Source organism: Nocardia africana NBRC 100379, assembly GCF_001612635.1.
Lineage (GTDB): Bacteria > Actinomycetota > Actinomycetes > Mycobacteriales > Mycobacteriaceae > Nocardia > Nocardia africana.
Genome location: NZ_BDAV01000017.1, coordinates 57106 through 113378 on the forward strand (window position 1 = coordinate 57106; position 56273 = coordinate 113378).

At 68.0% G+C, this 56273-nt stretch carries 59 protein-coding genes (2 of these 59 only partly in view); 36 read left to right on the forward strand and 23 right to left on the reverse strand.

The window, feature by feature from the left end; genetic code table 11:
- On the forward strand, window positions 1-433 hold the final stretch of the coding sequence (locus NA3_RS28670) for an AI-2E family transporter (protein ID WP_062966879.1). 755 nt of this gene lie to the left of the window's left edge; the window shows 433 of its 1188 coding nt (coding positions 756-1188); the start codon falls outside the window, past its left edge; its stop codon occupies window positions 431-433.
- 4 nt (window positions 434-437) lie between these two features.
- On the opposite strand, the gene NA3_RS28675 is transcribed toward NA3_RS28670, so the two are convergent.
- On the reverse strand, window positions 438-1691 hold the full coding sequence (locus NA3_RS28675) for a PucR family transcriptional regulator (RefSeq protein ID WP_062966881.1): 1254 nt from the start codon (window positions 1689-1691) through the stop codon (window positions 438-440).
- A 370-nt stretch (window positions 1692-2061) separates the two neighbouring features.
- Here NA3_RS28675 and NA3_RS28680 point away from each other — a divergent pair, with 370 nt between their 5' ends.
- Window positions 2062-2673, forward strand: coding sequence for a dihydrofolate reductase family protein (locus NA3_RS28680; RefSeq protein ID WP_062966883.1), 612 nt, complete (start codon window positions 2062-2064; stop codon window positions 2671-2673).
- A gap of 100 nt (window positions 2674-2773) precedes the next feature.
- On the opposite strand, the gene NA3_RS28685 is transcribed toward NA3_RS28680, so the two are convergent.
- Window positions 2774-4264, reverse strand: a complete 1491-nt coding sequence (locus tag NA3_RS28685; protein WP_062966885.1) for a flavin-containing monooxygenase — start codon at window positions 4262-4264, stop codon at window positions 2774-2776.
- A gap of 471 nt (window positions 4265-4735) precedes the next feature.
- Between NA3_RS28685 and NA3_RS28690 the strand changes: the two genes are divergently transcribed.
- Entirely contained in the window at window positions 4736-5533 is a 798-nt protein-coding gene (locus NA3_RS28690; RefSeq protein WP_062966887.1) for an SAM-dependent methyltransferase, read from the forward strand.
- Between the two features lie 9 nt (window positions 5534-5542).
- Here the strand turns inward: NA3_RS28690 and NA3_RS28695 are convergent, their stop codons facing one another.
- Both NA3_RS28695 and NA3_RS28700 read right to left on the reverse strand, forming a co-directional pair.
- On the reverse strand, window positions 5543-6577 hold the full coding sequence (locus tag NA3_RS28695) for a Gfo/Idh/MocA family protein (RefSeq protein WP_084491955.1): 1035 nt from the start codon (window positions 6575-6577) through the stop codon (window positions 5543-5545).
- Between the two features lie 130 nt (window positions 6578-6707).
- Window positions 6708-8234: an MFS transporter gene (locus tag NA3_RS28700; RefSeq protein WP_062966889.1), complete on the reverse strand. Its 1527-nt coding sequence runs from the start codon at window positions 8232-8234 to the stop codon at window positions 6708-6710.
- Between the two features lie 102 nt (window positions 8235-8336).
- Between NA3_RS28700 and NA3_RS28705 the strand changes: the two genes are divergently transcribed.
- Window positions 8337-8945, forward strand: coding sequence for a TetR/AcrR family transcriptional regulator (locus tag NA3_RS28705; RefSeq protein ID WP_062966891.1), 609 nt, complete (start codon window positions 8337-8339; stop codon window positions 8943-8945).
- A 28-nt stretch (window positions 8946-8973) separates the two neighbouring features.
- Here NA3_RS28705 and NA3_RS28710 read toward each other — a convergent pair whose 3' ends face one another.
- The 3 genes from NA3_RS28710 to NA3_RS28720 form a co-directional block, all read right to left on the reverse strand.
- Entirely contained in the window at window positions 8974-9771 is a 798-nt protein-coding gene (locus tag NA3_RS28710) for an SDR family NAD(P)-dependent oxidoreductase (protein ID WP_062966893.1), read from the reverse strand.
- Window positions 9772-9975: 204 nt separating this feature from the next.
- The gene (locus NA3_RS28715; RefSeq protein WP_062966895.1) at window positions 9976-10608 is read right to left on the reverse strand and encodes a hypothetical protein; all 633 of its coding nucleotides are present in this window, start codon (window positions 10606-10608) and stop codon (window positions 9976-9978) included.
- A 44-nt stretch (window positions 10609-10652) separates the two neighbouring features.
- On the reverse strand, window positions 10653-10997 hold the full coding sequence (locus NA3_RS28720) for a PEP-utilizing enzyme (protein ID WP_062966897.1): 345 nt from the start codon (window positions 10995-10997) through the stop codon (window positions 10653-10655).
- 134 nt (window positions 10998-11131) lie between these two features.
- Between NA3_RS28720 and NA3_RS28725 the strand changes: the two genes are divergently transcribed.
- Window positions 11132-12340 carry an FAD-dependent oxidoreductase gene (locus NA3_RS28725; protein ID WP_062966899.1) on the forward strand — a complete coding sequence of 403 codons (1209 nt, stop codon included), beginning with the start codon at window positions 11132-11134 and terminating at the stop codon, window positions 12338-12340.
- Window positions 12341-12578: 238 nt separating this feature from the next.
- Complete coding sequence (locus NA3_RS28730; protein ID WP_062966901.1) at window positions 12579-12977, forward strand: DUF4870 domain-containing protein; 399 nt, start codon at window positions 12579-12581, stop codon at window positions 12975-12977.
- 273 nt (window positions 12978-13250) lie between these two features.
- On the opposite strand, the gene NA3_RS28735 is transcribed toward NA3_RS28730, so the two are convergent.
- Together NA3_RS28735 and NA3_RS28740 are read right to left on the reverse strand one after the other, a co-directional pair.
- Entirely contained in the window at window positions 13251-14138 is an 888-nt protein-coding gene (locus NA3_RS28735; RefSeq protein ID WP_062966903.1) for an LLM class flavin-dependent oxidoreductase, read from the reverse strand.
- A 133-nt stretch (window positions 14139-14271) separates the two neighbouring features.
- Window positions 14272-15069 carry an SDR family NAD(P)-dependent oxidoreductase gene (locus NA3_RS28740; RefSeq protein ID WP_062966905.1) on the reverse strand — a complete coding sequence of 266 codons (798 nt, stop codon included), beginning with the start codon at window positions 15067-15069 and terminating at the stop codon, window positions 14272-14274.
- A gap of 211 nt (window positions 15070-15280) precedes the next feature.
- Between NA3_RS28740 and NA3_RS28745 the strand changes: the two genes are divergently transcribed.
- Window positions 15281-16399, forward strand: coding sequence for an alpha/beta hydrolase (locus NA3_RS28745; protein ID WP_062966906.1), 1119 nt, complete (start codon window positions 15281-15283; stop codon window positions 16397-16399).
- Window positions 16400-16435: 36 nt separating this feature from the next.
- Here the strand turns inward: NA3_RS28745 and NA3_RS28750 are convergent, their stop codons facing one another.
- Complete coding sequence (locus NA3_RS28750) at window positions 16436-16996, reverse strand: TetR/AcrR family transcriptional regulator (RefSeq protein WP_062966908.1); 561 nt, start codon at window positions 16994-16996, stop codon at window positions 16436-16438.
- A 195-nt stretch (window positions 16997-17191) separates the two neighbouring features.
- On the opposite strand from NA3_RS28750, the gene NA3_RS28755 reads away from it, so the two are divergent.
- The 4 genes from NA3_RS28755 (at window position 17192) to NA3_RS28770 (ending at window position 20726) form a co-directional block, all read left to right on the forward strand.
- Window positions 17192-17509: a DUF222 domain-containing protein gene (locus tag NA3_RS28755; protein ID WP_063002454.1), complete on the forward strand. Its 318-nt coding sequence runs from the start codon at window positions 17192-17194 to the stop codon at window positions 17507-17509.
- A 169-nt stretch (window positions 17510-17678) separates the two neighbouring features.
- Complete coding sequence (locus NA3_RS28760; protein ID WP_062966910.1) at window positions 17679-18890, forward strand: GNAT family N-acetyltransferase; 1212 nt, start codon at window positions 17679-17681, stop codon at window positions 18888-18890.
- A gap of 166 nt (window positions 18891-19056) precedes the next feature.
- Window positions 19057-19827 carry a trans-aconitate 2-methyltransferase gene (locus tag NA3_RS28765; protein ID WP_062966912.1) on the forward strand — a complete coding sequence of 257 codons (771 nt, stop codon included), beginning with the start codon at window positions 19057-19059 and terminating at the stop codon, window positions 19825-19827.
- A 203-nt stretch (window positions 19828-20030) separates the two neighbouring features.
- Window positions 20031-20726 (forward strand): class I SAM-dependent methyltransferase, encoded by a 696-nt coding sequence (locus tag NA3_RS28770; protein ID WP_062966914.1) that lies wholly within the window; start codon window positions 20031-20033, stop codon window positions 20724-20726.
- 63 nt (window positions 20727-20789) lie between these two features.
- Here the strand turns inward: NA3_RS28770 and NA3_RS28775 are convergent, their stop codons facing one another.
- Both NA3_RS28775 and NA3_RS37180 read right to left on the reverse strand, forming a co-directional pair.
- Complete coding sequence (locus NA3_RS28775) at window positions 20790-21599, reverse strand: DUF2382 domain-containing protein (protein ID WP_062966916.1); 810 nt, start codon at window positions 21597-21599, stop codon at window positions 20790-20792.
- Between the two features lie 274 nt (window positions 21600-21873).
- A complete protein-coding gene (locus NA3_RS37180) occupies window positions 21874-22068 on the reverse strand; it encodes a hypothetical protein (RefSeq protein WP_128145187.1) in 195 nt (64 codons plus the stop codon).
- A 181-nt stretch (window positions 22069-22249) separates the two neighbouring features.
- On the opposite strand from NA3_RS37180, the gene NA3_RS28780 reads away from it, so the two are divergent.
- Window positions 22250-23182 carry an alpha/beta fold hydrolase gene (locus NA3_RS28780; protein ID WP_062966918.1) on the forward strand — a complete coding sequence of 311 codons (933 nt, stop codon included), beginning with the start codon at window positions 22250-22252 and terminating at the stop codon, window positions 23180-23182.
- A 209-nt stretch (window positions 23183-23391) separates the two neighbouring features.
- Window positions 23392-24255 carry an AfsR/SARP family transcriptional regulator gene (locus tag NA3_RS28785; protein ID WP_084491956.1) on the forward strand — a complete coding sequence of 288 codons (864 nt, stop codon included), beginning with the start codon at window positions 23392-23394 and terminating at the stop codon, window positions 24253-24255.
- Between the two features lie 10 nt (window positions 24256-24265).
- Here NA3_RS28785 and NA3_RS28790 read toward each other — a convergent pair whose 3' ends face one another.
- Window positions 24266-25624: an acetyl-CoA carboxylase biotin carboxylase subunit gene (locus NA3_RS28790; protein ID WP_062967100.1), complete on the reverse strand. Its 1359-nt coding sequence runs from the start codon at window positions 25622-25624 to the stop codon at window positions 24266-24268.
- A 14-nt stretch (window positions 25625-25638) separates the two neighbouring features.
- Window positions 25639-27315, reverse strand: a complete 1677-nt coding sequence (gene accD, locus NA3_RS28795; RefSeq protein ID WP_128145186.1) for an acetyl-CoA carboxylase, carboxyltransferase subunit beta — start codon at window positions 27313-27315, stop codon at window positions 25639-25641.
- Between the two features lie 213 nt (window positions 27316-27528).
- Between accD and NA3_RS28800 the strand changes: the two genes are divergently transcribed.
- The 7 genes from NA3_RS28800 to NA3_RS28830 are packed head-to-tail and all read left to right on the forward strand — an operon-like array spanning window position 27529 to window position 34250.
- Window positions 27529-28797 (forward strand): beta-ketoacyl-[acyl-carrier-protein] synthase family protein, encoded by a 1269-nt coding sequence (locus NA3_RS28800; RefSeq protein WP_062966924.1) that lies wholly within the window; start codon window positions 27529-27531, stop codon window positions 28795-28797.
- The gene (locus tag NA3_RS28805) at window positions 28794-30008 is read left to right on the forward strand and encodes a ketosynthase chain-length factor (protein ID WP_062966926.1); all 1215 of its coding nucleotides are present in this window, start codon (window positions 28794-28796) and stop codon (window positions 30006-30008) included. The genes NA3_RS28800 and NA3_RS28805 overlap by 4 nt, the downstream gene beginning before the upstream one ends.
- A 53-nt stretch (window positions 30009-30061) precedes the next feature.
- Entirely contained in the window at window positions 30062-30319 is a 258-nt protein-coding gene (locus NA3_RS28810; RefSeq protein ID WP_062967102.1) for an acyl carrier protein, read from the forward strand.
- Entirely contained in the window at window positions 30316-31266 is a 951-nt protein-coding gene (locus NA3_RS28815; protein ID WP_062966929.1) for an aromatase/cyclase, read from the forward strand. Before NA3_RS28810 ends, NA3_RS28815 begins: the two co-directional genes overlap by 4 nt.
- Window positions 31263-32195 carry an MBL fold metallo-hydrolase gene (locus tag NA3_RS28820; protein WP_062966931.1) on the forward strand — a complete coding sequence of 311 codons (933 nt, stop codon included), beginning with the start codon at window positions 31263-31265 and terminating at the stop codon, window positions 32193-32195. The genes NA3_RS28815 and NA3_RS28820 overlap by 4 nt, the downstream gene beginning before the upstream one ends.
- Window positions 32192-33463: an FAD-dependent oxidoreductase gene (locus tag NA3_RS28825; protein WP_227995283.1), complete on the forward strand. Its 1272-nt coding sequence runs from the start codon at window positions 32192-32194 to the stop codon at window positions 33461-33463. The genes NA3_RS28820 and NA3_RS28825 overlap by 4 nt, the downstream gene beginning before the upstream one ends.
- Before the next feature lie 25 nt (window positions 33464-33488).
- Complete coding sequence (locus tag NA3_RS28830) at window positions 33489-34250, forward strand: alpha/beta fold hydrolase (RefSeq protein ID WP_062966935.1); 762 nt, start codon at window positions 33489-33491, stop codon at window positions 34248-34250.
- On the opposite strand, the gene NA3_RS28835 is transcribed toward NA3_RS28830, so the two are convergent.
- Window positions 34229-34600, reverse strand: a complete 372-nt coding sequence (locus NA3_RS28835) for a winged helix-turn-helix transcriptional regulator (RefSeq protein WP_062967103.1) — start codon at window positions 34598-34600, stop codon at window positions 34229-34231. The two genes, NA3_RS28830 and NA3_RS28835, sit on opposite strands and share 22 nt — an antisense overlap.
- A 93-nt stretch (window positions 34601-34693) precedes the next feature.
- Here NA3_RS28835 and NA3_RS28840 point away from each other — a divergent pair, with 93 nt between their 5' ends.
- Complete coding sequence (locus NA3_RS28840; protein ID WP_062966937.1) at window positions 34694-35188, forward strand: luciferase domain-containing protein; 495 nt, start codon at window positions 34694-34696, stop codon at window positions 35186-35188.
- 29 nt (window positions 35189-35217) lie between these two features.
- A complete protein-coding gene (locus tag NA3_RS28845) occupies window positions 35218-35604 on the forward strand; it encodes a lipocalin-like domain-containing protein (protein WP_084491957.1) in 387 nt (128 codons plus the stop codon).
- Here NA3_RS28845 and NA3_RS28850 read toward each other — a convergent pair whose 3' ends face one another.
- Window positions 35605-36111: an acetyl-CoA carboxylase biotin carboxyl carrier protein gene (locus NA3_RS28850; protein ID WP_084491958.1), complete on the reverse strand. Its 507-nt coding sequence runs from the start codon at window positions 36109-36111 to the stop codon at window positions 35605-35607.
- Window positions 36112-36126: 15 nt separating this feature from the next.
- Window positions 36127-36909 carry an SDR family NAD(P)-dependent oxidoreductase gene (locus NA3_RS28855; RefSeq protein ID WP_062966941.1) on the reverse strand — a complete coding sequence of 261 codons (783 nt, stop codon included), beginning with the start codon at window positions 36907-36909 and terminating at the stop codon, window positions 36127-36129.
- A 186-nt stretch (window positions 36910-37095) separates the two neighbouring features.
- Between NA3_RS28855 and NA3_RS28860 the strand changes: the two genes are divergently transcribed.
- The 4 genes from NA3_RS28860 to NA3_RS28875 all read left to right on the forward strand — a co-directional run bounded on the left by NA3_RS28860 (window position 37096) and on the right by NA3_RS28875 (window position 40038).
- Window positions 37096-37515: a nuclear transport factor 2 family protein gene (locus tag NA3_RS28860; RefSeq protein ID WP_062967107.1), complete on the forward strand. Its 420-nt coding sequence runs from the start codon at window positions 37096-37098 to the stop codon at window positions 37513-37515.
- A gap of 33 nt (window positions 37516-37548) precedes the next feature.
- Complete coding sequence (locus NA3_RS28865) at window positions 37549-38160, forward strand: malonic semialdehyde reductase (protein WP_062966944.1); 612 nt, start codon at window positions 37549-37551, stop codon at window positions 38158-38160.
- Window positions 38161-38307: 147 nt separating this feature from the next.
- On the forward strand, window positions 38308-39072 hold the full coding sequence (locus NA3_RS28870) for a sigma 54 modulation/S30EA ribosomal C-terminal domain-containing protein (RefSeq protein ID WP_062966946.1): 765 nt from the start codon (window positions 38308-38310) through the stop codon (window positions 39070-39072).
- 9 nt (window positions 39073-39081) lie between these two features.
- Window positions 39082-40038, forward strand: a complete 957-nt coding sequence (locus NA3_RS28875) for an acyl-ACP desaturase (protein WP_062966948.1) — start codon at window positions 39082-39084, stop codon at window positions 40036-40038.
- Between the two features lies 1 nt (window position 40039).
- On the opposite strand, the gene NA3_RS28880 is transcribed toward NA3_RS28875, so the two are convergent.
- Entirely contained in the window at window positions 40040-40717 is a 678-nt protein-coding gene (locus NA3_RS28880; RefSeq protein ID WP_062967109.1) for a PAS and ANTAR domain-containing protein, read from the reverse strand.
- A gap of 69 nt (window positions 40718-40786) precedes the next feature.
- Complete coding sequence (locus NA3_RS28885; protein ID WP_062966950.1) at window positions 40787-41221, reverse strand: hypothetical protein; 435 nt, start codon at window positions 41219-41221, stop codon at window positions 40787-40789.
- Between the two features lie 81 nt (window positions 41222-41302).
- Between NA3_RS28885 and NA3_RS28890 the strand changes: the two genes are divergently transcribed.
- Complete coding sequence (locus NA3_RS28890) at window positions 41303-41788, forward strand: hypothetical protein (protein WP_062966951.1); 486 nt, start codon at window positions 41303-41305, stop codon at window positions 41786-41788.
- Window positions 41789-41994: 206 nt separating this feature from the next.
- Here NA3_RS28890 and NA3_RS28895 read toward each other — a convergent pair whose 3' ends face one another.
- The gene (locus tag NA3_RS28895; protein ID WP_063917808.1) at window positions 41995-42360 is read right to left on the reverse strand and encodes an STAS domain-containing protein; all 366 of its coding nucleotides are present in this window, start codon (window positions 42358-42360) and stop codon (window positions 41995-41997) included.
- 245 nt (window positions 42361-42605) lie between these two features.
- Between NA3_RS28895 and NA3_RS28900 the strand changes: the two genes are divergently transcribed.
- Window positions 42606-43985, forward strand: coding sequence for an ABC1 kinase family protein (locus tag NA3_RS28900; RefSeq protein ID WP_062966955.1), 1380 nt, complete (start codon window positions 42606-42608; stop codon window positions 43983-43985).
- On the opposite strand, the gene NA3_RS28905 is transcribed toward NA3_RS28900, so the two are convergent.
- Together NA3_RS28905 and NA3_RS28910 are read right to left on the reverse strand one after the other, a co-directional pair.
- Window positions 43966-44295, reverse strand: a complete 330-nt coding sequence (locus tag NA3_RS28905; RefSeq protein ID WP_128145184.1) for a hypothetical protein — start codon at window positions 44293-44295, stop codon at window positions 43966-43968. The two genes, NA3_RS28900 and NA3_RS28905, sit on opposite strands and share 20 nt — an antisense overlap.
- A 135-nt stretch (window positions 44296-44430) precedes the next feature.
- Window positions 44431-45648 (reverse strand): esterase/lipase family protein, encoded by a 1218-nt coding sequence (locus NA3_RS28910; RefSeq protein ID WP_062967111.1) that lies wholly within the window; start codon window positions 45646-45648, stop codon window positions 44431-44433.
- 631 nt (window positions 45649-46279) lie between these two features.
- On the opposite strand from NA3_RS28910, the gene NA3_RS28915 reads away from it, so the two are divergent.
- On the forward strand, window positions 46280-47554 hold the full coding sequence (locus NA3_RS28915) for a PucR family transcriptional regulator (RefSeq protein WP_063917803.1): 1275 nt from the start codon (window positions 46280-46282) through the stop codon (window positions 47552-47554).
- A gap of 19 nt (window positions 47555-47573) precedes the next feature.
- On the opposite strand, the gene NA3_RS28920 is transcribed toward NA3_RS28915, so the two are convergent.
- On the reverse strand, window positions 47574-49121 hold the full coding sequence (locus tag NA3_RS28920; protein WP_062966959.1) for a glycosyltransferase family 39 protein: 1548 nt from the start codon (window positions 49119-49121) through the stop codon (window positions 47574-47576).
- Window positions 49122-49364: 243 nt separating this feature from the next.
- On the opposite strand from NA3_RS28920, the gene NA3_RS39350 reads away from it, so the two are divergent.
- The 7 genes from NA3_RS39350 to NA3_RS28960 all read left to right on the forward strand — a co-directional run.
- Window positions 49365-49625, forward strand: coding sequence for an isochorismatase family protein (locus NA3_RS39350; RefSeq protein WP_218021910.1), 261 nt, complete (start codon window positions 49365-49367; stop codon window positions 49623-49625).
- 324 nt (window positions 49626-49949) lie between these two features.
- Window positions 49950-50741: an SDR family NAD(P)-dependent oxidoreductase gene (locus NA3_RS28930; protein WP_062966961.1), complete on the forward strand. Its 792-nt coding sequence runs from the start codon at window positions 49950-49952 to the stop codon at window positions 50739-50741.
- Window positions 50742-50800: 59 nt separating this feature from the next.
- A complete protein-coding gene (locus tag NA3_RS28935) occupies window positions 50801-51532 on the forward strand; it encodes a hypothetical protein (RefSeq protein ID WP_062966963.1) in 732 nt (243 codons plus the stop codon).
- Entirely contained in the window at window positions 51529-52482 is a 954-nt protein-coding gene (locus tag NA3_RS28940) for a sigma-70 family RNA polymerase sigma factor (protein WP_062967112.1), read from the forward strand. Before NA3_RS28935 ends, NA3_RS28940 begins: the two co-directional genes overlap by 4 nt.
- Before the next feature lie 467 nt (window positions 52483-52949).
- Window positions 52950-54299 carry an FAD-dependent oxidoreductase gene (locus tag NA3_RS28950; RefSeq protein WP_062966967.1) on the forward strand — a complete coding sequence of 450 codons (1350 nt, stop codon included), beginning with the start codon at window positions 52950-52952 and terminating at the stop codon, window positions 54297-54299.
- Between the two features lie 5 nt (window positions 54300-54304).
- Window positions 54305-55066, forward strand: a complete 762-nt coding sequence (locus tag NA3_RS28955) for a class I SAM-dependent methyltransferase (protein ID WP_062966969.1) — start codon at window positions 54305-54307, stop codon at window positions 55064-55066.
- A 271-nt stretch (window positions 55067-55337) separates the two neighbouring features.
- Window positions 55338-56273 carry the 5' end (the start) of a non-ribosomal peptide synthetase gene (locus NA3_RS28960; RefSeq protein WP_167355059.1) on the forward strand. The gene runs 14958 nt beyond the window's last position, so only the first 936 of its 15894 coding nucleotides appear in the window; its start codon is at window positions 55338-55340; the stop codon falls past the right edge of the window.

Sequence of the window (56273 nt, forward strand, 5' to 3'; positions counted from 1 at the left end):
GATCTCGCTGATCACCGCGATCGCCACATTCGTCTGGCTGACGGTGTTCGCGGTGCCGTACCCGCTGATCCTGTCGGTGCTGGTGGCCCTGCTGGATCTGGTGCCGCTGGTCGGCTCGACCGTCGCCGGGCTGATCATCACCGCCGTGGCGCTGACCGTCTCACTGCCGGTCAGCATCGCCACGGCGGGATTCTTCCTCGCGATGCGGCTGCTCGAGGACTATCTGCTCGTTCCGCGCATCATGGACCGCACCGTCCGGGTGCCGGCGGTGGTCACGGTGGTGGCGATCATCCTGGGCGGCGCCCTGCTCGGCGTCCTCGGCGCACTGCTGGCGATCCCGTGCGCCGCCGCGGTCCTGCTCATCGTGCAGGAGGTGGTGTATCCGCACCTGGACGGCACCACCGATCGGCCACCGGCCGATTCCGGCGCGTAACGGATCAGGCGGGGCGGCGCACCGGCGTGGACGCGTCGCGGTCGGCGATGCTGAGCCGGGCGATCAATGCCGAACGCAGGTACCACAATCCGGTGGTGCGGGACGGATCGAAGCCGGTCAACTGGCCGATGCGACGCAGCCGGTAATCGATGGTGTTCGGGTGGATGCACAGCTGCCGTGCGGCGCGCTGCCGGTTGAGGTCGGTGTTGAAGAAGACGTGCAGCGTTTCCAGCAGCTCGGGGTGGTCGTCCAGCGGCGCCAGCCGGGCATCGAGGATGTCGCGGCCGATGCCGGGCCGGGTGAGCTGATACTGCAGCGCCAGTTCGGCGAAGCGATGCACGCCGGGGCCGCGTCCGAGCCGGCGCACCGTGTCGAGCAGATCGTGCGCCTGCTGCGCCGCGGCCGGGACGTCGTCCGCGGCGGCGCCCACCACCGCGGCGGTCAGCGGCACGCCGGCCAGCTCGGACAGCCGGGTGAGCAGGTCGTCCAATTCGGTATCGGCGCAGGCAGTTTCGGGGATGAGCAGGGTGCCACCGTCGACCGACAGCATCGCCAGCGGCTGATTGCGCAACACCTTCGCCAACGCGGCCTGCACCCGCCGCAGCTTGCGGCGCGCGACCACGTTCCGGTCCAGCCGCGGATGGGTCTCGTCGGGGTGCGGCGGAATCCACAGGGCGAGAACGTGATAGCGCTCGGCGATCCGGATCCCGCATTCGCGCGCCAGCTTCGTGGTGGCGTGCCCGCCGAGTAGCGCCGAGGTGAGGGTGTGCACGGCGGTGTGGTGTTCGACGGCGTCGGCGCGGCGCTCCTGGACGTAGGCCTTGCTGACGGTCGCGGTGATCAGATCCAGCAGTTCCAGCGCGGTGGCGGTGCCCTTGACGACGAGTTCGGCATCGCTGGCCTTGGCCCGGGCGAACAGCAGGTCCAGCCCGGCCTTGAAACCCTCGTGGACCGCGTGCACAACCACCTCGATCGGGATGCCGGCGCGGCACCAGCGCGCGGCCGCGGCCCGCAGCCGATCGGTGCGTTCGGGAAGGTCTCCGCCGTTCACCCGGCGGATCGACCATTCCACACAGATCCGCGCGACCGCCGCCACTTCGCCGGACATCACATCGGCGGGCAGGGTGGTGAACGGCGCCACGGATCCGCCGAGGTGTAGGACCAGTTCCCGGGACATGGCCTGCGCATCCCGCATGGACAGCGAGGTGGCGCGGCCGGATATCGCGCGCTCAGCACCGACTGTGCTTGCTGTAGTCACTCTGACCTCCTTGTACGGACCAGACCCGCAGCCTTCGCGAGATCTGCCGGATCGGTGATCGGGCGATATCGACACCGCCGGTCACCGGCCGTATGTGTTACCTGATGGAACGGTAATGCGAGCCTCCACTCACCTTCTACTCCGTTTTGGACATTTTCGACACCGCGCCGCATAGCCTCTGACCTGCGCAAAGAGGCGGTGACACGAGCGAATCGGCATATTTGCCGACAAAATATGGGGAACCGCTCACTTTTTGCTCCGTTCCCGCCGCCGCGCCTACGTCACCGGAGACCTTCGCCCGCACCGATGACTTCCGCGCGCTCGCGCCGTCGGATCGTGCAACAGGGACTTCTCGGATCCAGGAGAGATCATGCGCACGATCACGGCCGGCTTGTTCATCGCTCTCGACGGCGTCGTCGAAAACCCGCAGGACTGGCACTTCCCCTACTACAACGAGGAGATGGGCGCGGCGGTCGATGCCCAGCTCGGCACCGCCGACACCCTGCTGCTGGGGCGCAAGACCTACGACAGCTTCGCCGGAGCCTGGCCGGAACGCGAAGCCGCGGGTGGGCCCGACGCGGAGTTCGGCCGCAAACTGGGCGATGCCCGCAAGATCGTGGTGTCGCGCAGCGAGCACACCTTCACCTGGCGCAATTCCGAAGTGCTGCACGGAGATCTGATCGCCGGGGTCACAGCGTTGAAGCGGGAGCCCGGCGGTGATATCGCCATCTCCGGCTCGGTCTCGGTGGTGCGCGCACTGCTCGGCGCGGGACTGCTCGACGAACTGCATCTGCTGGTGCATCCGATCGCGGTGCGGTCCGGCATGCGCCTGTTCGACGAGGCCGACGCCACTCTCCCACTGACTCTGCTGCGCTCGACCGCCTTCCGCACCGGCGTCGTCCATCTCGTCTATGGACCCGGCCGCCACCTCGAGGGCGACTACGACCAGGCCAGACAACACCTCGCCCACGACGAGGGCTGAGCGCACGGCCGGGTGACGTCCGCCGATCGCGTCACCGTGACCGAAAGACCGCCCGGCGCACGCTGTTTCGCGCCGGGCGATCGGTGTGGTACGAGCCGGGTCAGGCCTTGACCGCTTCGGCGGTGCGGTGCACGGGCACGAAACTCGCCGCCGGTGGGCGACGCAGCATCCGGGCGTAGGTGCGCACGGAGGCGGGCCACGGGTTGGTGATCGCGCCGCTGTCGTGGGTGTACCAGCTCGGCACATCCGTCGACCACACCGTCGTCGCGAGCGCGTCGGCCAGCCATGCCTGATGGGCCGCCATCGCGTCGGCCCGCACCTCGATCGCCGCCGCACCGATCTCGTCGCGCCAGCGCAGGCAGCGCATGATGTAGTCGATCTGATGTTCCTTCATCATCGGATTGCTGCCCGCCGGAGTGAACGAGTTGGGTCCGGCGATGAGGAAGGCATTCGGAAATCCCGGCACCGCCAGGCCCATGAAAGCATCCGCGCCCGAACGCCATCGGTCGTGCAGATGCTGTCCACCACGGCCGCGCACGGTGATCGGGGCCAGGAATTCGGCGGCGCGGAAACCCGTCGCGTAGACGATGACGTCGGCGTCGTAATGCCCGCCGTCGGCGGTCACGACCCCGTCGCGGGTGATGCGGGCGATCGCGGCGGTGGTCAGTTCCACGTTGTCGCGGCCCAGCGTGCGGTAGAAGTGACTGTCGAAGACGATGCGTTTGGCGCCGATCGGATAGTCCGGGGTGAGCCGGTCGCGCAGCTCCGGATCGGCGACACTTCGGCGGAGATACTGGCGCGCAACCCATTCCGCGGGCCGGGCGGGCCAGCGGCGATGCATGATCGGCGCCAGCAGCGAGTCCGCGGCTTGGTGCAGACCCCAGCGGTAGGCGTGCTGCGCACCGGGCAGCCGCAGCGCCGCACGCGTCAGCGGGCCGAATTCGGTGGCCGGTTTGGGCAGGATCCATTGCGGCGTGCGCTGGAATATCCGCACGGATGCGGCCGCGTCGGCCAGCGTCGGCAGGCATTGCGCCGCACTGGATCCGGTGCCGATCAGGGCGATCCGCCGGCCGCGCAGCTGGGCCGCATGATCCCAGTCGGCGGTATGGAACGACGCACCGCCGAATTCGTCGCGGCCCGGGATCTCCGGAATGTTCGGCCGGTGCAATTGGCCGACGGCGAAGACCACGACATCGGCGGTGAGCCGAATCCCGTTCGCGGCCCGCAGTTCCCAGCGCGCCTCCGATTCCGAGTAGGTCGCCTCGGTGACCGCGGTGCCGGTCTGCAGATGGGCGGGTAGCCCTTCCGCGGCGGCGACGGTCCGCAGATATTCCAAGGTCCGGCGGCGGCCCGGGAATCTGATGCCGGTATTGCGGTACGGCGCGAACGAGAACGAATACAGGTGCGCCGGTATATCACAGCTGCATCCCGGATAGGTGTTGTCTCGCCACACGCCGCCCAATTCGGACGATTCCTCCAGGATGACGAAATCGTCCATCCCCGCGCGCCGTAGCGCCGTTCCCATGCCGATTCCCCCGAATCCGGACCCGACGACGACCACTGTGCTGTGCAAGCCCTCTACCACCTCCATGTGAGAAGAGACATCCAGTAACCGATCGGCAACCTTACGTCCTGCGGGGCCGAATTCCTAAATACCCGATCGCACAGGTGAAACGGCAGCCCCCGAACCCGGGTGCCGATATGGACAACGTTCCAGATTGGACGCTTGATTAGTGCCGAACTGCGCCAAACGTCCACCCGCCCAAAGGCAGGCGTGAATCGCGCACCCCCGACTGCCGCCGCGAACCGATGAAGCCAGTTAGCACATTTTCAGCTAACTACCTGTGACCGCCGAGATCTCCTCGAACGCCGTTGGCGCACACGAGCCGTCGGGCATGTCCGGCCGGGCCGCACCCGTACTGCCTCACCGCGGCACCGAATATCACGGCCCTGCAACATGTTCCGGCGCCCTCACCGCCCGTGGGTTTATACTCGCGTAGTTCGCACCGACGAAATGCCGCGCGGTTCGGCGGCGCCCCACACCTACGGGAGCTCAGCACATATGGCCATCGACGATCCGGCTCAGATCCGTACCGATATTCCCCACTCGGCGCGCATCTGGAATTTCTGGATGGGCGGCAAGGACAATTACGAGGTCGACCGCGCCGTCGGTGAGGCGAGCCTGCAGATCGATCCGGACATCGCGACCATGGCGGTGCAGTCGCGGCAATTCCTGATCCGGGCGGTGCGCCACCTGGCCGGCGAGGCCGGAATCCGGCAATTCCTCGATATCGGCACCGGCTTGCCGACGATGCAGAACACCCACGAGGTGGCGCAGAGTGTCGCACCCGACGCCAAGATCGTCTACGTCGACCACGACCCGCTGGTCCTCGCGCACGCCCGCGCGCTACTCACCAGCACCACTCCGGAGGGCGTGACCACCTACGTCAACGCCGATTTCCACGAGCCGGAGAAGATCATCGCCGAGGCGGAGGCCATCCTGGATCTGCAGGAGCCGGTGGCCGTCATGTTCATGGGCGTCCTCGGCCACGCCCGCAGCTACGACGACATGCTGCGCATCGTGCGCACAGTGCTGGCGGCGGTCCCCTCCGGCAGCTACCTCGTGCTCTGGGACGGTACCGACGACAGTCAACCGTACGTCGACCTGTGTGCGGAGTACGCGAAAACTGGTGGTACACCGTACTATCCGCGCACGCGTGCCGAGATCGCCGCGGCCTTCAACGGACTCGAATTCGTCGAGCCCGGCTTCACCTGCATCACGCAGTGGCAGGCCGACTCCAACGAGGTCGGCCGCACCGCCGAGATCGCGGCCTACGGCGGCGTCGCCCGCAAACCCTGACGGGCGCGTTCATCGAGCCGGCACCGCACGCGCCCGCTCGATGATGCGCAGGACCGCAACGGCGTCGGCGGGGTCCACCGGTGGTTCGGCGCCGTCCAGCAGGGCGGCGGCAACTCCGGCGTAGAAGTCCGGATAGGCGCCGGGTTCGCTGGGGGTCAGGCGTAGATCGCCTTCGGCGCCGAGCTGCCCCCAGTCGACGGGATCGACTCTCCCCCACGGCTGTCCGTCATCGGGACGACGACCTGCCCGCAGTGCCGCTTCCTGCGGGTCCAGGCCGTAACAGACGTATCCGGCCTCGGAGCCGAGCACCCGGAACCGTGGGCCCAGTTGGGGCGCCACGGCGCTCATCCAGAGATGCGACCGCACCCCCGAGGCATGAGTGAGCGCCACGAAGGCATCGTCGTCGGCGCGCACTCCGGGGCGCCGGGCGTCGAGTTCGCTGTAGACGTCGTCGACCGGGCCGAACAGGTCGAGCGCCTGGTCGATCAGGTGACTGCCGAGGTCGTAGAGGATGCCGGCGCCTTCGTCGGCGCCACCGACCTCTCGCCACCCGCCCTTGATCCGCGGCCGCCAGCGCTCGAACCGGGATTCGAACCGGCACACCTCGCCCAGCGCGCCGTCGGCCATCAGCTTTCGCACCGTACGAAAGTCGCTGTCCCAGCGTCGATTCTGGAACACGGTAAGCATGGTGCCGGCCTGCCGGGCCGCCTCGATCATCGCCTCGCCCTCCACGGCGGTCAGGGCGAAGGGTTTGTCGACCACCACCGGCAGCCCGGCCGCGACGGCCCGCAGCGTCAGTGGGCCGTGGGTGCGGTTCGGGCTCGCGATCACCACCAGATCGATATCCGTTGCCGCGCTGAACAATTCGTCCGCCGTGGTGAATACCCGCACGCCGGGATGTTCACCGCGCGCCTGGTCGGCCCGCTCCGGCGAGGAGGTCACCACAGCGGCCACCCGCAGCCGGGGGTCGGCGGCGATCAGTGGAGCGTGAAAGACCGCCCCGGACAACCCGTATCCGATCACCGCCACATTCACCTGCGCCATCGCCGCTCCTCGATTCGACCGTCGCTCGCGGGCCGGCATTCGCACCCGCGCGTGGCCGGCACCCCGGCCCGCCTCCATCACAACACGGCCGCGTACTCCGGCGCGGGGACGACTGCCCCGACACACCGGCTCAGCGTTGCGCGTCCCCGGCGGAACGCACCCGGGACGGCGCCCACAAACCGAGGACCACCGCGACGACCAACGTCACCACCCCGAGTACGAGGGTGGCCTGGTGCAGCCCGTGCGTGAACGCGAATTTCCCTTGTTCCGCAAGCGGTTTCGCCTGTGGGCCGATGCGTTCGGTCACGGCCAGCGCGCCCGCGAGCGAGCCGGTGACGGGCCCTCGAATCGGTTCGGGAATCCGGTCGGCGATCTCGGCCATGCGGTGGCTGTAGCCGGCCGCCAGCACACTGCCGGCCAGTGCGATCCCCAGCGCGGCGCCCATCTCGCGAGCGGCGTCGTTCACCGCGGCCGCCACCCCCTGTTTGTCCGCCGGCGCGCCGTCCACGATCGCCGCGGTGGCCGGCGCCGCGGCCAGGCCGAGGCCGGTACTCATGATCAGCAGCGGCCACAGCACATTCACGAAGGTGCTCGCGGCCGTCAACCGTGACAGGCACAGCAGGCCGATGCCGACGACGACCAGCCCGACCGTGGTCGGCAGCCGCAGCCCGAACCGCTGCGCCAGCCACGGCGCGATCACCGACAGCGCCACCACCGGCACGATCACCGGAGCCATCGCGACCGCCGACCGCAGCGGCGAGTAGCCCAGGATCAATTGGAAGAACTGCACGATCACCATGAACAACCCGAACGAGACCAGGAACTGCACCGCCACCGACAGGGTCCCGGCGCCGAAACCACGCCCGGCGAACAGCCGCACATCCAATAACGGGTGCTCGACACGCAGTTCGATCACCGCGAAGGCCGCACCGACCGCCAGCCCGGCGACCACCGCACCCAGCACCATCGGATCGGTCCAGCCGCGTTGCGGGGCCTCGAGGGCCGCGATCACGATCAGGCCCACCGCGACCGCCCCGCTCACCGCACCCCACGGATCGAAACGCGGGCGCTCGCCGTCCTGCGATTCGGGAACCGTGCACGCCGCGACCGCCAGAATCACACCCGCGACCGCCATCGCGAGCGTGATCGACAGCCACGACCAGCGCCACAGCAGCACACCGGAACCCAGGATGCCGATCACCGCGCCACCGCCGACCGTGCCCGCCCAGGTGCCGACCGCGACATTGCGGCGATCCGGTTCCACCCCGGCCGTGAGCAGCGACAGCGTCGACGGCATCACCAGCGCCGCGCCCACTCCGGCGATTGCTCGTGAGCCGATCAGCCATTCCGGGCCGTGGACCACCAGCGGTATCGCCGAGGCGATCGCGAACACCGCCAGTCCGATGATCATGACGATGCGGCGGCCGTAGCGGTCGCCCAGAGCGCCGGCCGGCAGAACCAGACATGCCAGCGCGAGCGTGTAACCGTCGATGATCCAGGTCAATTGGGACTGCGTGGCACCGGTGGCCGAGGCGATCTGCGGCAGCGCGGTGTAGAGCGCCGCCATCGACGCGACGACCAGCGCGACGGCCAGGCAGGACACCACGATCACCCATCGGGTGCGCACCGGAACGAGCTCGGTCATGGTTGCGTTCATCGCGCCTCCCGAGAAACGATACTTTCAGTTTCGCTATGCTACTCGCAGTATCGTTTCTATCCCGTGCGGCCGCCGATCGTGCCGAGGAGGAATCCTGAGACCATGACATCGACTGCCGCGATCGAATCCGAGGACGATCCGCGCAAGGCGCGCTCGCGTCGCCGCCTCCTGGCGGCCGCGGCCGAATTGTTGCGCGACGGCGGGCTGGACGCGGTCACCATCGATGCGGTCACGCGACGCTCGGGCGTCGCGCGCACCACGCTGTACCGGCATTTCGACACCGTGGCACAGCTGCGTGCCGCGACGCTGGAAGAGCTGATGCCGCCGGTGGTCGAGATCCCCGACGCGGGCCCGCTGCGGGAACGGCTGATCGAACTGCTCAGCCGGCAGGCCGCGGCGATCAACGACGTACCGCTGCATCTGACCACGCTGGCGTGGCTGGCAACCGGGGATGCGCAGGCGCAGGGTGAGGGTGCGCGGTCCGGTTCGCTGCGCGCCCATCTGATCGACACCTACCGCCGCCCGTTCGACGAATTGTTCGACGACCCGCAGGCGCGCGCACTGCTCGGCGACCGCGAACTCACGGCGGTGCTGGCGCAACTCGTCGGGCCGATCGTCTTCGTCCGGCTCACCGGCCTCGGCCGCGCCGGGCGCGACGACTGCGCCCGCATCGTCGACGATTTCCTCGCCGCATGCGAGCGCAGCCGCTGAAAGAGAGTGCGTGCCAGGAATTTTCGCTTCAGTAGTAGACGGGCCCCGGCACTCCGCCGCCCGCCGCGACGGCATCGCCGGTGATCGCGATGCTGCGCGGCGAGGCCAGGAAGGTGACGACGTCGGCGACCTCACGGGCATCGATCACCCGGCGGATCGAGTTGGCCACCAGACCGGCCTCCAATTCCTCGACGGTGGCGCCGGATTCGGCGGCTTGGGCGGCCAGCCGTCCGGTGAGCCGCTCGGTCCGGGTGAGTCCCGGATGCACGACCGTCACGTTGATCCCGTGCGGGCCGAGTTCGTCCGCGAGGTTCTTGGTCAAGGCCGAGACGCCGACGTTGCGCACCGTCTGGGCGATCGAATTCGCCTGTCGCGCACCGAGTCCGCTGATGTTGACGATCCGCCCCCAGCCCTGCGCGATCAGATGCGGCGCGACCGCGCGGGCGGTGCGCAGGTATCCGAGCACCTTGATCTCGACCTCGCGGCGCACGATGTCGTCGCTGGTGGCGTTCAGATCCGCGGGCGAGCCGGCACTCCACGGCGTGGCAGCGGCATTGACCAGGATGTCGACTCCGCCCAGCTCGGCCACGGTGCGCTCGACCAGCGCCCGGACCTGCTCGTCGTCGCCGGTATCGGTGGGCACCGCCACGATCCGCCGCCCGCTCTCCTGCGCGAGCGCTTGTGCGGCCGCCGCGAGCGGTTCGGCGGATCGAGCGGCGATCACCACATCGACCCCCTCGGCCGCGAGTCCACGCGCGACGGCCAGCCCGATTCCCTTACTGCCGCCAGTGACGATGGCCCGCTTACCGCTCAGCTGCAAATCCATGCCAGCGACGGTAACAACGCCCGCCGTGCGCGTCGCGTATCCGGATCGAGCTGAACAGAATCCGGCTCGGTGACGAGCCGAACGGCCGGACCGCGCCCGTGAGGCTGAACAATTCGATCAGCCGCTCACCGAGTACTACACAGGACCACCGGTCACTGCTCCTTGATCGCGTTCGACCATTGACGGAGGCTTCGGACGTCCTCGCTAGGAAGGGTGTGCCCTGTCGATACCGAGGGTGGCGATCAAATCTTCGTGCAGTTCGAACCACACGCGGTGGGCCGAGTCGTGTTCGGTGCCGGTGACCATTTCGGGTTCATCTGCGGCCAGGGAGAGGGCCGCGGCGAAGCGGGTGTCGTAACCGGCGAACCGGGCGAGTCGCTCGGTGAGCGTATTCGCCAGCGCTACCAGTTCCTTTGCGAGGCTTTCCAGTTCGTCCAGGATGTGCCGGTCCCGCTGGGCGTCCTGGTGGTCGTTGTCCTGCATGCTGCCGTCGGGAAGGACGGTCAGTTGCCAGGCGGTGCACGCCTGCACCAACCGGGCGTTGAGCGGGAGAAACATGCGATAGACGTCTTCCACCAACGCTTTCGCCCCACATTCGGAAAGCTCGTCGGCGAGTTCCCGCTCGTTCTGCGCACGCCCGCTCTCGGTCAGCGACCACCCCGCGTCCGTCCCGAAACGGAAGCGGTTGATCCACCCACGCTCTCGGAAGTCCCGCACGTGCGACTCGGCGAGGTCCACAGGCATTCGGTATCTGCCGGCGACCGCGTGCGTATCGACGAACCCGCCCAGGCGAATTGCGTGCAACGCGAGCAGCGAACTGCGTGAAACGTGCGTCATCGCGGACTTCCCTTTCGTGTCGAGCAGCCATGCCTGGTGAAGCGTCAATGATGGATCGAGCGAACGGCATGAACGTGTCCCTCGGTTCCGTCGACCGAGATGATCCGATGATTCGCCAGGGTTTCCATCGCTCCCTCGGCCGCCACCACGGCTGGAATCCCGAACTCGCGGGCGACGATTGCCGCATGGGACAGAATCCCCCCGGTTTCGGTCACCACAGCGGCGGCAACGCCGAAAAGCGCTGTCCACGACGGATCGGTCGTGCGACAGACGATGACATCACCCGGCCGAACGGCGTCGAAGTCGTCGACACTGTGCACCAGCCGAACCGGACCGGCGACAACACCGCGGCTGGCCGCAGCGCCGGTGATGATGGGCGCATCCGACATCTCGGTTCCTCCTGTCCGCCGCGATCCAGCACGTCAATCCTAGGTTGACGATCCTGTTGTCGTCAACTATTAGTTGACGGCACGGCGATCGCGGGTTATGCCTTTTCGCCGACAACGGATCCCAGGAGTCGCACATGACAGCTCGCGAGAACCCCGCACACCGGCGCGCCGAGACGTCGGGCAGGCGCGCGACAATCGTCGGCGCTGGTATCGCCGGTTTGGCCGCCGCGTTGCGGCTGCATCAGCACGGCTGGGACGTCGTCGTGATCGAACGCGCGCCGACGCGTCGCAGTGGGGGCTACCTGGTGAACCTGCACGGACCCGGATATGCCGCCGCCGAGAGGCTCGGACTGGTTCCGGCGCTGAGTCCGCGCGATATCGGGTTCTTCACCTCGGTCCTCGTCCACGCCGACGGCCGGGAGAAGTTCAGGATTCCAGCCGCTGTCACAGAGGCAGCTGTCGGGAACCGGGCACTGAGCCTGTTCCGCGGCGACTTGGAGTCGGTGCTGTACGACGCCGTGGCCGACCTCGTCGACCTGCGTTTCGGCACCACTGTGCAGGCCGTCGCCCAGTCCGCCGGAGAAGTCGTGGTCACTCTCAGCGATGGAACCCGACTGCACACCGAACTCCTCGTCGGCGCCGACGGCGTGCACTCACGGGTCCGCGAGCTCGTATTCGGCTCGGAGTCCGAATATTTCGTGGACCTGGGCCACATGGTCGGCGCACTGTCGCTGGAAACAGTTCCCGACCACGTACCGGAAGGCGTCGGCACCACGTTCATCGGACCTGGACGCACGGCCGCGGTGATGAACCTGGGACCGGAACGGTCCTCGGCGTTTTTCACCTACCGCTGCCCCGACCCGTCCGCCGAACTGGCTCTCGGTGCCGCACCCGCGATCACCCGGGCATTCGGTGACCTCGGAGGCGGTGTCCGTGCCGCCCTTCACCAACTCGCGGCCGACCCCACCACCGCCTACTACGACGCGGTCGGGCACATCGTGATGGACCGCTGGAGTCACGGCCGAGTCGTCCTGCTCGGCGACGCAGCATGGTGCGTCACGGTATTCGCCGGCTACGGTGCCGCCTTGGCTCTCGACGGCGCCGACCGGCTCGGCACCGCCGTAGCGGCACACGGCGATGACATTCCCACCGCACTCGACACCTGGGAGAGGGCGATGCGCCCGGAAGCACACAAACGACAGGCACTGGCCCGGAAAGGAATCAGCCGATTCGCCCCGCCATCACGCACACATGTCCGGGCCGGCGAACTGATGCTGCGCGCCATCCAGCTCCCCGGCATCCGCAGCCTGGTCCGACGCTCCATCCAACGCGCCAACAACTGATCGGGTGCCACGTCGGGCGACTGGACTTCCCAGGGCAACAACATGATTCGGTCCGGTACGACGTTCACGTCACTCGGCCGAGCCGTCCTCGACGCCGCCGGAATCCTCCGTGTCGCGCTAACCAACTCCGGCCGATCTGGGTACATGCGGGCGAGACGAGCACCGGCCGGTCCTGAGGCCCTGTACTTTTCGCGGGAAGTTGGGATCGGTAGAGGCGCGTGCGGTGTTTACTCACCCCATGACATTTTCTCAACCTCCCGCGAACCAACCGCAGTCCGCCGGCTTGGACAAGAAGACCAGCGCGATCCTGTCGTACGCGCTGGGATGGCTCACCGGAATCATCTTCCTCTTCGTGGGGAAGCACGATCCCGATGTGAAATTCCATGCCTCGCAATCGATCGTCTTCTTCGGCGCGGTCTCCGTGCTCAATATCGTGCTGAGTATCGTCGGCTCGTTCCTCGGGGCCCTGGGGATCATCTTCAGCCTCGCCGGACTCGCTCTCGCGGTCTTCACGATCGTGGTCTGGATCATGGCCATGGTCCAGGCGAACAACACCGGCGGTGTCAGAGCGGAGCTCCCCATCGTCGGAAAACTCACCGCCCCTTACGCCGATCGGTTGGCCAACGCCGTCAAGTAACGGCGCATTCGATCCCGCGTGGCGACCGGTGCGACAGTCCGAAGATCAACGGCCCGAGGCAATCTCGGGCCGTTGGCGTCCGCGCGGAACAGCCGAGCATCCTGCCCGGCGGTCACCGATTCGGCCGCGTCAGGCGGGAACCACCTCCTCGCGGCGGGCTGTGATGCCGCCGTGCCCGAGGACGGTCCGGACACCGATGATCGTCATGCACGCCACCGTCCAGAGGACGGCGGTGTTGTAGACAGCGAAGAACCAGCGATAGGCGCGGGAGAGTCAAGGCCGTGCGGCCACCACCTCGCACGCAACCTCGAGGAAGTTCAGGTCGGTGACGGCCGGGACCAGGATGAACTCGTCGCAGCCGGCCTGCTCCGCGCCGTCGAGAATCCCTGCGAGCACCTCGGGACTCGACGCGCATGCCGACGCGGCCACCCGGTCGGCCAGGCCGGGGCCGAGGAAGCCGAGGTAGCGAGCGGTGAAGGAGCGCAACGCCTCGGACGCATCGGTGACGCCCAAGGCGGTGAAGCAGCCGCTGACCTTGCGGGGCTTCGTCGTGCGACCGGCCTCGGCCCAGCACCGGTCGGCGAGATCGCTCACCTCGGCGATCTCCTCGGCATTGCCGGAGATGCTGAATCCGGAGACGCCGTCGGCCCACCGCGCCGCCCGGCGCATCGCCTTCGGCCCCATCGCACCGGCGAGGATGATCGGTCCACCCGGCTGCACGCACGCCGGCCCCACCGGGTCCGCGCCCTCGAACGGCGGCTCGCCGGCGAGCAGTGACTTCAGCTCGGCGACCTTGTCGTCGAGCTGCTGGTGCCGTCGCGTGAAATCGGCGCCGAGAGCGCGGTAGTCGTGCTCGCGACCGCCGACACCGACAGCTATCTCGAGGCGGCCGTTCGCGAGCTGGTCGAGGGTGCCGATCTGCTGGGCCACCATCGCCATCGGGTGCTGCGGAAGCACCCACAGGTTCGCCAGAACCTGCACTCGCTCGGTGACCGCGGCGCAGGCGCCCAGCGTCGCGACCATCTCCGGATTCGAAAACGTCACCCGCTCACCGACGGAAACGCTCGAGAACGGGCCCGCGTCGATTCGCCGGGCCCAGTCGAGCGTCGTACCCGGCCCATAGCCGGGAGCCATCTGCGGAAGTGCGACACCGATTTTCATGTGGCGACCCTCTCAGACCCACCCGGCCCTTGTGACTCGATCTCCCAATTCCGACAAACCACGCCCCGCCGCGGAGAGATCCCCCTGAAGCTCGGGCGAGGAGCCGATGAACGCGTACCGTCGCCAGGCGGATTCAGCTGTTCTTGAAAGGGTTGAGGGTCTTTCCGGCGAGGTAGCCCAGGTGGGTGGGGAGGGGCTTCATGGCGGCGGCGGAGATCTTGTTGATGGCGCCGGGCACGCATACGGGCTTGCCCTTCATCACGGCGGCCCAGCCTTCGGTGACGACGGCTTCGGGCTGCTGCCAGAGGATTCGGGGCAGATGGTCGGCTTTGTCGCGAGTGCCCATGACATCGTGGAATTCGGTGTGAGTGAAGCCGGGGCACAGGGCGGTGACGTGGATGCCGTGGGGTTTGAGTTCCATGTCGAGGGCTTGTGAGGTGTTGAGCACGAACGACTTGATGCCGGTGTAGAGCAGGCCGGCCGCCGGTGGGGCGAACGCGGCGACCGAGGACAGATTGACGATGCGGCCCCACGTACGTTTCTTCATGCCGGGGACGACCAGGTGGACGAGTTCGGTCGGGGCGGTCACCATCAGCTGGATCTCCCCGGCCAGGGTGTCCCACGGGGTGTCGGCGAACGCGGTTCTACCCGACAGGCCCGCGTTGTTGATCAGGACGTCGATGTCGAGGCCCTGCTGGTCGGCGTGGTTCACAATCGCGGCGGGTGCGGCGGGGTCGGTGAGGTCGGCGGCGAGCACCTCGCAGCGCACGTCGTGCCGTTCGGTCAACTGCGCGGCGAGTTCCTGGAGGCGGTCGCCGCGGCGGGCGACCAAGAGCAGTTGGTAGCCGCGTGCGGCGAGGTGGCGGGCGAACGTCGCGCCGATGCCGGCCGAAGCGCCGGTGATCAACGCGGTGCGGGGGGATGTGGTCATGGTTCCTTCGTTCGAGTGGGCCGCGAAAACGGGGTGTCAGCCGGGCAGCCCGCGGCACCCAAGGGAGCCCGCCTCATTTCTTGCTTTCTCGAATGATCATCAAGAAGGGTAACGACTTCTTGACTGGCGTTCAAGAAAACTTTACCGTTGCCGCACGATCTTCTTGGATGGTGTTCAAGAAGAACTGTGACGGCGGAAAAGGGCACACGGTATGACAAGCAGCGGGCCGGATCATCACGAGCGAACAGCGGTACAGCGACGTGAGGTCGCCTTCGCGTCCGGGACGGACATGTGCGCAGCATGGCTGTACACCCCACCCAACTCACCGGGACCACGGCCCATGGTGATCATGGGGCACGGGTTGGGAGCGGTTCGTCAGATGCGCCTGGACGCCTATGCCGAGCGGTTCACCGCAGCAGGCTGGTCGGTGCTGGTGTTCGACTACCGCCACCTCGGCGCGAGCGACGGATACCCACGCCAACTGCTCGATATCGGCAAGCAACGCGCGGATTGGCATGCCGCCCTTGCCTTCGTACGCACCCTCCCGGACGTCGATGTCGACCGGATCGCGTTGTGGGGCAGCTCTTTCGGCGGCGGACATGTCCTTCAGGTCGCTTCCGAAGACAGCCGTATCGCGGCGGTCGTGGCCCAGTGCCCCTTCACCGACGGACCGGCGTCGTTGCGCTCACGTATCCGGACCGGCCCGCTGAGCGCGATAGCGCTGACAGCGGCCGGCGTCTTCGACACGGTCGGTTCCTGGTTCGGCGCGAAGCCGATCCTGTTGCCGATGGCGGGGACGTCCTGGATGCCCGCGTTCGTGGCCTCACCCGACGCCCTCGCCGGCGCTTCCGCACTCCTGCCCGCGGGGACCCGGCTCTCGCGGCGCACCAGCGCGTTGTTGACACGGCTGCCCTCGGTGCGGGCTCAGGTGTCGAAGAACATCGAGCTGACCGAGATCGACGGTAGGGAAGAACCCGTGACCGTTGTCGGCCGCGACAGCATATGGGGTGTATTACGCGGCCCCGCCGGTGAATTCGATGCCGCCAACGCCCTGGCCGCACGGCTGGTGCTGCACCTTCCGCTCTATCGGCCCGGTCGCGCGCTCACTCGCTTCAGCACTCCGACGCTGCTGTGTGTCTGCGACAACGACGCGGCCGCGCCCGCGAAGACCACGAAGCGGCATGCGCGCGGCCTGGCACACGTGCACGTCCAGAACTACCCCTGCGACCACTTCGACATCTACGTGGGCCAACACTTCGAACGCGCGGTGCGTGACCAACTCTATTTCCTGGCAACACAATTCGACTACACCGCAGACACCACGCAGTAGCTCGCCCGGGCTCGTGGACGTGCGCAGACCCGGCACTCAGCCGGCGGCTGCGGCAAGACCGCGAGCGCTGTTCAGCAACGTCTCGATCACCGCGCGCCGCTGGACCTGTTCCGTCGGATGCGTCAGCACGCCCTCGACAACGAAAACGCCGATCGCGACCAGCGGATCCACTTCGTGCGCGGGCACGCCGAGCTCGATCAGCTCTGCCCGGAACAATCCCTCGGCCAGCGCGTGGAACTGCTCGTGCCATTCCCGAATGGACGCGGACTCCTCGGCGCGCGTGTGCACTGTGCTCACCAACCGGCCCAGCTGTTCCAATTCCCCGACCAGCCACAACAGCCGATCAGCCAGGCTCGAGCCCAGCACTTCGCCGTAGGAGGCCATCGAGTCGGCCAGGACCGCGTCCAGGACCGCGATCAATACCGCGTCCTTGTCCTGGAAGTACCAGTACAGCGTGTTCGACACAACCCCGGCGTCGCGGGCGATCCGCGTCATCGACGCCGCGTCGTAGCCCTCCTCGACGAACAACCGCCGGGCAGCGGCCACAATTTCCGCACGCTTCTCTTCTCGATCACGTGGCCGTCTGTTCCGAGGCATCTCCAGTCCTGACTCATCATCTGGCGTTGACCCAACCTTATCTTGGACGGCCCCCAAGACAACGCCACCACAGGCGAACGCGTCAGCCCCGCGCGAGGTCGAGATCGGAGCGAAACCGACCCACCCTGTCAGAGAGTTCGACACACTGGAGCCGATGATCGAACAAATGTTCGAGCATGCGGTAAGCTGCCTCGCGTGAACACACATTCGACTGCATTGGCACCGAATGCTCCGGCGCGGGGATGGTCGGAACTGGCCGATGTCGACTTGCTGCGCACCCTCGTCGAAACCGAACGCCGCCGGCGTCGATTGGGTGCGGCCATGGTCGCGGCCGTCGCCGAGGCCGAGCGCCGCGGTCTCGCCGCCGACACCGGCTACCGGGACACAGCGGAGCTCTTGAGCGATCTCCTACGGATCAGCGCCTCCGAGGCGCGCCGGCGAATCGAATACGCCGCCCCGCGAGCCCGCTCCCGCGCCAGAAAGGCATGGCGGGCGATGGCGGCGGCAGGCTGAGCCCCGAGTTCGGCTGCGGGACAGCGGAATTCACCGTCGAGCAGCTGCGACGCGGCGGTGCCGCCAGAGCTTCGAGCCGCGCTTCACACCGATCCGCGGCGGCGGCCCGCTAGCGTGGTCCGGGACGCGCGGCACACGAAGCGCTTGCGCACGACCTCGGAGGTGACCAATGACCAGCGGCACCACAGCCGTCGACCTCGCGACGCTGACCGACGCCGACGAGGTGCGTGCGGCGGGAGAGATCTTCCGCACCGCGATGGTCGGACTGCCGCCGCTGCCGGACGGCGCCGATGGACTGGTCGAGCCCGGGCGCACGCTCGGGGCGCGACTGGACGGGCAGCTGGTCGGCGCCGTCGACTCCTACACCAGTTGGCTGGTGGTGCCCGGCGGGCAGCGCCTCCCCCACGCGGCCGTGACGCACGTCGGTGTGCTGCCGACCCACACTCGCCGGGGCGTGGTGAGTGCGCTGCTGCGGCGTCAGCTCGCCGATATCGCCGCGCGCGGTGAGGTGGTCGCGAGTCTGCGCGCCACCCAGGGTGGAATCTACGAGCGGTTCGGCTACGGCGTGGCCGGCTCGTACGCGACGCTCGAGCTGGATCGGCGACAGGCCCGGTTACGCGACACCGTGGCCCCGGGTGGGCCGGTGCGCTACCTCGACGCCGAGAACCGGTGGGAGACGCTGGCGAAAATCTATGCGGCCGCCGATATTTCGTGGAACGGCGCGATCGACCGGACGCCGTATTGGTGGCGATTCCAGGAGTTGGTCGCCGGCAACGCCGGCTGGACGGTAGCGCACGGCGACCCCGGCGCCGAGGACGGATTCCTGCGCTACCGCCCGGCGGACAGCACCGGCTGGCCGCGCAACCCGCAGCGCACGGTGGTCGTCGACGACTGGGTGGCCACCACACCCGTGGCCTATCGCGGACTGCTGCGCCACCTGCTCACCCACGACATCGTGGACCGGATCGTGGTCACCTTCGCGCCGGTGGACAGTCCGCTGCGGCATCTGTTCACCGACGAGCGCGTGGTCACCGTCACCGGAGTGCACGACGAGACCTGGCTGCGGCTCGTCGATGTCCCGAGGGCACTTGCACGCCGCAGCTACCGCGAGGCACCGCCCGTGGTCCTCGCGGTGACGGACGACATCCTGCCCGCCAACACCGGCTCCTACCGGATCGCCGCCGATGCCGTCACCCGCGTCGACGCTCCCGCCGATCTCACCACCGACGTCGCCGCTCTCGCCGCGGTATACCTCGGCGGCTCCACCTGGCAGCAGCTTGCCCTCGCCGGTCGGGTGCGCGAAAACCGCAGCGGTGCAATCGAAGACGCGGACAACCTGTTCACCACCATCTCGGCCCCGTTCGCCGGCACCTACTTCTGAACCCGGCGCGAGGACCCGCATCGACGCCGATCCGACGCGCCCGCTGGGACGAGGCGGTCGCGGCCGTGGCAGAGCCGGCCGCCGGACCGCCGCCGCACCGGAAGCGCCGCCACGCGCTAACATAACGGTTGTACGGTTTAACACCTCCGGCGAGTGGGAGCAGCCCGTGTGGGATCCCGGGAAGTACCGCAGTTTCGGTGACCATCGCTCGCGTCCGTTCTTCGAACTGGTCGCGCGCATCGACGCCGAGAGACCGCGCCGGGTCGTCGACCTGGGGTGCGGGCCCGGACAGCTCACCGGCGTGCTGGCTCGGCGGTGGCCGGAGGCGCGGATCGACGCGTTCGATTCCTCACCCGAAATGGTCACGGCGGCAAGGGAATCCGGTATCGACGCCGAAGTGCGCTCCGCCGAGGAGTGGCAGCCCGCCCCCGATACCGACGTCGTGGTGACCAATGCGGTGCTGCAGTGGGTGCCGACGCATACCGCCCTGCTGCCGCAATGGGTGGCGGCGCTGCCGTCCGGGGCGTGGCTGGCGTTGCAGGTGCCGGGCAACTTCGACGCACCCTCCCATGTCGCCATCCGCGAACTCGCCGCGCGCGACGAATGGCGGCCACGCCTGGAATCGAGCGGCATCCTGCAACCCCGCGACGTCCTCGATCCGAGCGGTTACGCGGCGGTGCTCACCGCGGCCGGATGCACGGTCGACGCCTGGGAGACGACCTATCTGCAGCGGCTGACCGGTACCGATCCGGTCCTCGAATGGGTGACCGGAACCGCCCTGCGACCGGTCCGGAGCGCACTCGACGACGAGGCATGGGCGGAATTCACCGCACAGCTCGGCCCACTCCTGCGCGCCGCCTATCCCCAGCGCGCGGACGGGACGACCTGGTTGCCGTTTCGGCGAGTCTTCGCGGTGGCGCACAAATCCGGGGACTAGCGGGACCCAGGCCGCCACCCCGGCTCAACCACACGACCCGGGAACCGGCCGGCAAGACCTGGTGAGGGCGGGCTTGCTGCGCCGGGCGCCCTGAACCATGCCCCGGACAAACCCCTACCGCCCGCATCCCTGCCCGAGGCGCGGCCGTAGCATCGAATGAGCTCCATCCATGTCTGATAGCCCCGACCGATCCGGAGGACATCATGACCACATCGGGCGATTTCACGTTCGAGGATGCGTACCAGGGCGAGGCCGGCCCGTTCTCCGGCGCCAAACCACCCTGGAGTATCGGCGAGCCGCAGCCGGAGCTGAAAGCGCTTGTCGAACAAGGGAAATTCCACGGCGACGTCCTCGACGTCGGCTGCGGCGAGGCCGCGATCTCGCTGTATCTGGCCGAGCGCGGCTTCACCACGGTCGGGCTGGACTCCGCCCCGACCGCCATCGAACTGGCCCGCGCCGAGGCCGAGCGTCGCGGACTGACGACCGCCACCTACGAGGTCGCCGACATCACCTCGTTCACCGGGTACGACGGCCGTTTCGGCACCATCGTCGACAGCACGCTCTTCCACTCGATCCCGGTCGACCAGCGAGACGGGTATCAGCGTTCGATCGTCCGGGCGGCGGCACCGGGCGCGTCCTACTTCGTGCTCGTCTTCGACCGCAAGGCGTTACCGTCTTCCCCCGAGGGGTTCGGGCCCAATCCGGTGACCGAAGACGAACTGCGCGAGTTCGTTTCGAAGTACTGGGTGATCGACGACATCCGCCCGGCGCGTATCCACGGCAATGATCTCCCCCGCGACGAACGATCACCGGTCCACTTCGAGGACGTGCGCGACGAGCCCGGCGGCCGCAGCTCGGTTCCCGCCTGGTTGCTGCAGGCCCACCTGGCTCTGGCCTGATATCGCCTTCTCCCCCGAGCGATAGGGCCGGGCCCGGTTCGGGCCCGGCTCACACCATCATGGTCAGCGTTCGTCCGGGTAACGCCGATCGTCGTAGCGTCCGGGATCGGTGCCCTCGGTCTCGATGCGTTCCTTGCGCACGGTGTCGCCGACGGTCTCCTGTTCCTCGACATCGTCGACGGCCAGGCGCACGCGTTCGACCGGCACGGTCTCCTTGTCCACGGTCACCCGGTCGCGGTGCAGGGTGACCTCCTGCTCCTCGTCGCCCAGGGAGGTCTGCCCGTACGCGCCGGCGTCGGTGACAGGTTCGCGCTCCACCCGGACCTCTTCGTGACTGGTGGGCACGGTGACGGTTTGATCCTCGGTGACGACGTACTTGCGCAGGCGCGCGGTGCCGACCTCCTCGCGCTGGGTGTCGACGTTCAAGCGCTCCTCGGACCGGATCAGGCCCTGGTCGCCGGTGGGATCGGTGGCGGCGTGACGTCCGGTCGGACCGGCATCGGGACGTGCGGTTCCCTGTCCGTCGCGCACGGCACGGCCGTAGGCGTCCCAGCCGGAGTGGTTCGGGTCGACGTGATAGTGGCGGAACAGCTGTTCCTCGCCCTCCCGGCTGATGTGCCCGTCCTGCTCCACCGCGGGCGCGGTTTTGACCATCTCCTTGTCCACATTCACCCGCAGCGCGTCGGACTGCGGATTGTGCTGCGCCCCGACCAGCGGGACCAGCGAATCGTGGCGGAACAGCCCCGTGGACACCGATGCCCAGGTCGGCGAACCGGTTTCGTTGTTGACGTAGATGTTCTTGACCTTGCCGATCTTGTCGTCGTGCGAGTCGTACACGGTGCTGTCCATCAGAGTGTCGAGCTGTCCGGTCATGGTTGCTCTCCTCTCGATCGGATGGGATGGATTCATCGGGGAATGCACCGGCGTGGCCGGCTGTCGCCCCCCTGGCAGCCCAGCATTTTCGGCTACATGTCGGCAGGTACCCGGCAATCATCCAGCGAAACCCTGGGGACCGGCACGAAATGCGATTCGATCAAGCTCGCGGGGCCGTGGGCGGACCGGTGGCGCCCTGGCCACATACGCCCCCCGCGAGCGAATCCGGCTTGTGGCACCGTCGAATCCGGCCGACCAGCCGCCGATCACAGGGTCAGCGGCCGGGGGCGAGTGCCGAGTGCAGGTGCGTCGCCGCCGGAAAGACCGGACCACATGTCCCCACGCCGGTGATCGCCCAGCTACCGGTGGGCCGGGGGATGACGATATCGCTATTCCGTGCGGCAACCCGGTAGGAGTCGGGCCGCTCGGTGAGTTCGCGACCGGGATACCCGCAGTACACCCATCGCACGCGGCGAATCCCTTGGCCGCCGGCGGTTTCCGTCCGGTGCCACCGCCGCAGACCTGGCGGGTCGGGCCCACCGAGACAGGTAACGGCCCGAAGCGCCTCCGCCGCCGTCGGCGGTGGCGAATACTCATCGGTGTCCCGGTGGCGTCATCACCGGGATACCGAGTGTGCTTGTGGAGTTGCGATGAGGCTGCGAGCTTCGATTCCGACCGTCCTCGCGGCCGCGTGCCTCGCGACTGCCGCATTCGCTTCCGCCGCCGCGGGCCCGCCGCTGCCGGGCACGGTGGATCTACCCTGTGCGGCGACAACCCTGCACCAGGACGCCGCGTGGTATCGGCCCGCGGGCACGCCACGCGGCCTGGTGTGGCTGCAACACGGCTTCGCCCGCACGCAGAGCAACGTCGCAGCACTCGCCGAAACACTGTCGGCCGCAGGGTATCTCGTCTTCTCCCCCAGTCTGCCGTTCCTGAACCTCGACGGCTGCACCCTGCAGAACCTCGGCGACAACACCGCGTTCCTGGATCAGGTGGCCCGGCTGTTCGCCACCGCCGGCGATCCCACCGGACCCCTCGCCACGTCCGCGGCCCGCGCGGGAGTCGGCCCGACCGCGCTACCGCGCCCGTGGGTGTTCATCGGCCATTCCGCCGGCGCCGAGGCCGTCGAATACGTCGCTCACCGCCTGCACGACTCCTCTCCGGCCGCGTGGGCGAACCTGCGCGGGCTGGTCCTGCTGGATCCGGTGAAGTCCTTCCTCGGTGACAACACCGACGTCGCACTCGCCGACCTCGCCGCCACCGACCTTCCCGTCCTCACCGTCTCTGGCCCACCCGCGCTGTGCAACAATTTCGGCAGCGGAACCGCCGCTCTGCGGGCACATCTGCATCGCCGGTTCCTCGGCGTGCGCCTCACCACCGGCGAACACACCGACGCCGAAGGGCCCTCGAGCGATCCGCTGGGCGAATTGCTGTGCGGGACACCACAACCGGGAAACGTGGCAGCTCTGCAGCAACTCGCCACCAGCTGGACCGGTGACTATGTCGAGGGCGCCACCGACTATCCCACCGCCGCCGCGGCGGCCTTCGCCGCACACCTCGCCGAGCCCCTCGACGGAGCCTGACGGAACCTGCGCTCCGTGGTGGCGCGCCCGGATTGCGCTCGGCGGCAACCGGTTCCATATGCGAGAACAAGACGGCCGTAAGGCGTTAACGGTATGATCACAGTGGGTTTACGGTCTCGCCACAATGCCCTCGGTACTCTGAAACGGACTACAGCGACGTACGATTTCACGCTCACCGCACAGCAATTCATGCTACAAGGGGACGCTACGTGTCGAATCCTGTGTACGCCCGCGTTCTGGGCCCTTTGACTCTCGCCCTCGACAATCGCAATGCGACGCCGACCGCTCAGAAGCAACGGCAATTGCTGGCGCTGTTGTTGATTCGGCATTCGACGGTGGTTCCGGTCACGACACTGATCGAGGAGCTGTGGAACGACGACCCGCCACGCAGCGCGATAACGGTCGTGCAGACCTATGTTCTGGGTATCCGAAAGAAGATGGCACAATATCTGGATGTCGACCAGGGCGAGATCGCGGACCGATATCTCCGCACCTGGAGCAAGGGATATATGTTCGACGCACAGGACTGTGTCCTGGATTTGCGCGACTATCGCACGATGACCGACGCCGCGCGGTGTGCGTTGAATGCCGGTGACGATATGCGCGCGGTGGATCTGTTCACCGCGGCCGAAGCACTGTGGACCGGGCCGGCGCTGCTCGACGTGGAGTGCGGCCTGCCGTTGTCGGCGGAGCTGTCGCATCTGGAACAGGTGCGTCTGACCGACCTCGAGCTGCGGATCGAGGCCCAGCTGCGGCTGGGCCGCTTCCGCGAGGTCTGCCCCGACCTGGCACGACTGACCGCGGAGCAGCCCCTGCACGAACGACTGCAGGCGTACTACATGTACGCGCTGTGCCGGTCCGGCCGGCGCCATCGCGCCCTCGAGTCCTACCATGACTTCGCCCGTTCACTGCAGCGGGAACTCGGCCTGGATCCCTGCGTGAAATTGCGCCGATTACACAGCGACATTCTCAACGCCTCCGACGAATCGGTGACCCTGATGCTCGAACGCCGGCATGCCGGATATCTGATCGGCTGGCAGGCGGGCCCGGAACGCTCCGCGACGCCCGCCTGATCGGCCACTCTCATTCCGGGCCGGTATCCTCGAACATTTCTTCCACCAGGGCGGTGGTATGGGTACCGGCTCGGAATTTCGGCTGCGCGAGAACGTCCAGCAGAAATTCGCGAGTGGTGCACAATCGTTCGCCGTCCACCCGGAATTCCGTCAGCGCCCGGTTCATTCGCGCTATCGCGTCCTCGCGATCGGGCGCCCACACGATCACCTTCGCGAGGAGAGAATCGTAGTTCGGCGGCACCGAATAGCCCGCCCGGATATGCGTGTCGACGCGGGTGAACGGACCGCCGGGGGCGGTGAATTCGGAAATTCTGGCGGGTGTCGGCGCGAATCCGGCCGCCGGATTCTCGGCATTGATCCGGCATTCGATCGCGGCGCCCTTCGGCTGAATGCGGTCTTGCGTCCATGCCAGCGGTTCGCCGGCGGCGATCCTGATCTGCTCGGCGACCAGATCGATACCGGTGACCATTTCGGTGACCGGATGTTCGACCTGGATTCGGCAATTCACTTCCATGAAGTAGTAGTTGCCCTCCGAGTCGAGCAGGAATTCGACGGTGCCGGCTCCGGTGTATCCGGCGGCGAGCACCCCGTCGACCGCGGATCGGCCGATCCGCGCGGCCAGCCCGTCCGGCAGCCGCGGCGCCGGTGACTCCTCCACCAGCTTCTGGTGCCTGCGCTGCACCGAGCAATCCCGTTCTCCGAGATGGACACCCGCGCCGAAGGTGTCACACAGCACCTGCACCTCCACATGCCGGGCGCGGTCGAGATACCTTTCGACATAGACCCGGCTGTCGCCGAAGAGCATGCGGGCCGTGGCCCGGGTATCGCGGTAGGCGCGGGCGAAATCGGCGCTGTCGTGCACCACCGCCATCCCGCGCCCACCGCCGCCGGCGACGGCCTTGATGATCACCGGGTATCCGATCCGGTCGGCGAGAGCCTGCGCCTCGTCGAATTCCAGAGCGTCGAGACTGCCCGGAAGCAGCGGCAGCCCGGCCTTGGCCATCAGCGTGCGTGCCGACTGTTTGTCGCCCAGCTCGGCCATGACATCCGCGGGCGGCCCGATGAGGGTGACCCCGGCCGCGCGGCAGGCATCGGCGAAATCCGGTGATTCCGAAAGGAATCCGTAGCCGGGATGGATGGCGTCGGCGCCGGTGATCTCGGCAGCCGTCAGGATGGCGGCCGCGTCGAGATAACTGCGTTTCGCCGCGGCCGGACCGATCCGCACCGCCTCGTCGGCGAAATCCACGACCGCCGAATCGTGATCGGCCGCCGAATAGACCGCCACCGTGCGCACGCCCATTTCCCGGCAGGTGCGGGCCACCCGCAGCGCGATCTCACCGCGGTTGGCGATCAGAATCTTGTCGAACATGCGCGCCGCCTCTCTCACGCCGCCGTGCGGGCGGCCACGGGGACGCCGAAGCGACGGAATCTGGCCCGCCGCTCGGCTGCCAGCTCCTCACCGCTGCGCCCGATCAAGGCCCGCAGCGTTTCGGCCAGGGCGCGGTGCAGCCGCTCGGCCACCGCGTGCGGCGCCAGGGCACCGTCGTGGCCGAGCTCGGGCAGGACACCGTCGACGATGCCCAGCCGCAGCAGGTCGCGAGCGGTGATGCGCAGTGCCGCAGCGGCTTCGGCGGAGGCGCCCGGGTCGTTCCACACGATGGCCGCACATCCTTCGGGGCTGATCACCGAGTAGACCGAGTCGGCCAGCATCAGCACGCGGTTGGCGACCGCGAGCGCCAGCGCGCCGCCACTGCCGCCCTCGCCGATCACGACACTGATCACCGGCACGCGCAAGGCCGACATCAGGCGGATGTTCTCGGCGATGGCGACGGCCTGGCCCTGTTCCTCGGCGGTCGCGCCCGGATAGGCGCCCGGTGTGTCGATCAGCGTGACGACCGGCAGGCCGAGCTTTTCGGCCAGGCGCATGAGCCGGGCGGCCTTCCGATATCCCGGCGGCGTCGGCATGCCGAAGTTGCGGGCCATCAGCTCCTTGGGATCGTGGCCCTTCTGCTGGCCGATCACCATCACCGGCCGGCCGCCCAGCCAGGCCGGTCCGCCGACGACGGCCGGACAGTCGCCACCGATGCGGTCACCACGCAGTTCGAGGAATCCGTCGAACGCGAGCGCCATATAGTCCAGGGCCGTCGGCCGGGTGATCTGCCGCGCCCGGCGGACCTGCTCCCATGCCTCGGTCTCGGGCAGCGACTGCGGATCGGTGACGATGCCGGCCGCCGCACCCGGTTCGCCGGTGGGATCGACCGGGCCCGCGATGCGCAGCAGCGAACCCAGCGTCGCGCGCAGACCGGACCGGGGCACGATCATGTCGATGAGGCCGTGTTCGAGGAGGAATTCCGCGGTCTGGAACCGCGGCGGCAGTTCCTGGCGGATGGTCTGCTCGATGACGCGGCGCCCGGCGAAGCCGAGCCGCGCCCCGGGTTCGGCGATCAGCACATCGGTCAGCGTCGCGAACGACGCGGCGACACCGCCGTAGGTCGGATCGGTGATCAGGCTGACGGTGAGGATGCCCGCGCGATCGAGCTGCTCGAGCGCCGCACTGGTCTTGGCCATCTGCATCAGCGACAGCGGCCCCTCCTGCATGCGGGCACCACCGGACGCGGTGACCAGCAGCAGCGGAATCCGTTCGGCCAGCGCGTATTCCGCCGCCACCGTGATCATCTCCCCGACCGCGGTGCCCAGGCTGCCGCCGAGGAAGCGGAAGTCCATCGCGACGATCACGACCGCGGAGCCCTCGATGCGAGCGGTCGCGCACACGACCGCGTCGTGCAGTCCGGTGCGCGCCCGCGCGTCGGCCAGTCGGTCGGCATACGGCACGACGTCGTGGAAGTTCAGCGGGTCGTCCTCGGTGCCGGTGATCGGCAGCGGCTCGAACCGGCCCTCGTCGGCCAGCTGACGCAAGCGTTGCTCGGCGGACAGGGTGGTGTGCCGGCCGCATTCGCCGCAGACGCCCAGGTCTCGCTCGAAACGCTTGCGATACAGCGGAATTCGGCAGCCCGGGCACAGTACCCAGTCTGCGGTGTGGGAGCTTGGCGGCGTCTTCACGGGGTGTCTCCTGTGCTCGATCGGCCACGGTCAGCCGGACCGCAGCGTCCGGTATGCCCAGGTTCGCGCGGTGCCCTCGAGAACAACTCGATCGCGCTGCTCGAGCGGGGCTAGAGCGGCCCGCTTCACCCTGATCGTGATCTCGGGGACTTTCGGGACTCTTCGGCGAGAAGGGACAACAGCTGTGTACGCCAATGCATTCGGAGGTTCGTTATGAACCGTCGCGTCGTCGTGACCGGGCTCGGGGTGCGTGCGCCCGGCGGTAGCGGCAAGGACGAATTCTGGAAGTTGCTGTCGGAGGGACGCACTGCCACCCGCCGGATCAGCTTCTTCGACGCCTCGCCCTACCGGTCGCAGGTGGCCGGCGAGGCCGATTTCGACGCGGCCCGGGAAGGGCTGTCGCCCAGGGAGATTCGCCGCATGGACCGTGCCGCGCAGTTCGCTGTGGTGTGTGCCCGGGAAGCGGTCGCCGACAGCGGTCTCGGCGTCGACGCGCTCGATCCGCAGCGGGTCGGCGTCAGCCTCGGCAGTGCCGTGGCCGCGGCGACGAGCCTGGAACAGGAATATCTGGTGCTCTCGGACTCCGGGCGCGACTGGGTGGTCGACGAGAAGCACGTCTCCCCTTACATGTTCGACTACATGGTGCCGAGTGTGATGCCGGCCGAGGTGGCGTGGAGTGTGGGCGCCGAGGGCCCGGTGGCCATGGTGTCCAACGGGTGCACCTCCGGGCTCGACTCGGTCGGGCACGCGGTGCAGTTGATCCGTGAGGGCTCCGCCGACGTGGTGCTGGCCGGCGCCGCCGATACCCCGATCACGCCGATCGTGGTGGCCTGCTTCGACGCGATCAAGGCGACCACGCCGCGCAACGACGACGCCGAGCACGCTTCGCGCCCGTTCGACAACTCCCGCAACGGTTTCGTCCTCGCCGAAGGGGCGGCGATGTTCGTGCTCGAGGAGTACGACAGCGCCCGCCGCCGCGGCGCGCGTATCTACGCCGAGATCACCGGGTACGCGACGCGCTGCAACGCCTACCACATGACCGGCCTCAAGGCCGACGGGCGCGAGATGGCCGAGGCGATCCGGGTGGCCCTCGACGAATCGCGGGTCGATCCCACCGCCGTCGACTACGTCAACGCGCACGGCTCGGGCACCCGCCAGAACGATCGCCACGAAACCGCCGCGGTGAAGCGCAGTCTCGGCGAGCACGCCTACCGCACGCCCATGAGCTCGATCAAATCGATGGTGGGTCATTCGCTGGGCGCGATCGGCTCGGTGGAGATCGCGGCCTGCCTGCTCGCGCTGCAGCACCAGGTGGTGCCGCCGACGGCCAATCTGCACGAGCCGGATCCGGAGTGCGATCTCGACTACGTGCCGCTCACCGCGCGCGATCACCGCATCGACACGGTCCTGAGCGTCGGCAGCGGCTTCGGCGGCTTCCAGAGCGCCATGGTGCTGCGCCGGCCGCAGGGGGTGCCGGCATGAGCGTCGTGACGGGAATGGGTGTGGTGGCGCCCAACGGGCTCGGCATGGACCACTTCTGGGACGCGGTGCTGGCGGGACGCGGGGCGATCGCGCCGCTGACCCGCTTCGACACCACCGGATTCGGCGCCACGCTGGCCGGGCAGGTGGCCGAGTTCGACGCAGGCAAATACCTGCCGAGCCGGCTGCTGCCGCAGACCGACGTCTCCACCCGGATGGCACTGGTGGCCGCGCAGTGGGCACTCGACGACGCCAAGGTCGACACCACCGCACTGACCGACTACGGCATGGGTGTGGTCACCGGAAACGCCTCCGGCGGCTTCGAATTCACCCACCGCGAATTCAACAAGCTGTGGTCACGCGGCTCCGAGCACGTGAGCGTGTACGAGTCGTTCGCCTGGTTCTACGCGGTGAACACCGGTCAGATCTCGATCCGGCACGGCATGCGGGGACCGAGCAGCGCGCTGGTCGCCGAGCAGGCCGGTGGCCTGGACGCGGTCGGCCACGCCCGGCGCACCGTGCGCCGCGGCACACCGCTGGTCGTCACCGGCGGCGTCGATTCGGCGCTCGACCCGTGGGGCTGGGTGTCCCACATCGCGGCCGGAACGATCAGTACCGCAACCGATCCCGCGCGCGCCTATCTGCCGTTCGACGCGCAGGCGGCGGGCAACGTGCCGGGCGAAGGCGGTGCCATGCTGGTGCTCGAGGACGCCGCGGCGGCCCAAGCCCGCGGTGTGCCCGACTGTTACGGCGAAATCGCCGGATACGCGCAGACTTTCGATCCGCCGCCGGGTTCGCCGCGCCCGCCGGGACTGCGGCGGGCCATCGAGCTGGCGCTCGCCGATGCCGGACTGCGCAGCGACGACATCGATGTCGTCTTCGCCGATGCCGCCGGTGTCCCCGACGCCGACCGCGCCGAGGCCGCGGCCCTCGAGGCCGTCTTCGGACCCGGCGGGGTCCCGGTGACCGCCACGAAACCGCTCACCGGGCGGCTGTTCTCCGGCGCGGGCCCACTCGACATCGTCACCTGCCTGCTGGCCATGCGCGACGCGGTGATCCCGCCGACCGTGGCCACCACCGAACTCGCCGAAGGATGCCGGATCGACCTGGTCCGCGGCGAACCCCGCTCGGCCGACCTCGGCGCCGGATTGGTGCTCGCGCGCGGCCGGTGGGGTTTCAACTCCGCGGTGGTCGTGCGCGCGAACCCGCGCTGACCGGCACAGCACAGCAATCGCAGTATCCGTTCGAATGCACTCAGGAGCAGATCATGACCATCACCATCGACACCCTGCGCCGAATTCTCGTGGCCTGCGCCGGCGGCGACGAGGACGCCCCCGAACTCGCCGGTGACATCGCCGAGGTCGAGTTCGAGGAACTCGGCTACGACTCGCTGGCCCTGATCGAAACCGCCTCGCGCATCCAGCGCGAGTTCGGGGTGACGGTCCCCGAGGAACAGCTCATCGACGTCAGGACCCCGCAGGAGCTGATCGACATCGTCAACGAGCAGCTGGCGGGTGTGGCATGACCATCCGCACGACTCACACCCGCGTCGTCGAGGCGCCCGCGGACGAGGTCTACGGGCTGGTCGCCGACGTCGGCCGCTGGCCGGTGATCTTCGAACCCAGTGTGCTGGTGCGACATCTGCACCGCGGCGACGACGAGGAGCGGTTCCGGCTGTGGGCGACGGTGAACGGTCAGGTCACCGACTGGACCTCGCGCCGGACCCTGGATGCCGCCGGCCGGCGCATCACGTTCGAGCAGGAACGCAGCCGGGCGCCGATCGCGTCCATGGGCGGGCAGTGGACGTTCGACGAAACCGGGCCGCGCACAACGACTGTCACCCTCGATCACCACTTCACCGTCGCCGACGGTGTGGATCCGGAGGTGATCACCGGGGCGGTCGACCGCAACAGCGTGGCCGAGCTGGGGGCGCTGGCCCGCATCGCCGAGTTGGGGCATCCGGTCGACGACATCATCGTCACCTTCGAGGATCGGGTGACCCTGGACGCGACGGCGGCCGAACTCTACGACTTCGTCTACCGCAGCGACCGCTGGCCCGACCACGTTCCCCACGTCGGCCGGGTGGATCTGACCGAGGATGCCGACGGGGTGCAGCTGATGGAGATGGACACCGTCACCGAGGGCGGTATCCCGCACACCACACGATCGATCCGGATCTGTGTCCCGGCCGAGCGCATCGACTACAAACAGCAGCTGCCGCCCGCGATGCTGTTCGGGCACAGTGGCGCATGGGAATTCGCCGACGATCCCGCCGGCGTGGTGGTCACCGCGCGGCACACGGTGGCGATCAACCCCGCCGCCGCGCGCGACATCCTCGGCCCCGGCACCGGTCTCGCCGAGGCGCGCGCCTACCTCGGCGAGGCCCTCGGCACCAACAGCCGCAACACTCTGCTGTGCGCGGCGCAATACGTCGCGGCCCGCCGCGCCGAATCCGCGAAAGCCCCGTCATGACGGAGACCGGAACTCCGCGGCTCGCCGAACCGGTGGTGCAGGAGGTGGCCGACGGTGTCTTCGCCTACACCCACGGCCACGGCGGCTGGTGTGTCAGCAACGCCGGCGTCGTCGCCGGGCCCGACGGTGCGCTGGTGATCGACACGCTCGCCACCGAGGACCGCACCCGCGGCCTGATCGAGCACGTCGATCGGGTCGCCGGCGGACCGGCGCGCACCGTCGTCAACACCCATCACCACGGCGACCACAATTTCGGCAACCATCTGTTCGGGCCGGCCGCGGTCCTCATCGGACACGATCGGATCCGCGCCGAGATGATCGACACCGGGCTCGCCCTGACGCAGCTGTGGCCGCAGGTCCGGTGGGGCGACGTGCGCGTCACGCCACCCACCGTCACCTTCTCCGACCGGCTGACCCTGCACGTCGGCGGCCGGCGGGTCGAGCTGATCCATCCGGGACCGGCGGCGCACACCACCAACGACGTGGTGGCGTGGATGCCCGCGGAGAAGGTGCTGTTCGCCGGGGATCTGGTGATGTCGGGTGCGGCGCCGTTCTGCTTGTTCGGTTCGGTCGCGGGCACCCTCGCGGCGGTCCGGACGCTGGCCGGGCTGGGCGCGGAAACCGTTGTGGCGGGCCACGGCCCGGTCACCGGACCGGAGATCTTCGATCAGACGATCCGGTACCTGGAGTGGATCGGCAGGTTGGCGCTCGACGGCCGCGCGCTGGGGCTGACTCCGCTGGGCATCGCGCTCGAGGCCGATCCCGGCGAGTTCGAGGATCTGGTGGATGCCGAGCGGGTGGTCGGCAATCTCCACCGCGCCTATGCCGAAGCGGACGGCGCGGCACCGGGAGCGCCGCTGGATGTGCTCGCCATCTTCGACGAGATGGTCGGCTACAACGACGGCCGGCTACCGGCGTGCCTGGCATGAGCGAGCGAGAAATGGACCCAGCCGAGCAAGAACCCGGCGCGGCCGAGACCGTCGATGTGTGCGTGGTCGGCGGCGGGCCGGCGGGACTGGTCGCCGGTGTGCTGCTGGCCCGCTCCGGATCGACAGTCGTTGTGCTGGAGAAGCATCCGGACTTCCTGCGCGACTTCCGCGGTGACACCGTCCATCCGTCGACGCTGACGGTGATGGACGAGCTCGGGCTCGCCGAGGAATTTCTCCGGCTGCCACACGTGCGGGCCCCGCAGCTGCCGATGGCGACCGCGATGGGGCCGGTCGTGTTCGCCGACTTCCGCCGGCTGCCCGGCCGGTTTCCGTTCGTGGCGTTCATGCCGCAGTGGGACGTGTTGAACTTCCTCGCCGAAACCGGCCGCCGATATCCGCGATTCCGGCTGCTGCAGCGGGCGGAGGTCACCGCACTGCTCGAGTCCGGTGGCACCGTCACCGGCGTGCGCGCTGCCACCCCGGACGGTCCGCTCGAGGTGCGGGCCCGTCTCGTCATCGCCGCCGACGGACGTAATTCCTTGGTGCGCACCAGCGGTGCGCTGGCGGTGGCGGCGAGCCGGGCCCCGATGGACGTGTTGTGGTTCCGGGTGGGCAAACCCGCCGGCGAGAGCCTGCCGACGGTTCGCAGCGGCAAGGGCTTCTTCATCGTCTGCATCGATCGCGGCGACTACCTGCAGGTCGCCTACATGATCCCCAAAGGTGGATTCGAGGCGATCCGGGCCGGCGGGCTGTCGGCGTTCCGGGCGCAGCTCGCGGCCATCTATCCGGTGCTTGCACCAGGGCTCGAGGCCGCGATCCGCGACTGGGACGATGTGAAACCGCTCGATGTGCGGGTGGACCGGTTGCGGCACTGGTGCCGGCCCGGCCTGCTCGCCATCGGTGACGCCGCGCACGCGATGTCGCCGGCGGGCGGTGTCGGCATCAATCTCGCGGTCCAGGACGCGGTCGCCGCCGCGCGGCTGCTGGCGCCGACGCTGGCCGCGGGCGGTGTGCCGAGTCTCGCACAGTTGCGCGCGGTGCAGCGCCGCCGCGAATTCCCTATGCGCGTCGTGCAATTCGCGCAATTGCGACTGCTCGCCGACCTGTATCCGAACGCGGGAGGACCCAGCACCGACAAGCCGTTGCTGGCCCGGCTGCTGCGCCGCTTCCCCGGCCTCTCGCATGTGGTGGCACGGGTGATCGGCCTCGGGATCCTGCCCGAGCACGTCCCGCCCGCACATGGCGACCAGCTCGTTTCCAGTACCTGATTCCCCACACCCAGGAGGACCTGTCGTGTCGACCTATCTTCTCGTTCACGGCGCCTTTCACGGCGGCTGGGCCTGGCAGCGGGTGACCCCGCTGCTCACCGCGGCCGGCCACCGTGTCTTCGCGCCCTCACTCGCCGGCATGGGCGAACGCGCCGGCGAGCTCACTCCCGACGTGGGCCTCGACACCCACGTCGACGATCTCGCCGAGTTGATCCTCGCCGAGGATCTGCGGGAGGTGATCCTGGTAGGCCACAGCTATGCCGGGATCGTGGTCACCGCGCTCGCGGACCGGTTCCCGGACCGCATCGCCGAGCTGATCTACGTGGACACCTTCGTGCCACGAGACGGCGAAGCCGTCGCCGACATCATGCCGGACATGGTCGAGGCGTTCACCACCGCTGCCGCCGCCGTCGGAGACGGCTGGCGCGTGCCCCCGCCGACCGAGCCGATGGGTGACAGCGGAATCAACGGCGTCACCGAGGAACCCGATCTGAGCTGGGTGGCGTCGATGCTGACGGCCCAGTCGCTCGAGACCTTTCACCAGCCGCTGACGCTGCGCAATCCGGACGATCTGGCGCTCGTTCCCGTCACCCACATCCACTGCAGCGAGGGCGGCGAGGCCTTCAAGGCGATGCGCGCGGCGATGCCGCGGACCCTGCCCCCGGCGGACCTGCCCGCCGAACGGCTCAAGATCCTGCCGACCGGCCACGACTGCATGATCACCATGCCGCGGGAATTCGCCGAGCTGCTCCTGGAATCGGCGGCTCAGCGTTCGCCCGCGTCGTAGGCGGCGCGCGCCGCCAGCACCTGCGCCAGGTGCTCGTTCGACCACCGCGCGAGACCGTCGAACAGCGGAGTGAGGGTGCCGGCCAGCGCGGTGGCCGCGTACTCCACGCGCGGGGGGACCTCGGGATGGTAGGTGCGCTGCACCAGACCGTCGCGTTCGAGCTGGCGCAGCCGCTGGGTCAGCACCTTGGGCGTGACGCCCGGAATGCGTTGCTGCACTTCGTTGAAACGCATCCGGCCGTCGTGGATGAGCACCCACAGCACCTGGGTGGACCAGCGGCCGAAGAACAGGTCGACCACCGGCGAGATCGGACAGGGATCGGCGACGGGCGGTGGCGTGACAGGCGTCATGATCACTCCTGGGCACTTTCCATTTGGTAACTACTATACTTTGGAAACTACTGTGTGACCAGAAGCCTTCACCGGCGCGAGAGGAGCACAGTGATGACTGCGACGGCACCACACGGAAACCTTCGCCTGCCGAGGCGGCGCGGCGAACGCCCGCTCACCCGGCCCCACAATCCTCATCAGCAGCTCACCCAGAATCCGGACGTCCGGCTGCAGGAAGCGCTGTGGGCGCGCATGGTCGCACTCGACGGTGTACTGGCCGCCCGCAGCGCGGTCTCGCTGCCCGACACCCGTGCCCTGCATCTGCGTCCCGATCACGCGCACGGCCCCGAGGACGCCTTCCTGGCCGGCACCGAGTTCGCGCACCTGCACGGGCACGCCGACGGCAGCCTGCATCTGCGCCTGCCGGAATCCGCTGCCGCCGAAGCCGTTTCGTCCGGCTGGGCCGAACAGCATCCGATGGCCCGCGCCGGCGTCCTGCCGGCGACGCTGCTGATGGTCTACGGCCCGCGCGACGCCGACGAACTGGAACAGGTCTGGCAGCTGGTGCGCGCCTCCTACGACTACGCCCGCGGGAACGCTCGAGCATGATTCGAGCGACGGCACGCATCGTGAGGCCCATGACTGCGACTGATCTTGTCGGCACCTGGGAACTGGTGTCCTACTACGACATCGACGATGCGGATGTGCGCAGCGAAGGGCCGCTCGGCCCGGCGCCGCGTGGTCTGCTGATCTACACCGCACAGGGTTCGGTCTCGGTGAGCATGATGCGCACCGGGGACATCGCCGCGGCGCCCGCGTTCATGGGCTACGCCGGAACCTGGCGCACGGCGGGCAAGGCGGTGGTGCACGCGATCAGCGTCTGCTCGAACCCCGCCTGGGCCGGCACCGAGCAGGTACGCCAGATGTCACTCGACGGTGACGTGCTGACGCTGATCGGCGCCGCGCAGGTGGACGGGCGGACCCAGCGCCGCATTCTCACCTGGCGCAGGTCCGCCCGCCCGTAATCACTCCGGCGAGTACGAGAACAGAGGTTCGTCGAATTGCACGGATTCACCGTCCTGTTTGAGGATCGCGGTGACGACCCCGCCCGCCTCGGCCGTCACCGGGATCATCAGCTTCATCGCCTCCACGATGCCGACCTGACGCCCCGGCGACACCCGGTCGCCGACCGCCACGAACGGCTCGGCACCGGGCTGCGGGCTCCGATAGAACACTCCCACGCTGGGTGCGCGGATCACCGGATCGGTAACCGGCACCTCGGTGGCGACGTCGGTTGCGGGTGCCGCTGCCGGTGCGGCGCCGGCACTCACGGCCGCCTCCCCCGGGCCCTGCGGCCACTGGGCCTCGACGGTCACCTCACCGACCTGGATCCGCAGCCCGCTGGGCTGTGCGGGGAAGCCGGCCAGCAGCCGCAGCGCACCCGACTGGATGGCGTCGAGTATCTGCAGATAGTCGTGCTGGGCGGCGTCGAGTTCCGCTGCGGGGGTGACGTTTTCGTCCATTGCTGTCATGACGGCGCTCTCCCGTCAGTAGTTGCCCAGGCCGCCACAGACATTCAATGCCTGTGCGGTCACGGCGGCGGCGGCCGGCGAGATCAGGTAGTCGACCATCGCGGCCACCTCGTCGACCTGGACATAGCGGCCGATCGGCACCCGGGCACTCACCCGCGCGTGCACCTCGTCGGTGTCGACACCCCACAGGCCCGAGTACACCTCCCGAACCCGTTCGGCCATCGGCGTTTCCACGAATCCGGGGCAGACCGCGTTGACCGTGATCCCGGTCTTGGCCAGCTCCAGTCCCAGCGCCTTGGTGAAGCCGACGACCCCGTGCTTGGAGGCCGAATAGGGCGCGCCGTGGAGCACACCCTGCTTACCGCCGGTCGAGGCGATGTTGACGATCCGGCCGCTGCCGCGCTCCAGCATGCCGCCGGCGGTGAGCGCGGCCTTGGTGGCGTAGAAGACGCTGTTCAGGTTCGTCTCGATCACATCGAGCCACAGCTCGTCCTCGATCTGCGCGGTCACGCCGCCGCCGCTGCGGCCGGCGTTGTTGACCAGAATGTCGACCGGCCCGAACCGCCGTACCGCGGCGTCGACATACTCGCGGATCTGAGCGGCGTCGCGGACGTCGCAGCCCACTCCGTCCACCGAGAATCCGTCGTCCTGCAACTGCTTGGCCGTCGCGGCCACCCGCTGCTCGTCCCGGGCACAGATGAACACCGCAACACCCTGTGCCGCCAGGTTTTTCGTGATCTGCAAGCCCATTCCGCTGGTCGCTCCGCTGACCAGCGCCACGCGCTGACTGTCCGCCATATCTCCTCCATCGGTGCTGGATCCGGTTACGCCGGCCCGTCCGGCCACCAGCGTCGCGAAAGGCCCTATAAGACCGGTCAAACCGATGCGGGCTCGACCGAATCTCGAGTGCCGTCGGCGACCGTGGAGCGCGATCGAGGTCCGCCCGGAATCCCGGCGGCCACACCGTCTTCCGAGGAGCCGTCCATGACCACTGTCGCCAGCCGTGCCGAGTTGTACGCCGAGGTCCAGCAGTTCTACGCCGATCAGATGCAGCGCCTGGACAACCGCGACATCACCGGTTACGCCGAAACCTTCACCGAGGACGCGGAATTCGAGCACACACCCGGCCGCCCACCCGCGCGCACCCGCGCCGGGATCGTGTCGGATCTGGTGGAGTTCCACAAGCGCTTCGACAGCGATCCGATGCAACGCCGGCACTGGTTCAACATGATCAACCTCTCCCCGCGCGACGACGGCAGCATCGTCGCCACGATGTACTGCCTGGTGGTCAAGATCCGCCCCGGCGCGGCGCCGGAGATCGCGCCGAGCTGTGTGGTGCACGACGTGCTCGTCCGCGTCGACGGTGAACTGCGCACCCTGTCCCGCCGAGTCACCCACGACTGACCGAAACCACTACCTCGACAAGGAGTTACACCTGTGAGCACCGCTCGATCGACCACTCATCTCGTTCTCGCCGCCGAAGCCCAGGATCTGCTGTTCCGCGAGGCCCGCACCGCCAACACCTTCACCGACGAACCGGTGAGCGACGAGCAGATCCGCGAGATCTACGACCTCGTCAAATACGCGCCGACCTCGATGAATCAGCAGCCGCTGCGCATCGTGCTGGTTCGCGGCGCCGAGGCTCGCGCGGCCCTGGTCGAGCACATGCTCGACAACAACAAGCCCAAGACCGAGAAGGCGCCGCTGACCGCGATTCTGGCCGCCGACCTCAATTTCCACGACCATCTGCCGAAGGTCTTCCCGCACGCTCCCGACGCCAAGGACTACTTCGCCGACGACGACTACCGGGCCGAATCGGCACGGTTCAACGCGCTGATCCAGGTCGGCTACTTCATCCTCGGCATCCGCGCCGCGGGCCTGGCCGCCGGTCCGATGAACGGGTTCGACGCCGCCGGTGTCGACAAGGAGTTCTTCCCCGAGGGCACGCACAGCGCGTTGGTCGTGGTCAATATCGGCAAGCCGGGCCCGGACGCCTGGTACCCGCGCTCGCCGCGGCTGGAGTACGACGAGGTCGTCACGACCGTCTGACCTCCGCCCGCCCGAAGCCCGATCGGAATGTCCGATCGGGCATTTCGTGGTTCATCGATGGGACTTTCGACTCTTGGGCGCCACCGTCGGCGTCGGCACAGTTGTCGTGCGTCGAAACGGGCCGGGTGAGCGAAAGAGGGCGATCGCGTGTTGCGGGAATCTCAGGCATGGTCGTCGGCAGCGTTCCCGGACATCGTCATCTTCACCCGCGGGCCGGTACCCGCACTCGAGGCCGAGCGCGTGGCCGGGGCGGTAGGCCGGCTGCTGGCGCGCCACACCGTCGCCGGCGACGCCCGGGTACGGGTGACCGCCACTCCGGGCGAGACCGAAACCCTGCTGGTCCAAGTGAATCTCGCGCTCCCCGATCGCCCGGTCCGGATGCAGGTGCGCACCCGCGGGCCCCACGAGGTGCTGTCGGTGGTGGTCCGGCTGGAACGCCAACTCACCGGCACAACCGTCCGGGACTGGCCGGATCCCGAACGACCGGCACTGGCCGACCCCGGCGTCGGGAAGATCGTGCGCCGCAAGGCGTTCCGGCTCGACACCCTGCGCCCGAAATCGGCCGCGGCGATGATGGACGCACTCGATTTCGACGTGCACCTGTTCGTCGACGCCGAAACCGGTGAGGATGCCGTCGTCTACCGGGCCGGTCCGTCGGGACTGCGGCTGGCGCGCCGGTCCCGGATGCATCCGCCGGCCGATACCGGCGGCCGGATCTTCACGGTGCACTCACGCCCGACCCCGATCCTCACCGAACCCGCGGCGGTGGAGCGGCTGTGCGCGCACGGCCTGCCGTTCCTGTTCCACATCGACGCCTTCACCGGGCGCGGACATCTGCTGTACCGCCGCTACGACGCGGACCTCACCCTCGTCACACCCTGTGGCGAGGTCGCATTCGACACGGAAAGGTAGATCACCAGCGTGGCACGAGAGTTGACGCAACGGGAAATCCTCACCGAACTCGAACCGGTCGCCGCCACGGCGCTGGACCGGCATCTGTCGATGGTCAAGGAGTGGCATCCGCACGACTACGTCCCCTGGAACGCCGGACGCAACTTCGCGATGCTCGGCGGAACCGATTGGGAGCCCGGGCAATCCACGCTCAGCGACGTCGCGAAGGCGGCGCTGGTGACCAATCTGCTCACCGAGGACAACCTGCCCTCCTATCACCGCGAGATCGCCGAGAACTTCTCCCAGGACGGCGCCTGGGGTACGTGGGTGGGCCGCTGGACCGCCGAGGAGAACCGCCACTCCGTCGTGCTGCGCGACTATCTCGTCGTCACCCGCGGCGTCGACCCGGTCGCGCTCGAGAACACCCGCATGACCCACATGACCAACGGCTTCACCCCGGGGGTCGCCCGGCTCCTCGACGGCGAGGCGGGTTTCCTGTATTCGGTTGCCTACGTGAGCTTTCAGGAGCTCGCCACCCGCGTCAGCCACCGCAACACCGCCACGGTGTGCGACGATCCGATCGCCGAGCGCATGCTGCAGCGCGTCGCGCTCGACGAGAACCTGCACATGATCTTCTACCGCACCCTGTGCGCGGCCGCCTTGGATCTCGTTCCCGATCAGGCGATGACGGCCATCGACCTCATCGTCGAGAACTTCAGGATGCCCGGCGCCGGAATGCCCGACTTCCGCCGCAACGGAGTGCTGATGGCCAAACATGGCGTCTACGATCTGCGCCAGCACTACGAGGAGGTTCTCGGACCGGTGATCCGGCAATGGAACCTCTTCGGCCGCAACGACTTCGGTCCACGCGGCGAACAGGCCAGGGACCGGCTGGGCGCCTTCCTGGAAAATATGGAACTGGTGCAGATCCCGCGCTTCGAGGAACACCGCGACCGAGCCCTGGCCCGCGAGCGCGCCCGCGCCTGAGTCAGCGCGGACGGCGCGGTATGCGGGTGTGCGCGGTGAGCAGCAGATGGTCGAAGGCGGTGAGCGTCTGCGGCTGCGCTTCCGGCAGCGTGTCCAGTTCGGCGATCAGCTGGGCGGCCAGGTCGCGGAGTTTGGTGTTGGTCTCCTGAGAGCGCCAGGACAGGATCTTGAACGCCTGCTCGGCATTGACGCGATACATCCGCATCAGCACACCCTTGGCCTGTTCGATCACCGCGCGATGCTCGATCACGTCGGGCAGAGCCGCCGACAGGGTTTCGCGTTCGCTCTCGGCCAGGGTCTCGGTCAGGTCGATGTAGAAGCCGCCGGTGCCGACGACCGCTCCGGCGTTGTCGTAGAGGCGGTCGGCGACCACCATCACGTGGTGCACCTGGCCCGCGGTGTCGATGAACCGGTGCCGGCTGGAGAACGACTCCCCCATATCGACCGCGCGGGCGATGCGTGCCGCCACATCGTCGCGGTCGTCGGGATGTTTGTGCGAGAGCAGCAACTCGGTGGTCGGCACCACGCTGCCGGGGGTGTATCCGTGCATCCGGTACACCTCTTCCGACCACTCCCAGCGCCGCGTCGCGAACCAGAACCGGAAGGATCCGACCCGCGGCGCCGTGCCCGGATCAGCCGGTGCCGTTTCTCCCGCCGGGCGATCGTGTTCGTTGTCCATGCCGTTGCGCCGCACACCACGATTATGGCCGGTCGAGATCGTCGGGGGGCGCAGTCCGGAGACGACGTTTCACATGAACGGCCACAGGTCCGCGTCGCGGTGCGAGGTCCGCGCCAGCCGGGGGTCGTCGGTGGGCCGCAGCCAGCGCACCGGCACCCGGATCGGTTCGATCGAGGGCAGGCACGCTACGCGGCCGGTGCGGTCCACGAGTGATCCCACCAGGCGATATCCCTGTTTCGGGGCCAAGCCCAGAGCCGCGGCCTGATCGTCGGTGAGCGTGACCTCGGTGTGCGAACGTTCGATGAGTCGCAGTCCCTCGACCGACACCGGATCGGTGTCGTAGTCGACGCGGGAGACCGTGAGCCGGAACCGGGCACCCATCAGCAGGCTCGCCATCCACATCGAGGTACCGAGTCGCTCGCGATCGGGATAGCGGGCGACCGGCAATCGATGCGGGACCAGCACCACATAGGTATGCCCGATCTCCACGTCACGGGCGCGCATGGCATCCAGAGTCGTCCTCGAGCCGTAGCCGCGCAACGTTGCGGGTACAAGGCCTCGCCGCTCAGGCATAGTGTGTGATGCATGACCGAGTCTGCTGCCCGGCACGCAGGTGAGCGTGCCGCGCGGGCGGCCGAGCGGGCAGAGGAGCTGGCCGCGCGGCAGGCCGAGCTGAGCGCGGGACGGCCGATCACACGCGAGGACGTCGAGATGGCGGCCGAGCGCGCTCGACAGGCACTCGAGCGTGCCGAAAGCGCGCATCGGGCGGCCGCGGACCGGCACGAGGCCGCGGCACGCGCCCACGAACGCGCAGCCGCCGCCTACGACCAGGCCGCCGCTCATGTACCCGGCAAGGGTGCGGCGTCCGGCAAGCGCTCACGGTCCGGCAGCGATTCGGCGTCGGGCAGCGCAGCGGCGTCCGGCGCAGCCTGGCCGTCCGCAGCCGACCGCGCCGACCGGTCCCGCCGCGATGCGGCCTTCCACCGCGCGGCAGCGGAACAGGATCGCGCCGCCGCCCGCGAACAGCGCATCGAGGCAGAGCGCGAATTCGGCGATGCCCCCACCGAATAGCGAGTCGACGCGGCGTGGGTTACGTCACAGGGCGGTCCGGAAATAGCTCGCCGGGTGTCACGGTTGAACCCCCTGTCGGCGTCCGAACAGCCCCGGGCCGCACCCATCAGTCGCTACGAGCGACCACTCGCCGAGAGGCGCTTGTGGGACGTCGACCTCATACGGACGCCGCCGGGAACGCCACCCGGCGGCGTTCTGCTGCCGGCTCACCCGGCGGCGACGCCGGCGCTGGGCAGATCGTCGTACACCGAGACCATCCGATCCAGGCCGGTGACCTCGATGACACGTTTGGCCGCTCCGGAGGCGACCACTCGCAACCGGCGGGGCGTCACCGTGGTCGCGGCCGCGTGCAGCACGCTCAGACCGGCCGAGCCCAGGAAACCCACCCCGGACAGATCGATCACCGGCGCGGCCTGATCGGCGTCCTCGAACGCCTCGCTCATCCGGTCCAGCACACTCTGCAACTGATCGGCCGTCATCGCGTCGACGTCGCCGTGCGCCGATATGACGAGCGCGCCGCCGGTCCGGTCGACCTCGACGCTCAAGCCGCTGTCATCCACCAAGACACTCATCTCCTCGTCACCGCCGTACATCACACTCGTATACAACCCCCGCAGCGCGGGGCCAAACTTCTTTTTTTCCGCGCGCGTCCGCGGCTGTGTACTGTTCCGACGTCGGCGGTGCATTTTCGTGATATTCACGCGAGTGGATCCGGACGGCCGAACACTCGCGGGCGGACCGGTAGCTTGGCCTCGCCTCGCCCCCACACTCGGTCCGGCGCGGTGAGCGGCAGGTCCGAACCGATGGAGGTCTAGCAGTGAGCAACCGGGTTCCCCACGGCCGTATCTCGCGCGGCAGCAAGATGGGCCGGCTCGCCGCGGGGCAGGCGCTGCGCGGGGTGGGCACCCGCCTGTCGATGGTGGGCCGCACCGAGGAAGCGCGCCGGCGCTTGAGCGAACGCTCGGCGATGCAGGCCGCCCAGCAGCTGGTCACCGTGCTCGGCGGGATGAAGGGCGCGGCGATGAAGCTCGGGCAGATGCTGTCGGTGCTCGACCTCGACCTGCTGCCGGAAGAACAACGCGAGATGTTCCGCACCAAACTCGCACAACTACGCGACCAGGCTCCGGCGTTCCCGTTCTCCGCCATGTGCACGGTGATCGAGAACGACCTCGGCCCGATGGCACGGATCTTCGCCGACTTCGACGACACGCCGATCGCCGCCGCCTCCATCGGACAGGTCTACCGCGCCCGACTACGTGACGGACGCGCGGTCGCCGTCAAGGTCAAATATCCGGGCGTCGACCGCGCCGTCGAAGCCGATATGCGCAACCTCATGATGATCAGCCGCCTGTGGAAGGCGATCCTGCCCAGCGCCGCCGACGAAGAGGTGCTCGCCGAGATCGCCCGCAACATCGGCAGCGAACTGGACTACCCCCGCGAGGCCCGCACCCAGCACCACGTCGCGACCCGCTACCGTGGCCATCCCTACATCAGCGTGCCCGACAGCATCGAATCCTGCTGCGGCCCCAACGTTCTGGTCACCGAACTGGTCGACGGCGAACCGTTCCAGCACCTCCAGACCCTCCCCGACGCCGACCGCACCCGCCTCGGTGAGCTGATCTACCGCTTCTACATCACCTCGCTGTTCACCGACCACGAGTTCTGTGGCGATCCGCATCCGGGCAATATCCTGCTCACCTCCGACGGGCGACTCGCCTTCGTCGACTTCGGGCTCTACACCGCGATGAGTCCCGCCGACGTCGAACTCGAACGCGAGATCATCCGGGCCGCAGGGGAATACCGCGCCGACGACATCTACCACTCCTGGGTCGCACAGGGCATCGTCGATCCCGACGCCGGAGTCACACCGGAGGAGTGCCTCGGCTACATCTGGGCCGCCACCGGCTGGCACCTGATCGACGAGGACATCACCGTCACACCCGAATTGGCCACCAGCGCAGTGGTTCTCGCCGTCGACCCCCGGGCGGCCGAATTCCGCGGCATGCGCCACCAGCGCCTCCCACCCGAGCACGTGTTCTCCCGCCGCGCCGACCTGTTCACCTACGCCGTCCTCGGACAACTGCACACCACCAACAACTGGCACCGCCTCGCCCGTGAATGGCTCTACCACGAACCGCCGGCCACCGACATCGGCGCCGACATCGCCCGGTGGCGGCTCACGGCACGATCGTCGTGATCGGCACCGCGCCGGGATAACCGCGGTCGCGGGCATACCAGCACAGGAAGCCGTCACTGTCGGCCGACAGATCGGTCACCCACCAGCGTTCCATGCCGTCACACAGATCCATATAGGTGCAGCAGTCGCGCAATTCCGCGAACGAACCGCCCTGCCGCGCCGCGCACACGAGGGCGGCGACGATCCTTCTGGCCGGAGGATGGCCGTAGACGACCCAGCCGTATCCGTCCTCGAGCGGCTGCAGCCGGACGCCGTAGAAGTGGCGGCCGAACAACCGTCCGACCGTGGAATCGATTGCGTAGCAGTGCATATCGCGCACAGGCACCTCCGAATTCGTCGTCGACACCGACTACCGCCACGGCCGCCCGGTCGCGGTACCGGGCGATGAGAGCCGAGATGCCCACCGGGTGGTGGTCGATCCACCCGGTGGGCAAGCATCACGGGGTCAGAGTTTGCCGCCGCCGCCCACCAGCCACGGGTTGAAGCTGCAGGTCAACGCCGGAGTCTGCACCGGATCGAGAGCATGCAGAATGATCGACAACACCCGCGGCGAATACATCATCGTCAGGTGATCCGACACATCCTGCTCACACCCGTCCTGCAGGGTGATGTTGTCGACCGTCGCCCCCGGGCCGGGCTTCAAGAACGTCAGATCGTAGGGGTTGGTGATCTCGTCGTAACGACTACCGACCACCGTGTAATCCACCCCCGGCATGGTGTCACCACCGGCGTTGAGCTGGTTGACGAAATCCGAACCGATCGTCTGCTGAATGCCCGCGTGACCGACGAAGATCTCCACCAGGCCCAGCACGTCGATACCGAGATTGTTGATCATCCGCCCCAACGCGCCGATCCCGTCCAGCGAGGTGCCGTGGTTGGTGGCGCCGAAGGTCATCATGTGATGCACCTTCGCCGCACCACCGTCGAACTTCAGATACCAGCGCGACATCGCACCACCCTGCGAATGGCCGACCAGATTCACCTTCTGGGATCCGGTCGCCGCCAGCACCCGATCCACGAACTGCGCCAACTGCTTCGCCGAATCCTGGATGTATCCGGTGCCGTTGGTACCCGGCAGCACCGACCCCAGACCACCACCCTGGATCAGATTCGACCTCCCGTAGTTGAACGTGAACACGCAATAGCCGGCGTCGTGGATGGGCTGGCTGATGTAGGAGAAGTTGTCGTAGGCGTTCTCCCACGTGCCGTGCACCAGCACCACCGGCTCCGGATGCGCCGCCGTGGGCTTGCAGTTCCAGTCGTTGGTTCCCGGCGGCGCGACATCCGGGTTCAACAGCCCGTACCCGAACGCGGCCAAAAACGAACTCTGCGCCGGCCCGTAACCGACTGTGTCGCTGGATGTTCCACCCGAGGATCCCGAACTCGACCCGGACCCGCCGTAGCAGTCACCGGACCCGTTGCCCGAGCCCGCACCACTGCCCGAGGTACACGCCGAACCGGTGCCCGAACTCCCCGAATCGGCGATCGCGTGTGCGGACGGATTCTTCAACCCGTGCGTGATCATCTCCGCAAGCTGCTGCTCCTGCTGCTGATCACCGACCGGGTCGGCGCCGGCTCCGACGCCGGTGAGCCCCACGGTGAGCGCGGCGGCCGCCGCGACAATGGCCACACTCGTACAACTGCGGCGAAGACTTTTTTTCATGGTGTTCCTGACATCGTCGAATTCGCTGCCCGGAAAGTCGCCGATCGACATTTCCGGAATTCGCGAGCAAACGCTACGGAGGCGATCGAGGGCGCGGCGTCCGTTGCGGTGATGTCTTCACGGGTTCACGAAACGATTCCGGGACGGCCATGACTCCACACAGTCGGTTCTTCCGGGGGACGGGATATCGCGTGCGGCGTATGCGGTGGCGTGCGGGGAATTCGGTGATCACGGGTGGAGGGTGCATTGTTTCCTGCGTCGCCACACCGGTGATCCGGTACTGGAAGTGGGATTCGATCGCACTTCAGGTGGCCTGGATTGCCGCGCGCGGCGGTGGGCGACCAGCCCTGATGCGGCACGGCCACCGGCTCGACACAGACACTCCCTGGACGCCAGGACCCCGGGATGCGCAAAAAGTGAGCAGTGGGACAGTTATGCGCGTTCGACACTCTCGGATTTGCCCGAAGTCCATCTATTTCCGCAGTTCAGAGCAGTATCAGATACCAGCAGCACGGTTCGCGAATCCGAGTAGAAGGTGAGCGAGAACTCGCATTACTCTTCGATTCCTGAACCGGCGGCAACATGCCGGCGGCCGGACACCACCCCCGCAGCCGTGACGAGGAGGTCACCCGTGACGATCCGATCAGCGCCGGACATCCCGCTCGCGCACGCCTCGAGCACCCGGCTCATCACCGCCGACGACGCCGACCGCCTCGCCGATCTCCTGCTTTCGCATCTGCGCACGAAGGTCTCTCCTTTCACCGCACTGCCTCGTCCACTGCTCGACGGGGACGTGAAGGCCATGATCCGCGTGTGCCTGCGGTGGGCGAGCGAGCGCGGCAGCGCCGCCGCCACCGCCGATCCCGCGGCTTTCCTGCAGGTCGCGGCCGCTCGTTGGGCTCGCGCGGACCTGCCGATCGAGAAGGTGCTGCACGCGATGCACGCCGGGTTCGCACAAGCCCTGGAGGTTGTCCTCCCGCGCGCGGGCGCGCCGAGTTGCGCCCGCGTCATCGCGTGGACGACGGCCGCGGTGGAGTTGTCCGACCTGTGCACCGGCGCCATCAGCAGGGCGTACGTGCGCGAACTGAAGGCCGCCTCCGGCGACCATCACACCGCCGTCCACACGCTCACCTCGGCGCTGCTCGCAGGGCAGGCGAGCTCGAAAGTGGCACGGGAATGCGGCATTTCGATCGCCGACGAGTACTACGTGCTCGCCGTGCGGGTGGCCCCGCATCCGGACGAGAACCGGCCGGGTCTCGACCGGCACGTGGTCGCCGGCCGCAAACTGCGCCGCATCCAATCGGCGCTCACCCGCCAATTCCAGGACCGCGCGCTGGCGATACTGTCGGTGGACGGCGGAACGGTCCTGCTTCCCTCCGGCGTCTGCACCGAACCCGAACTGGCCCGCGCCGTCGAGGTGGTGGCCGACTACGCCGCCGCGCCGGTCACCGCGGTCGCGACCCGATGCGCCACCGACGCCATTCCCGCGGCCGCGCGGCGAACCCACGAACTCCTCGACACCACCGAATCCATCGGAATCGGCCCCGGACTCCACAAATTCGACGACCTGGCGCTGCAATATCAATTGACCCGTCCCGGAATCGGGCGGCGAATATTGGAAAATCGAATCGCCCCGCTCGACGATCACCCCGAACTGCTGCGGACGCTGCACGTGTTTTTCCATACCGATATGAACAGGCGTCGTACCGCACGGCAATTGAATATCCATCCGAACACCATCGATTACCGGCTTCGTCGAATAGGGCAATTGACCGGTTTCGACCCTTCCCGCAGTCAAGGTCTGTGGTATTTGCGCTCCGCACTGGTCGCCCGCGCCGCGGGCACGCCGTTGACTGCCGCATCGGAGTTATCGGCTCAGGCGGAACAAACACGCCGTTCCGCCTGAGCGGGCACGTGTTGGCGGATCAGGCGCCGTGGTCGATGCGAAGCGTCATCAGTTCCGGCCAGATCTGCGACCATGGACGAATCGGTCCCGAGCACAACCACACCCGGATGCCGTAGTTCACCCCTTGGAATCCGCTCGGGTCGTCGAGACGTCCCACCGGGGCGACGGTCGCGAACCGGGCCGGCAACTCGCGCTCCAGATCGACACCGCCGACGTACAGCACCGGCGCCGCGGAGTCCGGCGGCGACCCGAAGTAGCCGTAACCCCGGCTCGCGCTGTAGACCGGCGGAAGATCCGCGGACCCGAGGACCGCCAGTGCACTGGCCTGCCAGTAGTTCTGCCTCACGATCACGACCCGGGCCCGTTCCGCCTCCGGCACGGCGTCGACGGCGTGGGCGACGGTATCGACGAGTTGCGGCCACCCCCGCAATCCGAAGAACTGAGCCCGAATCGCCATGTCGCCGTTGCGGATCGCGGGCCCGTGCAGCCAGGACTGCGGTAGCGGAAGGACACACACCACCGCCACGACCACCACCATTGCGGCGGCGCAGTAGGCCCCGAGTGCCTTACCGATCCGGCCGCGCAGCCCGTCACCGACGAGATGGACCGCGGCCGTGGCGAAGAAGAGCGCGAACCCGTCCCCGAGGTAGTACGGACGCAGCCCCGCCACCAGCACCGCCGCCAACGGCAGCAATCCCAGGGGCAGCAGGAACCGCACCCACCGCAGGTCCGGCGCCCGGAACACCGCCCAGATCCCGATCAGCAGCAGGATCCCGCCCGGTCCGGTGGTCAGCACGAGTTCGCGCACGGCAGAGGCGAATCGGCCGTCGACCATCGTCGACTGCTCCCCCTCGATCGCCGCCCCCATCGCGAGCTGCGGCCAGTCGTGGCGGGCCTGCCAGACGAGCGCCGGAACCGTGGACACCGCCACGATCGCCGGCCCGATCCAGAGCGCGGGCCGGCGCAACACCTGCCGCGGCCCCCACACCAGTACACCCAGCCCGAGCAACGCCCAGACACCCAGGATCAGCCATTTGACCTGGAAATCGACCGCCGAGACGAGGGCAGCCACGATCAGCAGCGCATCCCGGCGCGTGCGCACCCACCGGATCACCAACCAGCAGACCAGCGTGGTCAACGCGGCGTCGTAGGCGAATGTGCTCAGCGCCGCCGACTGCTGCACCGCGAACGGCGTGCAGGTGTAGCCGAGCGCCGCCACCACTTGCGCGGCCCTTCCCCCACCCAGCTCACGAGCGATCACCGCCGCGAGCACCACCGTCGCCACAGTCAACACGACCACCGGCAGCCGCAACACCACCGCCGAGCCCGGCGCCAGCAGATCCGACACATAGGCCTGCAGCGGCACCAGCGGCCCCTGATCGGCATAACTCCACGACAACCGCCGCCCCGCCGGCACCATGTACAACTCGTCCCCCCACAGCGGATACCGCCCCAACCGCGCGGTCAACAGGACGAGAAGGCCCCCGCCGAGGATGAACAGCTCGCGTAATGCGAACGGAGGCAGGTGATCCGAGAGGCGTGATCGATCATCGATGGTGGCGCTCACGGGCGACTCCCCCTCCGCGCAGACACGACGAGCCGCACATCCGCCCGCCCGATGATCAAATACTATGGAAGACAACGACTTTCGACGCCGCGACGACAGTGCATCACAGAAATCTCCACGATCGTTCGTGACGAATTCCCAGGTGCCGCAACGCACCTCGACCGCCCGCCGTGGCCTGTAAGCCCGTCCGCTCTTCCGGATGGCGATCCGCAGCAGCGGACCGCACTGCACCCTGACCCGGATGTGCGAGGCGCCGTCGTCGACAAGGGGCCCGGGAAACGCGGTGGTTTCTCCGGCTTCGTTCCGGGTCCGGTACTGAAACCACAGCAGGACTACGGAGGCGGCAGCCTGGGACCGCTGGTCGGATCGGTGCGCGACAGCGGGACCGGTTCGGTGACCGTCGTCGGTATCGCCACCGACGTGTGCGTGGCGGCGGCGGCGCGCGATGCGCGGTGGAGCCCCGTTTCACCGGCAGTGACGGACGTGACGTCGTCGATACCGTGACGGTCCGACTCCGGCTCGACATTCCCGAAGAAGGCCGGTACTGCTCGCAGGAGCGGCCCACCGCCGACATCGCGGATCGGCCACCGATGATTTTCGTCGTGCGCTCGCCTCTGCATATGTAGGAGGTGGTCGGCATGACCGCAACGGTCGGGATTCAGTGCCGGGCACGCATCCGCTCAGGCGGGATCGCCGCTGCGCTGAGCGGCCGAGGGCACAGGGGCATCGGTGTCGCATGTGCCGCCGGCAACCACGACGAACGTCCGGTGTACGAGCTCATCGGGCACGGCCTTCACGCGCCGGCGTGAACAACAGAAAGCGAAAGTCATGTTGCTGCAAGACAAGAACATCGTCGTGTACGGCGCGGGTGGCGCGATCGGCAGCGCGGTGGCCCGTGCATTCGCCGACGAAGGCGCCCGGCTGTTTCTGACCGGGCGCAGCCCCGACGTCATCGACACGGTCGCGAAAGAGATCACATCCGCGGGCGGCACGGCCGAGACCGCCGTGGTGGACGCGGGAGACGAGAAGGCGGTGACCGACCACCTGGCCGCTGTCGTCGCCGACGCGGGCAGCATCGACGTGTCGTTCAACGCGATCGGAATCTCACCGCGAGGACTACAGGGGATCCCGCTCACCGAATTGCCCGTCGAGAATTTCCTGCGCCCGATCACGACGTATACGCGGGCTCATTTCGTGACCGCGAAATCCGCCGCGCGACATATGATTACCCAGCAGTCGGGAGTCATCATGATGAACACACCCGAACCGGCCCGCCTGCCGCTGCCGCTGGTGGGCGGCATGAGCGTCGGCTGGGCCGCGATGGAAGGTCTCAACCGGGCGCTGTCGGCCGAATGGGCACAGCACGGCGTCCGGACGATCTGCCTGCGCACCACCGGCATGCTGGAAACACCGGTCATCCACACCGTGTACGGCCTGCACGCCGCCGCGATGGGCATCACCGAGGAGCAGCTGATAGCGGCCGCGGGCGCGACGACCCACCGCAAGCGTCTGACCGCATTGGCCGAACTGACCTCTGCGGCAGTACTTTTCGCCTCCGACCGAGCCTCGGCGATGACCGGCACCGTCGCCAATCTGACCGGCGGAATCATCGTCGACTGAGGAGACGCCCCGGCCACGACGCCCGTGGCCGGGGCCCCGTCGTTCAAGGAGCATCCGCAGTGAACGAACTACTCGCGCTCGCCGTCGCCGCGCACGGCGGCCTGGATCGTTGGAACCGGCTCGGCACGATCGTCGTCGACGCCGCTGTCACCGGGGCATTCTGGCAGATCAAGGGACAGGGAGAAGCCCTGAGAAACGTCCGCTTCGAGGTGGACACCACACAACAGCGGTTGACGATGGACTTCCTCGGCCAGGACCGCAGGTCGGTCTTCGAACCCGGCCGGGTCGTCGTGCAGCAGCCGGTCGGCACGGTGCTGGCGATGCGCGACGATCCGGTGCGGTCGTTCGACGGCCACCAATTCGAAACACCGTGGGACGACCTACATCTCGCCTATTTCACCGGCGAAGCGCTCTGGACGTATCTGACTACGCCATTCGTGTTCACCTGGCCGGGGTTCGTGTGTGAGGAGATCGACCCCATCGAGGCCGACGGCGAAACATGGCGGCGACTTCGGGTGACATTCCCCGATCACATCAAGAGCCACACCCGCACGCAGGTGTTCTGCTTCGGCCCGGACGGGTTGCTACGCCGTCACGACTTCACCATCGACATCGTCGGCCGCACCGTCGAGTCACAGCTGTACGCCGGCGACTACCGCGAGGTCGACGGCGTCGTCATCCCGGCCACCCGACGTGCCTATGCCCCCATGGGCGACGACCGGATGGTGTTCGTCGCCATCGACATGGCCGATATCGCCGTCCACGGAATGAGCGGATCATGCACACCATGACGAAAGCCGAAGCCGGCGACGAGGATTTCGGAAGGCTGAGCGAACCGTTCCGGCGCGAGCTGCTTGCCTACTGCTACCGCATGCTCGGCTCGGTCGAGGACGCCGAAGAGGTGGTGCAGGACGTCTACCTGGACGCATGGCGTGCCTATGACCGCTTCGAAGAACGATCGTCGCTGCGTACCTGGCTCTACCGCATCGCGAGCCGGGCATGTTTCAAAGCGCTGGACAAAAGCAGACGCCGCCCTCTGCCGGCGGATCTGGGTGCTCCGCGCACCACCCTGGATCCGACGTTCGACGCACCCGCTCGGGACGTGTCGTGGCTTCAGCCGATACCCGATTTCCTGTTCACGACCGCACCGGCCGATCCAGCGACCGTGGTGGTGGAACGACAGACGATGCGGCTCGCGCTGATAGCAGCGCTACAACAGCTTCCACCACGACAACGGGCCGTGCTGATTCTCCGCGACGTGCTGCAATGGCGTGCCGCCGAGGTCGCGGAACTGCTGGAGATGACGACCGCGGCCGTCAACAGCGCGCTCCAACGTGCCCGAACCCAGGTCCCCGTCAGCCGAGACCAGCTGACCGAACCCGCCGAGCCGCAGATGCGGGCCCTGCTCGACCGATACGTCACCGCGTTCGAAACCGCCGACGTCGAGCAACTCGTCGCGGTATTGACCGAGGACGCCAGGTGGGAGATGCCGCCGATCACGACCTGGTTCGAAGGCAGCGATACCATCCTCGCTTTCCTCGCCGAGCAAATGCGTGTGATCGGGCCTGCGACCCTGGTCGCCGCGTCCGCCAACGGACAGCCCGCCTTCGCGGTCTACGCTCGCGGCCGCGACGGCGCATATCACCCACACGCGCTGCACGTCTTGACTGTCACCACCGGGGGCGTCGCCCGGGTCGTCGCCTTCCACGGCGCGTCGTTGTTCCCCCTGTTCGGACTCTGAGCCAGCGCCGGCATGTCCGAACCGGAAGACACCGCCGGATGTGGTGCGCCCCTCGACACACAGCTGAGGCTGTTCTGCCATCTCATGCTCGGCTCGGCCGACGCCGCCGACCGCATGATGCGGCAGATCTACTGTCACGCAGCCGAATATCGAGGCGGGCAACAGGATCGGCAATCGGAACGTATCCGGCTGTTCGGTATCGCCGCCACCCTCTGCGGGGTCCGGGATGGTTCATCGCACCGATAGGAACCCACTGCACCATTTGGCGGCGACGCCGAACCCATGTCCACACCCACCGTGGACAGAAGGCCGCCGCTCCCGGCAAATCCGGGGCCACCGGACGCGAGAAATCGCCTCGAGGATGTGAACCCGGCACACCTGCTGTTCGTACTTGCTGAAAAGGCGAAGGATAGGACGGGCAAGCTTCTCATCACCGAAAGCAACGGCGAATTGCGGCAGGGAGTGCTATGAGCAATCTCGGACAGCGAGCCATCGTCTGCGGTGCGAGTATGACCGGGCTGCTTGCTGCCCGGGTGCTGTCGGACTTCTACGAGGAGGTCACACTCGTCGAGCGCGACCCGCTGCCGGAGGGCCCCGAGCAGCGTCGAGGTGTGCCCCAGGCGCGGCATTTCCACGCGCTGCTGAGTACGGGCTCGAGAGTCTTGGGCGAGCTGTTTCCCGGCCTGCTCGACGAACTCGTCAGCGCCGGCGCGAAGGTTCTCGCCAACGAGTCGTCGCGGATCTATGTGCGGCTGGGCCGGCACGAGCTCGACGGTTCGGGCAAGTTCGCCGACCCGGCATCGCTGGTCGTCTATCAACCCAGCCGGCCATTCCTGGACTCCCATGTCAGGCGCCGAGTCCGCACCATCGAGAATGTGAGAATCCTGGACAGCCACGGTGTCGTCGAGCCGATGACCGACCGGGCCCGCCGGGTCACGGGCGCCCGGGTGGTCGACCGCCACACCGGTGCGGACACCGCGCTGGATGCCGATCTGGTCGTCGACGCGATGGGCCGCTCCGCGCACACGCCGACCTACCTCGACAACCTCGGCTACGAGCGACCGACCGAGCAGCGCTACCCGGTGCATCTGAACTACGCCAGCCAATTTCTGCGGATCCCCGCGAGCATGATCGGCGAGAAATTGGGGTTCTCGGTCAGCCCGCTGCCCGAACGACCGGTCGGGGTGGTGGCGGTGGCCTACGAGCACGACACCTGGATCCTGACCTTGTTCGGCGTCGGCGGATACAAACTTCCCCACGACCTGTCCGGCGTCATCGACTGCGCCGCGCAGTTCGCGCCACCTACTCTGATCGCCGCGCTGCGGTCTGCCGAGCCGCTCGGCGCGATGTCCGCGCAGCATTACCCGGCCAGCACATGGAGACGCTATGACAAGATGCGTCGATTCCCGGCGGGACTGCTGGTCATGGGCGATGCGATCTGCAGCTTCAACCCGGTATACATGCAGGGAATGACCATGGCCGCGCTGCAGGCCGTCGCCCTTCGACACTGCTTGGCCGATCACGACGGAGACCTGAGTCGGCGATTCTTCAAGGCCGCGGCCAAGCAGATCGCCCCGGTGTGGCGGGGGAATCGGTTCACCGATTTCACCGTGTCCCAGGAAGGTGGTTGGCGTCGGGTGCCGAGACGCGTGGTGAACTGGCCCATCGACAAGGCACAGGCAGCCGCCGCGAACGATCCGGCGGTCGCCGAAGCGGTCCTTCGGGTGATGCACTTCGTCGACCCACCCGACCGGCTCATGCGGCCCTCTTTCCTGATGCGGCTGGTCACGGCCAACCGCCGAGCCGGAACCGGGTGAACGATATGGCCACGGAAATCTTCGACATCGACAGCATGCCGCGTGGTGGACCGGACGCGTCGTGGCTGGACCGGCGGTTGCGGACCGATCGTCTGGAGTACCTCGACCGCGACGACGTCGATGAGCGCAAGCGCAAGATAATCCGCACCCTGGACCGCAGCGAAAAGGTTCTCGGGATGCACCGAAAGCTCGCGCGCATCGTGCTCGACGAGATCACCGACGTGCGCGATCCCACGATCCTCGAACTCGGCGCCGGCCACGGTGGGCTGTCGCGCGCGCTGCTGGAGATGCATCCCACCGCCCACGTCACGGTCACCGACATCGAGCCCGCGTCGGTAGCCGCCATCGCCGTCGGTGACCTGGGCAGTCATCCGCGGGCCACCGTGCGCGAGATGGACGCCACCGCCATCGACGCGCCCGACGGGTACTTCGACCTCGCCGTGTTCGCGCTGTCCCTGCACCATCTGCCGCCACCGCAGGCCGCCCGAGTGTTCGCGGAAGGCACCCGCGCCGCCGCGAAACTGCTGATCCTCGACTTGTCGCGACCGCCGGCAGTGCTGCACGTCGTCATGCTGGCAGTGGCACTGCCGTTGGTGTTCGTTCCGTACTGGCACGACGCGGTGATCAGCTCGTTGCGCGCCTACGGCCCGTCGGCGTACCGGGCGATGGCCCGGTACGCCGACCCGGCGATCACACTCGAGCTGCGCCGGCAGCCGCCCAATCTCCCCGGAAGCCCGCAGATCGCGGTGGCCTGCCGCCCGAACTGACTTCTGATGTGTTGCAGCCCCGTTCGGCGTAGGGTGCTCGTGAGGCCACATCGTCGGTGGCTTCCTGCGAGCGTCCACGGTAGCTCCCCGGACGATAGCGGGCCGGACGCGTGGACATTCGATTGAACCGATCGGCATCGGGGCCCGTGACCACTTGCATGGGTGCACTGTGTGTCATCGCCATCACCGCTGAAGCCGGCACGCGATCACCGAATCGGTCGTCGGGTTGCCGGGATTTGATGCCTCGAGGACATACGAGGAATTCGTCATCATGCTCAACTACGGTGTTCAACCGGAGGTGCTGGGGCCGTTAACCGCCGCTCAGAGGTCGATATGGGCCGCCCAGCAACTCCGGCCCGAAGTCCCGTACAACGTGGCCGTTTTCCTGGCGATCGATCACGATGTCGACGCCGAGAGGCTCATGATCGCGTGCGAATCGGCGGCAACCCGGTTCGGCACACCATGTGCGCGACTGTCCCTCGACGACGGCGAACCGGTTTTCCTGGTCGACCGCTCGTTTCCGCAGACCCTGCGCAGTATCGATCTGCGCGCCGAGCGCGATCCGGTATCCGCTGCTCACGAGTGGATGGACAACGACTACCGCCGGCCCATCGATGTGGCCCGTGACCGACTCACCGAGTTCGCGCTGCTGCGCATCACCGACGATCTGTCCTATTTCTACCTGCGTACCCACCACGTTCTCTTGGACGGATACGGCGCCGACACTCTGATCCGGCACGTCGCGGCCGTCTACTCGGGGGCACCGCCCCACACCGGCGAGGTCGACTTCTCCGAGTTCGACCTGATCCGCAACGCGGATCGGACGTATCAGCAGTCTTCGCGGAGCCGGGCCGATGCCGAGTACTGGCAGACCGTCGTGCGCGAGCCGTTGGACATCATCGACCTGAGCGGGACGCGCAGGACGGTGCCACCACGCCATCCGCTGGTGCGGGAACTGGTGTGCACACATCGGCTCGAACAGAACCGGCACGTCCGGATCGACGTCGCAAGGATTGTCGCGACAGTAGCGGTATTCAACGCGAAAACCACAGGGCAGCAAGAGGTCTCGTTGTCGCTGCCGGTTTCGGCACGCACCACCGCGGCCCTGAAACGACGTACGGGCATGGTGTCGAACCTGGTGCCGCTGCTGATCCGCGTCCACGACGGCGACACCATCGGCGCCCTGACCGATCGGGTCGCCGAGGCC

Bases quoted from the DNA above. Each gene is read 5' to 3' on its own strand.
- NA3_RS28680 (WP_062966883.1), top strand. From the start codon at position 2,062: ATGCGCACGATCACGGCCGGCTTGTTCATCGCTCTCGACGGCGTCGTC.
- NA3_RS28685 (WP_062966885.1), bottom strand. From the start codon at position 4,264: ATGGAGGTGGTAGAGGGCTTGCACAGCACAGTGGTCGTCGTCGGGTCC.
- NA3_RS28690 (WP_062966887.1), top strand. From the start codon at position 4,736: ATGGCCATCGACGATCCGGCTCAGATCCGTACCGATATTCCCCACTCG.
- NA3_RS28695 (WP_084491955.1), bottom strand. From the start codon at position 6,577: ATGGCGCAGGTGAATGTGGCGGTGATCGGATACGGGTTGTCCGGGGCG.
- NA3_RS28700 (WP_062966889.1), bottom strand. From the start codon at position 8,234: ATGAACGCAACCATGACCGAGCTCGTTCCGGTGCGCACCCGATGGGTG.
- NA3_RS28705 (WP_062966891.1), top strand. From the start codon at position 8,337: ATGACATCGACTGCCGCGATCGAATCCGAGGACGATCCGCGCAAGGCG.
- NA3_RS28710 (WP_062966893.1), bottom strand. From the start codon at position 9,771: ATGGATTTGCAGCTGAGCGGTAAGCGGGCCATCGTCACTGGCGGCAGT.
- NA3_RS28715 (WP_062966895.1), bottom strand. From the start codon at position 10,608: ATGACGCACGTTTCACGCAGTTCGCTGCTCGCGTTGCACGCAATTCGC.
- NA3_RS28720 (WP_062966897.1), bottom strand. From the start codon at position 10,997: ATGTCGGATGCGCCCATCATCACCGGCGCTGCGGCCAGCCGCGGTGTT.
- NA3_RS28725 (WP_062966899.1), top strand. From the start codon at position 11,132: ATGACAGCTCGCGAGAACCCCGCACACCGGCGCGCCGAGACGTCGGGC.
- NA3_RS28730 (WP_062966901.1), top strand. From the start codon at position 12,579: ATGACATTTTCTCAACCTCCCGCGAACCAACCGCAGTCCGCCGGCTTG.
- NA3_RS28735 (WP_062966903.1), bottom strand. From the start codon at position 14,138: ATGAAAATCGGTGTCGCACTTCCGCAGATGGCTCCCGGCTATGGGCCG.
- NA3_RS28740 (WP_062966905.1), bottom strand. From the start codon at position 15,069: ATGACCACATCCCCCCGCACCGCGTTGATCACCGGCGCTTCGGCCGGC.
- NA3_RS28745 (WP_062966906.1), top strand. From the start codon at position 15,281: ATGACAAGCAGCGGGCCGGATCATCACGAGCGAACAGCGGTACAGCGA.
- NA3_RS28750 (WP_062966908.1), bottom strand. From the start codon at position 16,996: ATGCCTCGGAACAGACGGCCACGTGATCGAGAAGAGAAGCGTGCGGAA.
- NA3_RS28760 (WP_062966910.1), top strand. From the start codon at position 17,679: ATGACCAGCGGCACCACAGCCGTCGACCTCGCGACGCTGACCGACGCC.
- NA3_RS28770 (WP_062966914.1), top strand. From the start codon at position 20,031: ATGACCACATCGGGCGATTTCACGTTCGAGGATGCGTACCAGGGCGAG.
- NA3_RS28775 (WP_062966916.1), bottom strand. From the start codon at position 21,599: ATGACCGGACAGCTCGACACTCTGATGGACAGCACCGTGTACGACTCG.
- NA3_RS28780 (WP_062966918.1), top strand. From the start codon at position 22,250: ATGAGGCTGCGAGCTTCGATTCCGACCGTCCTCGCGGCCGCGTGCCTC.
- NA3_RS28790 (WP_062967100.1), bottom strand. From the start codon at position 25,624: ATGTTCGACAAGATTCTGATCGCCAACCGCGGTGAGATCGCGCTGCGG.
- NA3_RS28800 (WP_062966924.1), top strand. From the start codon at position 27,529: ATGAACCGTCGCGTCGTCGTGACCGGGCTCGGGGTGCGTGCGCCCGGC.
- NA3_RS28805 (WP_062966926.1), top strand. From the start codon at position 28,794: ATGAGCGTCGTGACGGGAATGGGTGTGGTGGCGCCCAACGGGCTCGGC.
- NA3_RS28810 (WP_062967102.1), top strand. From the start codon at position 30,062: ATGACCATCACCATCGACACCCTGCGCCGAATTCTCGTGGCCTGCGCC.
- NA3_RS28815 (WP_062966929.1), top strand. From the start codon at position 30,316: ATGACCATCCGCACGACTCACACCCGCGTCGTCGAGGCGCCCGCGGAC.
- NA3_RS28820 (WP_062966931.1), top strand. From the start codon at position 31,263: ATGACGGAGACCGGAACTCCGCGGCTCGCCGAACCGGTGGTGCAGGAG.
- NA3_RS28825 (WP_227995283.1), top strand. From the start codon at position 32,192: ATGAGCGAGCGAGAAATGGACCCAGCCGAGCAAGAACCCGGCGCGGCC.
- NA3_RS28835 (WP_062967103.1), bottom strand. From the start codon at position 34,600: ATGACGCCTGTCACGCCACCGCCCGTCGCCGATCCCTGTCCGATCTCG.
- NA3_RS28840 (WP_062966937.1), top strand. From the start codon at position 34,694: ATGACTGCGACGGCACCACACGGAAACCTTCGCCTGCCGAGGCGGCGC.
- NA3_RS28845 (WP_084491957.1), top strand. From the start codon at position 35,218: ATGACTGCGACTGATCTTGTCGGCACCTGGGAACTGGTGTCCTACTAC.
- NA3_RS28850 (WP_084491958.1), bottom strand. From the start codon at position 36,111: ATGACAGCAATGGACGAAAACGTCACCCCCGCAGCGGAACTCGACGCC.
- NA3_RS28855 (WP_062966941.1), bottom strand. From the start codon at position 36,909: ATGGCGGACAGTCAGCGCGTGGCGCTGGTCAGCGGAGCGACCAGCGGA.
- NA3_RS28860 (WP_062967107.1), top strand. From the start codon at position 37,096: ATGACCACTGTCGCCAGCCGTGCCGAGTTGTACGCCGAGGTCCAGCAG.
- NA3_RS28880 (WP_062967109.1), bottom strand. From the start codon at position 40,717: ATGGACAACGAACACGATCGCCCGGCGGGAGAAACGGCACCGGCTGAT.
- NA3_RS28885 (WP_062966950.1), bottom strand. From the start codon at position 41,221: ATGCGCGCCCGTGACGTGGAGATCGGGCATACCTATGTGGTGCTGGTC.
- NA3_RS28890 (WP_062966951.1), top strand. From the start codon at position 41,303: ATGACCGAGTCTGCTGCCCGGCACGCAGGTGAGCGTGCCGCGCGGGCG.
- NA3_RS28895 (WP_063917808.1), bottom strand. From the start codon at position 42,360: ATGAGTGTCTTGGTGGATGACAGCGGCTTGAGCGTCGAGGTCGACCGG.
- NA3_RS28905 (WP_128145184.1), bottom strand. From the start codon at position 44,295: ATGCACTGCTACGCAATCGATTCCACGGTCGGACGGTTGTTCGGCCGC.
- NA3_RS28910 (WP_062967111.1), bottom strand. From the start codon at position 45,648: ATGAAAAAAAGTCTTCGCCGCAGTTGTACGAGTGTGGCCATTGTCGCG.
- NA3_RS28930 (WP_062966961.1), top strand. From the start codon at position 49,950: ATGTTGCTGCAAGACAAGAACATCGTCGTGTACGGCGCGGGTGGCGCG.
- NA3_RS28940 (WP_062967112.1), top strand. From the start codon at position 51,529: ATGACGAAAGCCGAAGCCGGCGACGAGGATTTCGGAAGGCTGAGCGAA.
- NA3_RS28950 (WP_062966967.1), top strand. From the start codon at position 52,950: ATGAGCAATCTCGGACAGCGAGCCATCGTCTGCGGTGCGAGTATGACC.
- NA3_RS28955 (WP_062966969.1), top strand. From the start codon at position 54,305: ATGGCCACGGAAATCTTCGACATCGACAGCATGCCGCGTGGTGGACCG.